At 69.3% G+C, this 57671-nt stretch carries 43 protein-coding genes and 3 pseudogenes (2 of these 46 cut by a window edge); 26 read left to right on the forward strand and 20 right to left on the reverse strand.

Annotated features, from left to right (window positions below):
- From CBM2586_RS16535 to def, 6 genes are all read right to left on the reverse strand, one after another.
- Window positions 1–1343, reverse strand: the 5' portion of a protein-coding gene (locus tag CBM2586_RS16535; protein WP_115688526.1) for a sensor histidine kinase. It extends 1090 nt beyond the left edge of the window; only the first 1343 of its 2433 coding nucleotides appear in the window; its start codon is at window positions 1341–1343; its stop codon lies beyond the left edge, outside the window.
- On the reverse strand, window positions 1340–2194 hold the full coding sequence (locus CBM2586_RS16540; protein ID WP_115688528.1) for a DUF4390 domain-containing protein: 855 nt from the start codon (window positions 2192–2194) through the stop codon (window positions 1340–1342). Before CBM2586_RS16540 ends, CBM2586_RS16535 begins: the two co-directional genes overlap by 4 nt.
- Before the next feature lie 9 nt (window positions 2195–2203).
- A complete protein-coding gene (gene rsmB / locus CBM2586_RS16545; RefSeq protein ID WP_115688530.1) occupies window positions 2204–3643 on the reverse strand; it encodes a 16S rRNA (cytosine(967)-C(5))-methyltransferase RsmB in 1440 nt (479 codons plus the stop codon).
- A 140-nt stretch (window positions 3644–3783) separates the two neighbouring features.
- A complete protein-coding gene (gene htpX, locus CBM2586_RS16550) occupies window positions 3784–4644 on the reverse strand; it encodes a zinc metalloprotease HtpX (protein WP_018005006.1) in 861 nt (286 codons plus the stop codon).
- A gap of 182 nt (window positions 4645–4826) precedes the next feature.
- A complete protein-coding gene (gene fmt / locus CBM2586_RS16555) occupies window positions 4827–5840 on the reverse strand; it encodes a methionyl-tRNA formyltransferase (protein WP_115663510.1) in 1014 nt (337 codons plus the stop codon).
- A 153-nt stretch (window positions 5841–5993) separates the two neighbouring features.
- Entirely contained in the window at window positions 5994–6500 is a 507-nt protein-coding gene (def, locus tag CBM2586_RS16560) for a peptide deformylase (RefSeq protein WP_115663863.1), read from the reverse strand.
- 160 nt (window positions 6501–6660) lie between these two features.
- Between def and CBM2586_RS16565 the strand changes: the two genes are divergently transcribed.
- From CBM2586_RS16565 to CBM2586_RS16580, 4 genes are all read left to right on the forward strand, one after another.
- Window positions 6661–7842: a LysM peptidoglycan-binding domain-containing protein gene (locus tag CBM2586_RS16565; RefSeq protein WP_115663509.1), complete on the forward strand. Its 1182-nt coding sequence runs from the start codon at window positions 6661–6663 to the stop codon at window positions 7840–7842.
- A 7-nt stretch (window positions 7843–7849) separates the two neighbouring features.
- On the forward strand, window positions 7850–9040 hold the full coding sequence (gene dprA / locus CBM2586_RS16570) for a DNA-processing protein DprA (RefSeq protein ID WP_115663508.1): 1191 nt from the start codon (window positions 7850–7852) through the stop codon (window positions 9038–9040).
- A gap of 81 nt (window positions 9041–9121) precedes the next feature.
- Window positions 9122–9526: a thioredoxin family protein gene (locus CBM2586_RS16575; protein WP_115688532.1), complete on the forward strand. Its 405-nt coding sequence runs from the start codon at window positions 9122–9124 to the stop codon at window positions 9524–9526.
- A 158-nt stretch (window positions 9527–9684) separates the two neighbouring features.
- On the forward strand, window positions 9685–12369 hold the full coding sequence (locus tag CBM2586_RS16580; protein ID WP_115688534.1) for a DNA topoisomerase III: 2685 nt from the start codon (window positions 9685–9687) through the stop codon (window positions 12367–12369).
- A gap of 78 nt (window positions 12370–12447) precedes the next feature.
- Here CBM2586_RS16580 and CBM2586_RS16585 read toward each other — a convergent pair whose 3' ends face one another.
- A complete protein-coding gene (locus CBM2586_RS16585) occupies window positions 12448–13389 on the reverse strand; it encodes a LysR family transcriptional regulator (RefSeq protein ID WP_115663505.1) in 942 nt (313 codons plus the stop codon).
- A gap of 200 nt (window positions 13390–13589) precedes the next feature.
- On the opposite strand from CBM2586_RS16585, the gene CBM2586_RS16590 reads away from it, so the two are divergent.
- Window positions 13590–13880: a hypothetical protein gene (locus CBM2586_RS16590; protein ID WP_115663504.1), complete on the forward strand. Its 291-nt coding sequence runs from the start codon at window positions 13590–13592 to the stop codon at window positions 13878–13880.
- 258 nt (window positions 13881–14138) lie between these two features.
- Here CBM2586_RS16590 and CBM2586_RS16595 read toward each other — a convergent pair whose 3' ends face one another.
- From CBM2586_RS16595 to CBM2586_RS16605, 3 genes are all read right to left on the reverse strand, one after another.
- A complete protein-coding gene (locus tag CBM2586_RS16595; protein ID WP_115663503.1) occupies window positions 14139–14597 on the reverse strand; it encodes a hypothetical protein in 459 nt (152 codons plus the stop codon).
- A gap of 222 nt (window positions 14598–14819) precedes the next feature.
- The gene (locus CBM2586_RS16600; protein ID WP_115663502.1) at window positions 14820–15014 is read right to left on the reverse strand and encodes a YbdD/YjiX family protein; all 195 of its coding nucleotides are present in this window, start codon (window positions 15012–15014) and stop codon (window positions 14820–14822) included.
- Between the two features lie 24 nt (window positions 15015–15038).
- Window positions 15039–17111: a carbon starvation CstA family protein gene (locus CBM2586_RS16605; RefSeq protein WP_115663501.1), complete on the reverse strand. Its 2073-nt coding sequence runs from the start codon at window positions 17109–17111 to the stop codon at window positions 15039–15041.
- A 403-nt stretch (window positions 17112–17514) separates the two neighbouring features.
- On the opposite strand from CBM2586_RS16605, the gene CBM2586_RS16610 reads away from it, so the two are divergent.
- Window positions 17515–18921 carry a cache domain-containing protein gene (locus CBM2586_RS16610; protein WP_115663500.1) on the forward strand — a complete coding sequence of 469 codons (1407 nt, stop codon included), beginning with the start codon at window positions 17515–17517 and terminating at the stop codon, window positions 18919–18921.
- Window positions 18918–19604 carry a response regulator gene (locus tag CBM2586_RS16615; protein ID WP_115663499.1) on the forward strand — a complete coding sequence of 229 codons (687 nt, stop codon included), beginning with the start codon at window positions 18918–18920 and terminating at the stop codon, window positions 19602–19604. The genes CBM2586_RS16610 and CBM2586_RS16615 overlap by 4 nt, the downstream gene beginning before the upstream one ends.
- Window positions 19605–19730: 126 nt before the next feature.
- On the opposite strand, the gene CBM2586_RS16620 is transcribed toward CBM2586_RS16615, so the two are convergent.
- On the reverse strand, window positions 19731–21587 hold the full coding sequence (locus CBM2586_RS16620; RefSeq protein WP_115688536.1) for a phosphoenolpyruvate carboxykinase (GTP): 1857 nt from the start codon (window positions 21585–21587) through the stop codon (window positions 19731–19733).
- A 526-nt stretch (window positions 21588–22113) separates the two neighbouring features.
- Here CBM2586_RS16620 and CBM2586_RS16625 point away from each other — a divergent pair.
- The 13 genes and pseudogenes from CBM2586_RS16625 (at window position 22114) to CBM2586_RS16685 (ending at window position 38895) form a co-directional block, all read left to right on the forward strand.
- Window positions 22114–23139, forward strand: coding sequence for a D-2-hydroxyacid dehydrogenase family protein (locus CBM2586_RS16625; protein ID WP_115663497.1), 1026 nt, complete (start codon window positions 22114–22116; stop codon window positions 23137–23139).
- A 311-nt stretch (window positions 23140–23450) separates the two neighbouring features.
- Window positions 23451–24623, forward strand: coding sequence for an MFS transporter (locus CBM2586_RS16630; protein ID WP_115688538.1), 1173 nt, complete (start codon window positions 23451–23453; stop codon window positions 24621–24623).
- A gap of 151 nt (window positions 24624–24774) precedes the next feature.
- Window positions 24775–25413: an MOSC domain-containing protein gene (locus CBM2586_RS16635; RefSeq protein WP_115663496.1), complete on the forward strand. Its 639-nt coding sequence runs from the start codon at window positions 24775–24777 to the stop codon at window positions 25411–25413.
- A gap of 262 nt (window positions 25414–25675) precedes the next feature.
- Window positions 25676–26917 carry an efflux RND transporter periplasmic adaptor subunit gene (locus CBM2586_RS16640; RefSeq protein WP_115688540.1) on the forward strand — a complete coding sequence of 414 codons (1242 nt, stop codon included), beginning with the start codon at window positions 25676–25678 and terminating at the stop codon, window positions 26915–26917.
- 3 nt (window positions 26918–26920) lie between these two features.
- On the forward strand, window positions 26921–30127 hold the full coding sequence (locus CBM2586_RS16645) for an efflux RND transporter permease subunit (protein WP_115688542.1): 3207 nt from the start codon (window positions 26921–26923) through the stop codon (window positions 30125–30127).
- 71 nt (window positions 30128–30198) lie between these two features.
- Window positions 30199–31032 (forward strand): ChaN family lipoprotein, encoded by an 834-nt coding sequence (locus CBM2586_RS16650; RefSeq protein ID WP_115688544.1) that lies wholly within the window; start codon window positions 30199–30201, stop codon window positions 31030–31032.
- A 510-nt stretch (window positions 31033–31542) separates the two neighbouring features.
- Window positions 31543–32511, forward strand: coding sequence for a Bug family tripartite tricarboxylate transporter substrate binding protein (locus CBM2586_RS16655; protein WP_115663493.1), 969 nt, complete (start codon window positions 31543–31545; stop codon window positions 32509–32511).
- 246 nt (window positions 32512–32757) lie between these two features.
- Window positions 32758–33231, forward strand: coding sequence for a tripartite tricarboxylate transporter TctB family protein (locus tag CBM2586_RS16660; protein WP_115663492.1), 474 nt, complete (start codon window positions 32758–32760; stop codon window positions 33229–33231).
- 28 nt (window positions 33232–33259) lie between these two features.
- Window positions 33260–34774, forward strand: a complete 1515-nt coding sequence (locus CBM2586_RS16665; protein ID WP_115663491.1) for a tripartite tricarboxylate transporter permease — start codon at window positions 33260–33262, stop codon at window positions 34772–34774.
- 123 nt (window positions 34775–34897) lie between these two features.
- Entirely contained in the window at window positions 34898–35956 is a 1059-nt protein-coding gene (locus CBM2586_RS16670) for an AbrB family transcriptional regulator (protein WP_115688546.1), read from the forward strand.
- A 60-nt stretch (window positions 35957–36016) separates the two neighbouring features.
- Window positions 36017–36429, forward strand: a pseudogene (locus tag CBM2586_RS16675) (PaaI family thioesterase).
- A gap of 17 nt (window positions 36430–36446) precedes the next feature.
- Window positions 36447–37343, forward strand: coding sequence for a patatin-like phospholipase family protein (locus tag CBM2586_RS16680; protein WP_115688548.1), 897 nt, complete (start codon window positions 36447–36449; stop codon window positions 37341–37343).
- Between the two features lie 67 nt (window positions 37344–37410).
- On the forward strand, window positions 37411–38895 hold the full coding sequence (locus CBM2586_RS16685; protein ID WP_115688791.1) for a dihydrolipoyl dehydrogenase family protein: 1485 nt from the start codon (window positions 37411–37413) through the stop codon (window positions 38893–38895).
- Between the two features lie 137 nt (window positions 38896–39032).
- Here the strand turns inward: CBM2586_RS16685 and CBM2586_RS16690 are convergent, their stop codons facing one another.
- Complete coding sequence (locus tag CBM2586_RS16690) at window positions 39033–40493, reverse strand: sensor histidine kinase (protein WP_115663487.1); 1461 nt, start codon at window positions 40491–40493, stop codon at window positions 39033–39035.
- 1 nt (window position 40494) lies between these two features.
- On the reverse strand, window positions 40495–41169 hold the full coding sequence (locus CBM2586_RS16695; RefSeq protein WP_115663486.1) for a response regulator: 675 nt from the start codon (window positions 41167–41169) through the stop codon (window positions 40495–40497).
- Window positions 41170–41473: 304 nt separating this feature from the next.
- Here CBM2586_RS16695 and CBM2586_RS16700 point away from each other — a divergent pair, with 304 nt between their 5' ends.
- The gene (locus CBM2586_RS16700) at window positions 41474–42574 is read left to right on the forward strand and encodes an ABC transporter substrate-binding protein (protein WP_373424210.1); all 1101 of its coding nucleotides are present in this window, start codon (window positions 41474–41476) and stop codon (window positions 42572–42574) included.
- A 24-nt stretch (window positions 42575–42598) separates the two neighbouring features.
- Here the strand turns inward: CBM2586_RS16700 and CBM2586_RS16705 are convergent, their stop codons facing one another.
- Window positions 42599–43342: a TetR family transcriptional regulator gene (locus CBM2586_RS16705; RefSeq protein ID WP_115688550.1), complete on the reverse strand. Its 744-nt coding sequence runs from the start codon at window positions 43340–43342 to the stop codon at window positions 42599–42601.
- 619 nt (window positions 43343–43961) lie between these two features.
- Between CBM2586_RS16705 and CBM2586_RS16710 the strand changes: the two genes are divergently transcribed.
- The 3 genes from CBM2586_RS16710 to CBM2586_RS16720 all read left to right on the forward strand — a co-directional run bounded on the left by CBM2586_RS16710 (window position 43962) and on the right by CBM2586_RS16720 (window position 49929).
- The gene (locus CBM2586_RS16710; protein ID WP_115688552.1) at window positions 43962–45218 is read left to right on the forward strand and encodes an efflux RND transporter periplasmic adaptor subunit; all 1257 of its coding nucleotides are present in this window, start codon (window positions 43962–43964) and stop codon (window positions 45216–45218) included.
- A 72-nt stretch (window positions 45219–45290) separates the two neighbouring features.
- Window positions 45291–48443, forward strand: a complete 3153-nt coding sequence (locus CBM2586_RS16715) for an efflux RND transporter permease subunit (RefSeq protein WP_115663483.1) — start codon at window positions 45291–45293, stop codon at window positions 48441–48443.
- A 1-nt stretch (window position 48444) separates the two neighbouring features.
- Window positions 48445–49929 carry an efflux transporter outer membrane subunit gene (locus CBM2586_RS16720; RefSeq protein WP_115663482.1) on the forward strand — a complete coding sequence of 495 codons (1485 nt, stop codon included), beginning with the start codon at window positions 48445–48447 and terminating at the stop codon, window positions 49927–49929.
- 156 nt (window positions 49930–50085) lie between these two features.
- Here CBM2586_RS16720 and CBM2586_RS16725 read toward each other — a convergent pair whose 3' ends face one another.
- The 5 genes and pseudogenes from CBM2586_RS16725 to CBM2586_RS16745 all read right to left on the reverse strand — a co-directional run bounded on the left by CBM2586_RS16725 (window position 50086) and on the right by CBM2586_RS16745 (window position 55092).
- Entirely contained in the window at window positions 50086–50622 is a 537-nt protein-coding gene (locus tag CBM2586_RS16725) for a DUF2957 domain-containing protein (RefSeq protein WP_172587083.1), read from the reverse strand.
- A 173-nt stretch (window positions 50623–50795) separates the two neighbouring features.
- Window positions 50796–51437, reverse strand: a pseudogene (locus CBM2586_RS16730) (DUF1571 domain-containing protein); the annotation flags it as partial.
- Window positions 51438–51621: 184 nt separating this feature from the next.
- Window positions 51622–52611 (reverse strand): TetR/AcrR family transcriptional regulator, encoded by a 990-nt coding sequence (locus CBM2586_RS16735; protein ID WP_115688554.1) that lies wholly within the window; start codon window positions 52609–52611, stop codon window positions 51622–51624.
- 272 nt (window positions 52612–52883) lie between these two features.
- Entirely contained in the window at window positions 52884–54479 is a 1596-nt protein-coding gene (locus CBM2586_RS16740) for a GMC family oxidoreductase (protein ID WP_115688556.1), read from the reverse strand.
- A gap of 7 nt (window positions 54480–54486) precedes the next feature.
- Window positions 54487–55092: a hypothetical protein gene (locus CBM2586_RS16745; protein ID WP_115688558.1), complete on the reverse strand. Its 606-nt coding sequence runs from the start codon at window positions 55090–55092 to the stop codon at window positions 54487–54489.
- A 123-nt stretch (window positions 55093–55215) separates the two neighbouring features.
- Here CBM2586_RS16745 and CBM2586_RS16750 point away from each other — a divergent pair, with 123 nt between their 5' ends.
- On the forward strand, window positions 55216–56307 hold the full coding sequence (locus CBM2586_RS16750) for an AraC family transcriptional regulator (protein ID WP_115688560.1): 1092 nt from the start codon (window positions 55216–55218) through the stop codon (window positions 56305–56307).
- Window positions 56308–56446: 139 nt separating this feature from the next.
- Here CBM2586_RS16750 and CBM2586_RS16755 read toward each other — a convergent pair.
- A pseudogene (locus CBM2586_RS16755) lies at window positions 56447–56884 on the reverse strand (MerR family transcriptional regulator); the annotation flags it as partial.
- A 94-nt stretch (window positions 56885–56978) separates the two neighbouring features.
- On the opposite strand from CBM2586_RS16755, the gene CBM2586_RS16760 reads away from it, so the two are divergent.
- Window positions 56979–57671, forward strand: partial view of a LysR family transcriptional regulator gene (locus CBM2586_RS16760; protein WP_115688562.1) — the 5' portion only. Its footprint extends 264 nt past the window's final position; the window shows 693 of its 957 coding nt (coding positions 1–693); its start codon is at window positions 56979–56981; its stop codon lies beyond the right edge, outside the window.

Below are 57671 nucleotides of genomic sequence, written 5' to 3' on the forward strand. Positions count from 1 at the left end.
TTCTGCAGCACGCTTTCGAGGTAAGCCTTCGACTGCTCCAGCGCGGCGCGGTTTTCTTCCACCGCCAGCCGCGCCTCGGCCAGCTGGCGCGTCATCTGGTTGAACTGCTGCGTCAGCATGCCCAGTTCGTCGCGGCTCTTCAGCTCGCGCTTGGGCGACAGATCGCCCTCGGCCACTTCCTTGGTTCCCTGCAGCAGCATCAACAGCGGCCGCGCCAGCTGGCCGCCGAGCAGCAGCGCCAGCATCACCGCGATGAACACCGCCAGGAACAGCGTCAGCGTCAGCGTGCCGATATACATCTTGCGCAGGCCGGTGCGGCCCAGCGCCTTCTCCTGGTATTCCTGGTACGCGCGCTGGACCTCGTCGGCATTGCGCGCGAGCACCGCCGGCACCGGATGCAGCACCTGCAGGTAGCGCTCTTCGCGCACGGTCTCCCCGACCAGGCCGAAGCCGCTCGACGGCGAGTCTTCCGGGCTGCGCTCGACCGACAGGCCGGAGCCGGCCCAGCGCGACGAGCGTGACAGCGCACGCGGTGCGCTGGCGGCGCCGACCGTATCCTGCGCGGGCCCCGGTGCCGCGCCCAGCGGGATGATCACGCGCAGGCGGTACAGGTGGCTGCTGTCGACGCGCTCGGCCGCCTGGCCGCCATCGCTCGACGGATCGGTGCCGCCCTCGACCGCGGCATAGCCGCCCGCCAGCCGCGCCTGTTCCGCCAGCACGCCGGAAGGCAGGTCCGGCACCAGCGAGGCATAGTTGCTGGACGCGGATGCCAGCACGCGGCCGCTGCCGGTGAAGATGGCGGCTTCCTGCACGCCGTATTGCTCGCGCAGCCGGTTCAGCTGCAGCGAGGTGGCCACGCCGGAGGCGCCGGCCAGCTGCTCGGACATCAACCGCGCCTTGACCTGCAGGTCGGCCAGCGCGCCGTCGATGGTGGAGCGTCCCAGGTTCAGTCCGGCCTCGAGCGCGGTTTCCACGCGCACGTCGAACCAGGACTCGATGCTGCGCGAGACAAATTGCAGCGACACCAGGTAGATCAGCACCCCGGGCAGCACGCCCACCACGCCGAAGAACACCGCGAGCTTGGTCATCAGCCGCGTGCCGAACTTGCCGCGGCGATAGCGCAGCCACAGCGTGACCGCGAGCGCGCCCACGGTCAGCACCAGCAGCGCGCCGATCACCAGGTTCACCTTGAACAGCAGCGTGAAATAGCGATCGAAGAATTCGGTATTGGCCGACGCGCCCGCCAGCAGGCCCACCAGCACCAGCGCCAGGAACACGATGATGCCGGCCACGACGCGGTACAGCACGCGCCGGAAGCGGCTGTCCCACAACGGGTTGCTCATGGCTGGCCCGGCGCGGGCTGCGCCAGCATCGCCGGCGACAGCGCGTACGACGCGGCCTGCAGATACAGCCCGCGTCCTTCCACCAGGACACGCTCGTTGGCCGCGGCCGGCATCGAGGCCGGAGACGGTGCGGGCGCGGGCAGGGTCGGCGAGGCCGGCAGCGCGGGCGATGCGGGCAACGCGGGCGGCGGTGCCGGCGGCTGCGGCGGTGGCGCGGGCGGCGCGCTCAGGTCGGTCGGCACGGTGTAGGTGAAGCGCCGCCAGTCGGACGCCAGGTTCCAGTCGCGCGTGTTGACGGCGTTGATCTGGAACGGCTTGGGCAACTGCGACAGGTCCAGCCGCATGCGCACTTCGGCGTTGTAGGTCTCGCCGGGCTTGACCGCGTTGCGCTCGAACACGCGCCAGCCGCGCACGCGCTGGATAAACTGCAGCGCGCTCTTCAGCCGCGTGAACGGCAGCTGCAGGCCGCCGGTGGAGATGCGGTACTGGCGTGTCAGCGGCTGGTACGACAGCCGCACGCTGCGGGTGGTGTTGACCGGCTTGTCGTCGAACCAGTACCAGCGCGAGCGCGACAGCTGGAAGTCGACCGCGAAATACAGCGAGATGCCCTTGTGCAGCGCGTCCTCGAGCGCGGGCGGCAGGTCGAAGTCGAAGCTGGCGGCAAGCTCGAAGCCGCCGTCCTGGTATTCGACGCGGGCCTCGGTGGCTTCGATCACCTGTGCCTGCGCCGCGCGGGGCAGCCACAGCACGGCGGCCAGCGCCAGCAGCAGCGCGAGTGCCCGGCGCGCCAGCCGTCCGCAGCGGAGGTCCACTTCAACGCGAAAGCCTGACAGGCGCGGCATGCTCGGCATCGGATCAGATCAGGCGCGTTTCTGGAAGCGGGCGTAGAAGAAGCCATCGTGATCGGATGGCAGGCTGGTACCGTCGGTGCCGCCGGTGCTGTCAAGGGTGGCCTTGGCACCGTCCGGGCCCGCGGCAAGCGTTGCTTGGGTGCCGGGCAGCAGCTGTCCCGGCGCCTGCAATCGTATCGCATCCGCCAGTTGCTCACCAAACCAGCGCGCCTGCTCCTCGCCCTCCGTTGGGAAAATAGAACAGGTGACATAGACCAGGATGCCGCCCGGCTTGAGCAGGGGCCACAGCTGCGAGACGATGCGGCGTTGCTCGGTGATGAGCTTGGCGATATCGGTTTCGCGGCGCAGCCAGCGGATATCGGGATGGCGCCGCACGATGCCCGAGGCCGAGCACGGCACGTCAGCGAGGATGCGGTCGAACGGCTGTCCGTCCCACCAGTCGGCGGGCCGGCTGGCATCGCCGACCACGATCTTCGCCGACTTGCCCAGGCGCGCCAGGTTCTCGCCGATGCGGGTGGCGCGCTGCGCGTCGCTCTCGACCGCGGTCACTTCGATATCGGCCAGCTCAAGCAAATGCCCGGTCTTGCCGCCGGGCGCCGCGCAGGCATCGAGCACGCGCATGCCGTCGGCCACCTCGAGCAGCGGTGCGGCCAGTTGCGCGCCAGCGTCCTGCACCGAGACCACGCCTTCGGCAAAGCCCGGCAGCTGGTTCACCGGGACCGCGCGCACCAGGCGCACGGCCTGCGGACCGACGACGTGCCCGGCCAGGCCGGCATTGGCGAGGTCGGTGCGGTACTGCTGCACCGACACGCGCGCGGTGTTGACGCGTACCGTCATCGGCGGGCGCACGTTGGCGCTGGCGGCCAGCGCCATCCACCGGTCGGGGTAGGCCTCGCGCAGCATGCGCAGCCACCACGGCGGCAGGTTCCAGCGCGCCTGCTCGTCGCGGTTGACCTCGGCCAGCAGCGCCTTGCGTTCGCGCAGGAAACGGCGCAGCACCGCGTTGACCAGTCCGCGCGCATGCGCAGTCTTGGGTTCGGAGGCGGCCGCGCTGACCGCCTGGTCGACCACCGTGAAGGTGCTGTAGCCCGGCCGGCCCGCGTCGGTGTCGTGGCGCGCCGGGTCGGCGCCTTCGTGCCGCTCGCGCGGGCCCGGCCCGTGTTCCAGCAACAGGGCCAGCGCCACCGCCAGCAGCGAATCGACCTGCGCACCGGGCGGGCGCGTCACCAGCCTGGTCACCAGCGCGCGCGCGGTGCCGAACTGGCGCATGGTGCGGTAGGCGATATCCTGCAGCGCGCCGCGGGTGGCGGCATCGCGCACGCGGTCCAGCCGCAGTTGCGCGGCGGCGTCCTCGATCGCCTGGGGCAAGGCCGTGCCTTCGCTGACGGCGCGCACCGCGGTGGCGGCACCAAGCATCTGGAAGGCAAGCGAATCGGGAGGCAGGCGCATATCGGTCAGGCGGCGGATCAGGCAGCGGGTAAGGCGTGAATCGGGAAGGCGTGGGCGCGGGCCAAAAAAAGCCCGCCGGTCCACGCGGAACAGCGGGCAGTTTACCTTGTGCCGGGGCCGCGCCCCGGATTTCCGGCGGCTCAGGCCGGGTAGGTGCCGGTCTGTGCCATCTGCATCAGGCGCGCGATGCGTTCCTCGGTGGCCGGATGGGTCGAGAACAGGTTGGCGATGCCGCCGCCGGACAGCGGGTTCATGATCATCATCTGCGCCGTCGCCGGATGCTCCTCGGCGGCCTGGAACGGGATGCCCTGCGCGTAGCGATGGATCTTGTCGAGCGCGCTGGCCAGCGCCTGCGGGTCGCCGCTGATCTCGGCGCCGCCGCGGTCGGCTTCGAATTCACGCGCGCGCGAGATCGCCATCTGGATCAGCGACGCCGCCAGCGGCGCCAGGATCGCGACGGCAATGCCGGCGATAGGGTTGGTGCGGTTGCCGTTCTCGTCACGCCCGCCGAAGAACATCGCCATATTCGCCAGGGCCGAGATCGCGCCGGCCATGGTGGCGGCGATGGTGGAGGTCAGGATGTCGCGGTGGCGCACATGCGCCAGCTCGTGCGCCATCACGCCGCGCAGCTCGCGCTCGGACAGCACGCGCAGGATGCCGGTGGTGGCCGCCACCGCGGCGTGTTCCGGATTGCGCCCGGTGGCAAAGGCGTTGGGCGCGTCTTCGTTGATCAGGTAGACGCGCGGCATCGGCAGGCCGGCGCGCTGCGCCAGGTCCTGCACCATGCCGTAGAACTGCGGGGCGCTGCCGGCATCGACTTCCTGCGCGTTGTACATGCGCAGGACCATCTTGTCCGAGAACCAGTAGGAGAAGAAGTTCATGCCCAGCGCGATCAGCAGCGCGAACATCATGCCGCTGCGTCCGCCGATCATGCCGCCGATGACGATGAACAGCGCCGTGATGGCCGCCATCAGCATGAAGGTCTTGACCCAGTTGAACATTGCGGTGATCTCCGTGTAATCGTGACGCGCCCCGGATAAGCGGGCGCGATGCCCGTTAGATAGGGGCTGATCGCGGAAAATTCAACGCCCGTTCAGCGGGCTATGCAAGGTTGCGCATGCGCGGCAGACGCGGGCGCTGTCGGCGGCACTTCAAGCCTCAGGTGCGGCAAAGGGCTGCCCGCTCACGCCGCCGCGGCGCCATTGTCGGGCACCGCGCAGCGCGTGCCCGGGGGCAGCGGCAGGCCTTGCAGGAACTGCTGCGCCGGCTGGCGGCGGCCGCCCGGCTTCTGCAGCTCGGTGACCTGCAGCGCGCTGCCTTCGCCGCAGGCGATCAGGATGCCGGCGGCGTCGGCGGCCAGCACCGTGCCTGGCGGATGTGGCAGGCTGCTGGCCGCCGCCAGCGGCACCGCCTGCCAGCACTTGATCACGGTGTCGCCGACCTGCACGGTGGCGCCCGGGAACGGGTTGAAGGCGCGCACCTGGTTGGCCAGCTCGGCGGCCGGGCGGCGCAGGTCCAGCGGGGCTTCGTCCTTGGCGATCTTCTCGGCGTAGGTGACGCCTTGCTCCGGTTGCGGTGTGGCCGGCAGCGGGCGGCCGGCGTCCAGTTGCCGCAGCGCATCCACGATCATGCGCGCGCCGAGCGCGGCCAGGGCGTCGTGCAGCGTGCCGGTGGTGTCGTCCGCGCCGATCGGTACCGCCTCGCGCGTGAGCATGTCGCCGGTGTCCAGGCCCTCGTCCATCTGCATCAGCGTGATGCCGGTCTCGGCGTCGCCTGCCTCGATGGCGCGGTGGATCGGCGCCGCGCCGCGCCAGCGCGGCAGCAGCGAGCCGTGGATATTCAGGCAGCCCAGCCGCGGCAGCGTCAGCACCTCGGCCGGCAGGATCAGGCCGTAGGCCGCCACCACCATGACATCGGGCGCGAGGCCGGCGAGGGTTTCGATGGCCGCGGCGGCCTCCTGCGGATACTTGCCGTGGCGGCGCAGCGAACGTGGCTGCAGCACCGGCGCCAGGCCATTGGCGACGGCGAACTGCTTCACCGGGCTGGCCTGCAGCTGCATGCCGCGGCCGGCGGGCCGATCGGGCTGGGTCAGCACCGCGACCACCGGAAAGCCGGCGGCGTGGATGGCTTCCAGCGCGAGGCGCGCAAACTCGGGCGTGCCGGCAAAGGCGACACGCAAGGGGCTGGCTTGGGACATGGCAGGTTCCGTGGCCTGAAATGGCACCGGCCGCTGTAGCGGCCGGTATCGTGGTTCTTCGGAAGTCATAAAGATAACAGACCCCGCGCCGCTGCCGCACGCGGGTGGCCGGATTCCGGCGCGCTGTTACATCTTTATTGCCGCCACGGCGGCTTACATGCGGGTGCGTTCGCGCTTCTGCAGCTTGCTCTTGATGCGGTTCAGCTTGAGCGGCGACAGGTACTCGACGAAGACCTTGCCGCGCAGGTGATCGATCTCGTGCTGGATGCAGACCGCCAGCAGGTCGTCGGCGTCGAGCTCGAAGCTTTCGCCCTTCTCGTTGAGCGCGCGCACGCGCACGCGGTCGGGGCGCTCGACCCGGTCATAGACCTCGGGCACCGACAGGCAGCCCTCTTCCCACACCTTGCGGTTGTCGCTGGCCCAGACGATCTCCGGGTTGATGAAGACCTGGAGCTGGTCACGCGTTTCCGAGATGTCGATCACCACCACCTGCTCGTGCACGTTGACCTGGGTCGCGGCCAGGCCGATGCCGGGCGCTTCGTACATGGTTTCCGCCATGTCCTTGACCAGCTGGCGGATGCGGTCGTCCACCGCGGCCACGGGTTTGGCAACGGTGTGCAGGCGGGGATCGGGGTAGGTCAGGATGTCGAGTTTTGCCATGATGCTGGGGCGCAACGCCGGCTGCTGCCGGCAACCGGGCCGCGTTGCGGCGGCGGATGTTTACATGCAGAATCGGGGCGCAAGTACAAAAATTCAAGGCGCGCCGCAACGGGCACGCTCTCCCGGGTCAATCCGGCCGAACCACCGGCCGGTCAGGAAAATGCGCGATCTTACCAAAGAACACCAGGCGGCGTCGGGCCGCAGGCTGCACGCGTTCATCCCCAGATTTGCATATCCGTTATTGAGTGCCGCGGCCTTTACCGCCGTGGCCGCGCCAGCTGCCACGGCGGCTGACCTGGCGGTCACCCCGGCCCAGCAGGCCGAGGCCCAGCGCAGCGCCCGGCAAGGCATTCCCGTGGCCGATCTTGCCGCCAACGCGCCATCGCAATATACCGTGCGCGCCGGCGACACGCTGTGGGGCATCTCGGGCCGCTTCCTGCGCCAGCCCTGGCGCTGGCCCGAACTCTGGGGCATGAACCAGCAGCAGATCCGCAATCCGCACCTGATCTACCCGGGCCAGATCCTGTACCTGATCCAGCGCGACGGGCGGGCCTGGCTGTCGACCGCGCCGGGTGCCAGCGACACCGTGCGCCTGTCGCCGCAGGTGCGCAGCGGCGCCGCCGACGGCGCCGCCATCCAGAGCATCCCCGCCGCCGAGATCGAGCCCTTCCTGATCCGGCCGCTGGTGGTCGACCAGGACACGCTGGACACCTCGGCACGCATCGTCGCGGTGTCCGAGTCGCGCGTCATCCTGGGCCGCGACGACACCGGCTACGCCCGCGGCATCCCGGCGGACGCGCCGCAGGGCAGCGACTGGCAGGCCTACCGCCCGCTCACCCCGGTGCGCGATCCCGTGACCCAGGCCCTGCTCGGCTACGAGGCCGAATATGAAGGCAATGTGCGGCTGGCACGCGGCGCGCAGGGTCCGGACGCGGTCTCGACCCTGCAGGTCACGCAGGCCAGGCAAGAGATGGGCGTCGGCACGCTGCTGATGCCGCAGCCTGCGCGCGAGGCCTTGCGCTACGTGCCGCACGCACCCGATGCGCAGCTCGACGGCCGCGTCGCCAAGGTCTATGGCGGAGTCGAGTTCGGTGGCGCCAGGCAGGTCGTGGTGCTCAACCTCGGCAGCCAGGCCGGGGTGGAACCGGGCCACGTGCTGGCCCTGTCGCGCGCCGGCGAAACCGTGACCGACAAGACCGACAGCAACCGGGCCATCCGGCTGCCGGACGAGCGCTACGGGCTGGCCTTCGTCTTCCGCGTGTTTCCCGGCGTCTCGTATGCGCTGGTCACCGACGCTTCCAACGTGATCGCGGTGGGCGACCGCGCCACCTCGCCGCGCTGAGCCGCTCTTGGTGACATCCCCGGCGGCGCCTGTCGGCGCCGCATCTCCTTGCCATGCCGGCGCCGGCGCGCCAGCCGCCTGTCGCGATGCCGACGACCTGAAGGCCTGGCTGCAGCTGGCTTGTGCCCCCGGCGTCGGCCCGGTCGCGGTGCGCCTGCTGCTGGCGGCGTTCGGCCTGCCGCGGCAGGTGCTGGCGCAGAGCGTGACGGCACTGTCCACCGTGGTCCCGGCCAGGCTGGCCCGCGCGGTGGTGGCCAGCCCGGCGACCGGGCTCGCGGCCCTGGTCGAACGCACGCTGGCGTGGCTCGGCACGCCCGGCAACCAGCTGGTGACGCTGGCCGATGACGCCTACCCGCGCCGCCTGTTCGATCTGCACGATCCGCCGCCGCTGCTATATATCAAAGGCGATCCCGCGCTGCTGGCGCGTCCGGCGGTCGCCATCGTCGGCGCGCGCAATGCCACCGAGCAGGGTAAGCGCGATGCGCAGGCGTTCGGGCGCGAGCTGTCCGAGGCGGGCCTGACGGTGATCTCCGGCCTGGCGCTGGGGATCGACGCCGCCGCCCATGCCGGCGGCCTGCTTGGCTGCGGCGGCACCGTCGCGATCACGGGGACGGGGGCCGACCGGGTCTATCCCGCCGACAACCTGGCCCTGGCCCATGAGGTCGCCCGGCGGGGCGCAGTGGTCACCGAATTCCCGCTGGGCATGCAGGGCCTGCCGGCCAACTTCCCGCGCCGCAACCGCATCATCGCGGCGCTGGCGCACGGGGTGCTGGTGGTGGAGGCCGCGGCGCGATCGGGCTCGCTGATCACCGCGCGGCTGGCCGCGGAACTCGGGCGCGAGGTGTTCGCGGTGCCGGGATCGATCCACGCGCCGCTGTCGCAGGGTTGCCATCTGCTGATTCGTCAGGGCGCCAAGCTGGTGGAGCGCACCGGGGACGTGCTCGAGGAAATCAACCTCGGGCCGGCCGCGCCGGTGCCTGGCCTGCCGCCGGCGCGGGCCGAGGCTTCGGACCAGTCTGAATTTGCCGATCCCGCCGACCCCCTGCTAGCCGCCCTCGGATACGATCCGGTTACGCTGGATGCGCTGTGCGAGCGCAGCGGCCAGCCCCCGGACGCCGCCGCGGCCCGCCTGCTGGAACTGGAACTGGCCGGGCATGCCGAGCGTCTACCGGGAAACCTGTTCCGACGCCTTGCGTGAAGGCCGCGCCGGGCAGCGCGCGCAATACCGATACAATCGCCGACTGTCCGTGTGTCGCGGGCACCTCATGTTTCCGATGCCATGACCGTTTACTTTCCTGAACGTGATGCCGGCGCCATCGCCGACTGCCTGGCGGCGCGGCCGCAGGGCCGCCTGGTGGCCTGCCTGTGCGCGCAGTGGTGCGGCACGTGCCGGGACTACCTGGTGGCGCTGACGGCGCTGGCCGCGCGCCATCCGGATGATTGCTTTGTCTGGATCGATATCGAGACCCATGCGGATGCGCTCGGCGATATCGATATCGAGAATTTCCCGACCGTGCTGGTGCAGCCGGCCGCGGGTGGCACGCCGCAGTTCTATGGCACCCTGCTGCCGCATATCGAGGTGCTCGAGCGCATGCTCACGCGTGGCGCGGCCATGCCGGCGCCCGCGGAGGACGTGCCGGAGGTGCTGGACTGGTTGCTTGGCGGGGGGCGCGGCGGCGCCTAGGCGGCGCGCGCGACGGCAGGCGAGACGCCATGAGGCTGGCTTGCACCGCCGTCGAAACCGCGCTTATTATTGGCGCCTCATAGCCCCCCGGCGTTCTGATTACTACGTTTGCAGTGCAATTAGCGGGTTGCCGGACGCAGCCCGCAAGGACCCTTCCCATGTCAAAAGCCCTCATCATCGCGGAAAAGCCGTCGGTCGCGGCGGATATCGCCCGTGCCCTCGGGGGGTTTACCAAGCACGACGAGTATTTCGAGAGCGACGACTACGTGCTGTCCTCCGCCGTCGGCCACCTGGTCGAGATCGCCGCGCCGGACGAATACGAGGTCAAGCGCGGCAAGTGGAGCTTCGCCAACCTGCCGGTGATCCCGCCCCACTTCGACCTGCGCCCGATCGCCAAGACCGAGTCGCGCCTGAAGGTGCTGAACCGGCTGATCAAGCGCAAGGACGTGACCGCGCTGATCAATGCCTGCGACGCGGGGCGTGAAGGGGAACTGATCTTTCGCCTGATCGCGCAGCAGGCCAAGGCCAAGCAGCCGATCCGGCGGCTGTGGCTGCAATCGATGACGCCGCAGGCCATCCGCGACGGCTTCGCCGCGCTGCGCGAAGACGAGGACATGCTGCCGCTGGCCGACGCCGCGCGCTGCCGCTCCGAGGCCGACTGGCTGGTCGGCATCAACGGCACGCGCGCGATGACCGCCTTCAACAGCAAGGGCGGCGGCTTCTTCCTGACCACCGTGGGCCGCGTGCAGACTCCGACGCTGTCGATCGTGGTCGAGCGCGAAGAGAAGATCAAGCACTTCGTCCCGCGCGACTACTGGGAAGTGCGTGCCGAGTTCATCGCGGCCGCGGGCCTGTACGAAGGCCGCTGGTTCGACCCCAAGTTCAAGAAGAGCGAATTCGATCCCGAGGCGCGCGAGTCGAGGCTGTGGAGCGAGGCCGAGGCCAAGAGCATCGTCGCGGCCTGCCGCGACAAGCCGGGCACCGTCACCGAGGAATCCAAGCCGTCAACGCAGCAGTCGCCGGCACTGTTCGACCTGACCACGCTGCAGCGCGAGGCCAACTCGCGCTTCGGCTTTTCGGCCAAGAACACGCTGGGCCTGGCGCAGGCGCTGTATGAAAAGCACAAGGTCCTGACCTACCCGCGTACCGACGCGCGCGCGCTGCCCGAGGACTACATGGACACGGTCAAGCAGACCATGGACATGCTTGCCGACAGCTCGCCCAACTACCTGCCGCACGCCAAGAAGATCCTGGCGCAGGGCTGGGTCAAGCCGAACAAGAAGATCTTCGACAATAGCAAGATCAGCGACCACTTCGCCATCATCCCGACGCTGCAGGCGCCCAAGAACCTGTCGGAGCCGGAGCAGAAGCTGTATGACCTGGTGGTGCGCCGCTTCCTGGCGGTGTTCTTCCCGGCCGCCGAGTTCCAGGTCACGACCCGCATCACGGAAGTTGCCGGCCACCATTTCAAGACCGAAGGCAAGGTGCTGGTCAACCCGGGCTGGCTGGTGATCTACGGCCGCGAGGCGCAGGGCGACAAGGATGCCGCCAACCTGGTGCCGGTGGCCAAGGACGAGAAGGTCAAGACCGACAAGGTCGAGAGCGTCGGCCTGACCACCAAGCCGCCCGCGCGCTACAACGAAGCCACGCTGCTGTCGGCGATGGAAGGCGCCGGCAAGCTGGTCGACGACGACGCGCTGCGCGAGGCCATGGCTGGCAAGGGCCTGGGCACGCCGGCCACGCGCGCGGCCATCATCGAAGGCCTGCTGACCGAGAAGTACCTGGTGCGTGAAGGCCGCGAGCTGATCCCGACCGCCAAGGCGTTCCAGCTGATGACGCTGCTGCGCGGCCTGGGCGTGCAGGAACTGACGCAGGCCGAACTGACCGGCGAGTGGGAGCACAAGCTCTCGCAGATCGAGCGCGGGCGCCTGAAGCGCGACGAGTTCATGCTCGAGATCGCGCAGATGACGCAGCAGATCGTCAAGCGCGCCAAGGAATACGATAGCGACACCATCCCGGGCGACTACGCCACGCTGGACACGCCGTGTCCGCAGTGCGGCGGACAGGTCAAGGAGAACTACCGCCGCTTTGCCTGCACCGCGTGCGAATTCTCGATCAGCAAGATCCCGGGCGGCCGCCAGTTCGAGATCGAAGAAGTCGAGGAACTGCTGCTGAAGAAGGAAATCGGTCCGCTGCAGGGCTTCCGCAGCAAGATGGGCCGTCCGTTCGCCGCCATCCTCAAGCTGGGCAAGGACGACGAAGGCCATTACAAGATGGAATTCGACTTCGGCCAGAATGACGACGACAACGACGGCGAGCCGGTCGACTTCAGCGGCCAGCAGCCGGTGGGAACGTGCCCGAAGTGCGGTGGCTCGGTGTTCGAGCACGGCATGAAATACGTCTGCGAGAACAGCACCACCAGCCCCAAGAGCTGCGACTTCACCACCGGCAAGATCATCCTGCAGCAGGAGATCAGCCGCGAGCAGATCGGCAAGCTGCTCAACGAAGGCAAGACCGACCTGCTGACCGGCTTCAAGTCGTCGCGCACCGGCCGCAACTTCAAGGCCTTCCTGGTCAAGCAGCCCGACGGCAAGATCGGCTTCGAGTTCGAGGCGCGCGAGCCCAAGGCGGGCGCCAAGACCGCGGCCAAGGCACCCGGCAAGGCGGCATCGCGTGGCACGGCCGAGGCCGAGGCCGAAGCGGCGCCGGCGACGAAGACGGCCGCCAAGACCGCGGCCAAGACGGTCGCGGCCAAGGCGCCGGCGAAAAAGGCCGCCGCCAAGAAGGCACCCGCCAAGACCGCCGCGGCGAAGAAGACGCGCGCCGCCGCGGCCGGCGAGTAAGCACCCCGCCCATGGCAGAACGCCCGGCATTGCCGGGCGTTCTGCTGTCTGCGCGCCGTAGCCGGGGCGCGCTGCCGCTCAGGTTCGCATGGCGTGGGCGCCCAGGCTGGCGACAGGCGGCGCGTCCTTGTCCCGCATCTGCCCTTCTTCCAGCAGGAAGTCGATAAAGGCGCGCACCTTGGTCGGCAGGAACTTGCGGCTGGGGTAGACCACGCTGACATCGCGCCGGGGCAACTGGTACTGCGGCAGCACGTGCACCAGACGGCCCGATTCGATATTGGGCCGCGCCAGGTAGGACGAAAGCATGGCCACGCCCATGTCGGCGAGGGCGGCCTGGTGCGCCAGTTCGGCGTTGCTGCACAGCAGCCCGGGGCGGATCGGCACGGTCACCTCGCCTTCGGGGCCCAGCAGCGTCCATTCGTGCTCGGCAATCGGCAGGCGCATGGCGATGCAGCGATGGTGGCTCAGCTCATGAGCATGGCGGATCGGGGCATGCGCCGCGACATAGCCGGGCGACGCGCAGAGGATCACCTCGGCCGAAATCAGCGGGCGCGCCACCAGGTGCGAGCCCAGTCCCAGGTCCGACAGCATCACCGCCACGTCGCGGCCTTCCTCGACGATATCGACATTGCGGTCCGACAGGATCACGTCGAACACCACCTCCGGATAAAGCTGCTGGAAGCGCGACAACAGCTGGGGCAGCAGGTGCAGGCCGAACATCACCGGCGTCACCAGGCGCAGCGTGCCGGACAGCGACTGGCTGCGGGCCGTGACCACGCTTTCGGCTTCCTCCACGTCTTCCAGGATCTGCTGGCAGCGCTGCAGGTAGGTCTCGCCGGCATCGGTCAGCGACAGGCTGCGCGTGGTCCGGTTGAGCAGGCGGGTGCCGAGGTGGCTTTCCAGGTCGGCCACGTAGCGCGTGACCACGGCGTTGGACATTTCCAGCTGCTGCGCTGCACGCGCGAAGCTGCCCAGCTCCACCACTTTGGAAAACACACGCATCGACTGCAAGCGATCCATGACATAGTCTCCCGGTTCTTTGCTGAATTCTTACGCAATCAGCTTATTTTATTGTTCGAATCAAAACTAAGCATTGTGGATCCTGATATTTATTGATATGAGGGAAATGCCTAATATCTAGCCATCGGATGCCGCATTGCAACATACCCTTCCCTGAAGGTGCCGGATCAGGCATCCACGCTACAAGGAAGTCCTGAATCATGAAAACCAACCGCTACGCCCTGATCGCTGTCGCCACCGTCGCTGCCGCCCTGTCCGCCGCGCCGGCCTTTGCCAAGAACGGCAAGTTCGATGTCTACACCGACGGCGCCAAGGTGGCCAGCTTCGACGTCTATGCCGACGGCGCCCGCGCCGGCAAGTTCGACCCGTACACGGACGGTGCCAGGGCTGGCAAGTTCGACGCCTTCACCGACGGCGCCCGCACCGGCAAGTTCGACACTTTCGCGGAAGGCGCGAAGTACGACACCACGACCGATCGCGCGCCGCTCTGAGCCGGCACGGTCCAGCGCTTGAACCTGGTCTCCACAGGTCTTTAGGAGAGCGCCCCGCGTCTCTCCCGCTTTATTGGAGAAGAAGCCCGCACCGGTCCCGGTGCGGGCTTCTTTGTTTCTGGCGCCGGCAGATCCGGCCCGGACTGTGGTCGATTATGCCAGACACCGCAACGCAACGACGTCTGGTGGATACGCGGCGGTGGCGGCGCCCAAAGAAAAACGGGCCATGACGGCCCGTTTTGCTGACCACGCTACGACTCAATCGTCGTAGTGGTGGCGGTGATGGTGCTTGTGCTTCTTGCGCTTGTAATGGCTCTTGCTGTAGTAGCCGCGATCGTCGTCGTACGAGTTGTTACGCGAGATGTTGCCGCCCAGCGCCGCGCCCGCGCCGCCACCCAGGCCGGCGCCGATGAGGCCGCCGGTGCGTCCGCCCATGGCGTTGCCGGCAGCGGTGCCGGCACCACCGCCAAGCGCGCCGCCGATGATGGCGCCGGTGCGCTCGCGGCGGTTGGACGTGACCGCGCCACCGGCGCCGCCACCCACCGCACCGCCGATCACGGCGCCGGTGCTGCCGCCCAGCGCGCCGCCGACCGCGGCGCCGGCGACACCGCCGAGCGCGCCGCCGAGGGCATTGTTCATGTCGCCCGCGACGGCCGGCAGCGCACAGGCCGCCAGGGCAAGGGCAACGGTCAGGTTGCGAACGGAATGGCGAGTCATATGTTTTTTCCTCGAATTGCCATGATGTGTCGCAAGTGTAGATAAGGTGCCGCAGCCTTGCTGTAACCACCTGTAAAGCCCTGTAACCCCCTGCAGAAACGGTATCGGGCCATTACAACGGCGCGGTGAAAATACAACACTTAATAAAAAGACAGGCGACCATGTGATCGCCTGTCTGCATTGTCCGCCGCTTGCGCTTGCTGCGAGATAGTTAGCGTGCCGTCAGCAGCACTTGCCCTGCCCGCCGCCGTAGCGCGCTTCCTGGCGCTCGCGGAAGAACTCTTCGTAGCTCATTGGCGCGCGCTCGGGGTGCGTGCTTTCCATGTGGGCCACGTAGGTCTGGTAGTCGGGCAGCCCGACCATCAGGCGCAGCGACTGGCCGAGGTACCGGCCCATGGTGCCAAGTTGTTCCAGCATGGCGGCTCCTTGTCGAGGTCAGCGTCAGGACTGGGCCGAGGCGGCGCCCGGCAACGGCTCGAACGGCGTTTCCTTGTCGGTCGGGCGGTTCACGGCGCGCGCCTGCAGCGCGGTCTTGAAGCCGTAGCACACGATCGACAGCACCACCACCATGAACAGCGCGCACAGGCCGGCATCCAGGTAATCGTTGAAGACGATGCGGTGCATCTGCTCCATCGACTTGGCCGGTGCCAGCACCTTGCCTTCGGCGATGGCGGCGCTGAACTTGGCGGCGTGGGTCAGGAAGCTGACCTTGGGGTCGGCATGGAACAGCTTCTGCCAGCCGGCGGTCAGCGTGCAGATCAGCAGCCAGACGGTCGGCACCAGCGTGACCCAGGCGTACTGGCCGCGCTTCATCTTGACCAGCACGCAGGTGCCCAGCACCAGTGCCACCGCGGCCAGCATCTGGTTGGAGATGCCGAACAGCGGCCACAGCGTATTGATGCCGCCGAGTGGATCGACCACGCCCTGGTACAGGAAGTAGCCCCAGGCCGCCACCGTCAGCGCGGTGGCGATCAGGTTGGCCGGCAGCGAGTCGGTGCGCTTCATCGACGGCACGAAGCTGCCCAGCAGGTCCTGCAGCATGAAGCGGCCGGCCCGGGTGCCCGCGTCGACGGCGGTCAGGATGAAGAGCGCTTCGAACAGGATGGCGAAGTGGTACCAGAACGCCATCATGGCCTGGCCGCCCACCACCTGGTGCAGGATGTGGGCGATGCCAACGGCCAGCGTCGGCGCACCGCCGGCGCGCGAGATGATGGTGTTCTCGCCGACGTCCTTGGCGGTCTGCACCAGCACGTCCGGCGTGATCACGAAGCCCCAGGTCGAGACCGCCTGTGCCACCGCCTCGGGGGTGGTGCCGATCACCGCGGCCGGGCTGTTCATGGCGAAGTACACGCCCGGCTCGATCACCGCGGCGGCCACCAGCGCCATGATGGCGACGAAGGACTCGGCCAGCATCGCGCCGTAGCCGATGAAGCGCGCGTGGGTTTCGTTCTCCAGCAGCTTGGGCGTGGTGCCCGACGAGATCAGTGCGTGGAAGCCCGACACCGCGCCGCAGGCAATGGTGATGAACAGGAACGGGAACAGGTTCCCCGACCACACCGGCCCGCCGCCCGCGGCGAACTGCGTGAAGGCCGGCATCTTCAGCTCCGGCGCGACGATCAGGATGCCGACGGCCAGCGCGATGATGGTGCCGATCTTCAGGAAGGTCGACAGGTAGTCGCGCGGGGCCAGCAGCAGCCACACCGGCAGCACCGCGGCGATGAACCCGTAGATGATCAGCATCCAGGTCAGCGCCTTGCCGCCGTAGGTGAACAGCGGCGCCAGCGTCGCGCTTTCATGCACGTACTGGCCGCCGATGATGGCCAGCATCAGCAGCACGAAACCGATCACCGAGACTTCGCCGATGCGGCCCGGGCGGATGTAGCGGGTGTAGATGCCCATGAAGATGGCGATGGGGATGGTCACCGCCACGGTGAAGGTGCCCCACGGCGAGTCCGCCAGCGCCTTCACCACGATCAGTGCCAGCACCGCCAGGATGATGATCATGATCATGAAGCAGCCGAACAGCGCGATCATGCCCGGCACCGTGCCCATCTCGGACTTGACCAGGTCGCCCAGTGAGCGGCCGTCGCGGCGCGTCGAGATGAACAGCACCATGAAGTCCTGCACCGCGCCGGCGAACACCACGCCGGCCAGCAGCCACAGCATGCCCGGCATGTAGCCCATCTGCGCGGCCAGCACCGGGCCCACCAGCGGGCCCGCGCCGGCGATCGCGGCAAAGTGGTGGCCGAACAGCACCGCCTTGTTGGTCGGCACATAGTCCAGGCCATCGTTATGGCGCCACGCGGGCGTCATGCGCTTGGGATCGAGCTGCATCACCTTGTCGGCGATGAAGCGGCTGTAGTACCGATAGGCGATCAGGTAGATGCAGAGCGCGGCCACCACGATCCACAGCGCGCTGACGGCCTCGCCGCGCGCGAGCGCGACGGTGCCGAAGGCAAACGCGCCAAGGATGGCGACGGCCAGCCACACCAGGTGTTCTCCGATGCGATTCATTTTGAAGGGTCTCCTCAGACCGGGATTTGGAAAGCCTGCGGCGGCGAAGGACTGGCAACTGGCAACGGGCGGGGCGGCGGCGGGCGCCTGGGCGGGCAGCTTGGCAATCCGGCGGCGAGGGGTATCCGGGCTGCTGGAATCGAGGTTGCTGCGCGCCCGGTTCGTGTCGTTTCCGGATCTCGTCTTGCAGGCAGGCGATGCACCAACCGGGTAGGCGGTGCACCAACTGCGTGGACCCGCGCCGCATGTTGGGGCGGCTTGCGCGTCCGGCGTGTAGTATTGACAGCCGCCAAACCCGGCACAAGCGCGTAACTACGCAGCACTTCTGCGTAGTACTACGCAAGTCGACGGTGGCATGCCGCCTGCGCGGCATCGGTGTTTACCCCCGTTCCCCCGGTCTTGTATGAAACTCCGCCAGAAAATCCTGTTGCTCGCCGTGGCGCCGCTCGCGCTGGCGATGCTCGGCATCGCGCTGGCGGTGCGCTTCCAGGCCACCCAGCTCGCGCAACATGAACGCGCGCTGGTCGAGGCCGCCTACCTGCAGAGCAAGGAGACCGAGCTGCGCCACTACGTCGAGCTGGCGCAGAGCGCGATCGCGCCGCTGGTGCGCTCGGGGCGCAAGGACGCCGCCACGCGCCAGGCGGCGATGGAAGCGCTGGCGCGGCTCGACTACGGTCCCGACGGCTACTTCTTCCTGTACGACCTGCAGGGCCGCAACCTGATGCACCCGCGCCAGCCCGAGCTGGTCGGCCAGGACTTGTGGACGCTGCGCGACCCGCAGGGCGCGCCCACCATCCAGCAACTGATCGCGGCGGCCAAGGGCGGCGGCGGCGCGGTGCGCTACCAGTGGCGCAAGCCGTCGTCGCAGCAGCTGGCGCCCAAGCTGGGCTACGTGGTGGCGGTGCCCGAATGGGGCTGGATGCTCGGCACCGGCATCTACCTGGATGACGTCGAAAGCACGCTGCGCCAGCTCGACGCGCGCGCCGAGACCGATATCCGCGAGACCATGGCGTGGATCGGCGTGATCGCCGGCATCAGCATCCTGCTGGTGGCGGCCAGCGGCCTGGCGCTCAACGTCAGCGAACATCGCGAGGCTGACGCCAAGCTGCGCCAGCTGGCGCAGCGCGTGGTGCAGTCGCAGGAAGAAGAGCGCGCGCGGCTGTCGCGCGAACTGCACGACGGCATCAGCCAGCTGCTGGTCTCGGTCAAGCTGGTGCTGGAAACCGCCGCCAACCGGCTGCGCCTGGCCCCGGCCGAAGGCGCGGCGGTGGCGCCGGTGCTGGGCATGGCGCTGAACCGGCTCGATACCGTCTTCAATGAAGTGCGTCGCGTGGCGCGCAACCTGCGCCCGGCGCTGCTCGACGACCTCGGCCTGTTCGCCGCGCTCCAGCACCTGGCGCGCGAGATGCAGGGCGGCAGCGGCCTCCAGATCGTGGTGACGCAAAGCGGCACCCCGCGCGAACTGCCCGACGAGCAGGCCACGGCGCTGTTCCGCATTGCCCAGGAAGCGCTGACCAACGTCGAGCGCCATGCCGGCGCGCGGCGCGTTGCCGTATCACTCGCCTTCGATGCCGATGCCACGCGCCTGGCGGTGCGCGACGACGGCCACGGCTTCGACGTTGCGCGCATGCAGGCCGACCCGCAGCGCGGCATCGGCCTGCGCAACCTGCGTGAGCGCATCGCCGCGCTGTGCGGGCAGTTCGATATCGTTTCCGGCCCGGGCGGCACCCGCATCATCGCCTCGCTGCCGCTGGCCAGCCCGGCGCCCGCCGCGCGCGCTGCCATTACCGCAGGACCCTCGCAGTCATGATCCAGTTTCTTGCCGAAGATAGCGCAGACCACGAAGCGCCCGCGCGCGTGCTGCTGATCGACGACCACGCGCTGGTGCGCGACGGCATGCGCATGCACCTGGCGCTGCAGCCCGGCCTGCGCGTGGTGGGCGAAGCCGACGACGGCGAAGCCGCGCTGGCGTGGCTGGACCGCGCCGGCGTGGCCGAGATACCGGACCTGGTGATCACCGATATCGGCATGCGCGGCATGGGCGGGATTGCGCTGGCGGCGGCGCTGCACGACCGCTATCCGGAACTTGCCGTGCTGATCGTGTCGATGCACGACAACCTGGAGTACGTGCGCCAGGCGGTGCGTGCCGGCGCGCGCGGCTATGTGCTCAAGGACGCCCCGGCCGACGAACTGATCGCGGCGATCCGCGCGGTGCTGGCCGGGCGCGTGTTCTACAGCGCCCGCATCGCGCGCGGCATCGCCGAGCAAAGCCCGGCGGCCGGCCCGCTCGACGCGCTCACGCCGCGCGAGCGCGATATCCTGCGCGGCATCGGCCGCGGCCTCGCCAACAAGGAGATCGCGGCGCAGCTTGGGGTGTCGGTGCGCACCGTCGAGACGCACCGGCTGAACCTGAAGCGCAAGCTGGGGATCGAGGGGCGGGCCGGGCTGGTGAAGTATGCGGTGGAGACGCTGGGGGACAGCGAGGGCGGGTGAATGACGCCCACGACGCAAACGAAAAGAGCGGTTTTGGGTGAGGCAAGGTGTTCTCCCTCTCCCCTCATGGGGAGAGGGGAGCAAACCGGCGCGATCCAGGCTGCTTCTGGTAGCAGACCCCGAGGATCATCCCTCCAGCCGCTTGCCCAGCGCGGCGCGCGTTTCCACCAGCGCCTGCGGCAGGTGCTGCCGCAGCTTGCTGAACAGCTCGTCATGCAGCGCCAACTCCTGCTGCCACGCGTCGCGCTCGATCGAGGTCACCTGCTCGAACTGCTCCGGCGAGAACTCGACGCCGTTCCAGTTCAGGTCCTGGTAACGCGGCGAGGTGCCGAACACGTGCTCGGCGCCCTGCCCCTTGCCTTCCACCCGGTCGATCATCCACGACAGCACGCGCATGTTCTCGCCGAAGCCCGGCCACACGAAGTTGCCGTCGGCGTCCTTGCGGAACCAGTTGACGCAGTAGATCTTCGGCAGCCTGGCGCCCGCGGCCTCGAGCGTCTTGCCCAGTTCGAGCCAGTGGCCGAAATAGTCGCTCATGTTGTAGCCGCAGAACGGCAGCATCGCGAACGGGTCGCGGCGCACCACGCCTTGCTGGCCGGCGGCCGCGGCGGTGGTTTCCGAGCCCATGGTGGCCGCCATGTAGACACCCTCGGTCCAGTTGCGCGCCTCGGTCACCAGCGGCACCGTGGTCGAGCGGCGGCCGCCGAAGATAAACGCATCGATGGGTACGCCGGCCGGGTTGTCCCAGTTGTCGTCGATCGACGGGCACTGCGACGCGGGCGCGGTGAAGCGCGCGTTCGGGTGCGCGGCCTTGGCTCCGGTGGCCTTCGCAATCTCGGGGGTCCAGTCCTTGCCCTGCCAGTCGATCAGGTGCGCGGGCGCTTCCTTGGTCATGCCTTCCCACCACACGTCGCCGTCGTCGGTCAGCGCCACGTTGGTGAAGATGACGTTTTCCTTGAGCGTCGCCATCGCGTTGTAGTTGGTCTTCTCGCTGGTGCCCGGCGCCACGCCGAAGTAGCCGGCTTCCGGGTTGATCGCGTACAGGCGGCCGTCCTTGCCCGGCTTGATCCAGGCGATGTCGTCGCCGATGGTGGTGACCTTCCAGCCCTCGAAGCCCTTGGGCGGGATCAGCATGGCGAAGTTGGTCTTGCCGCAGGCCGACGGGAAGGCGGCGGCGACATGGTATTTCCTGCCCTCGGGCGAGGTCACGCCGAGGACCAGCATGTGCTCGGCGAGCCAGCCTTCGTCGCGGCCCATGGTCGAGGCGATCCGCAGCGCGAAGCACTTCTTGCCGAGCAGCGCATTGCCGCCATAGCCCGAGCCAAACGACCAGATCTCGCGCGTTTCCGGGAAATGGACGATGTACTTGGTGGGATTGCACGGCCACGCCACGTCTTGCTCGCCGGCGGCCAGCGGCTTGCCCACGGTGTGCACGCACGGCACGAAGGCGCCGTTGCTGCCCAGCACCTCGTACACGGCCTTGCCCATGCGGGTCATGATGCGCATGTTGACCGCAACGTACGGCGAATCCGACAGTTCCACGCCGATATGGGCAATCGGCGAACCCAGCGGCCCCATCGAGAACGGCACCACGTACAGGGTGCGGCCGCGCATGCAGCCGTCGAACAGGCCGGCCAGGGTCTGGCGCATCTCGGCCGGCGGGGTCCAGTTGTTGGTCGGGCCGGCATCTTCCTGCTGCTCGGAGCAGATGAAGGTACGGTCTTCGACACGGGCCACGTCCGACGGGTCCGACAGTGCCAGGAAGGAGTTCTTGCGCTTGGCCGGGTTCAGCCGCTTCAGGGTGCCGGCGGCGACCATCTGCTCGCACAGGCGGTCATATTCTTCCTGCGAGCCATCACACCAGTAGATATTGTCGGGCTTGGTCAGCGCGGCGATTTCCGCGACCCAGGCGATCAGCTTGGGGTGCTTGACCCAGGCCGGCGCATTGACGGGTGCCGTACCTTGCATCGTGGGGTGGTTCATACTGCAACTCCAGGTTTGTAAAGGGAAGGAAGGGAAGGAATCCGTACCAAGCCTGGCCGGCGGGGCGTGATGCGCGCCGGGCGCCGTAGCCGCCACTGCCGCTGGCCATCGCAGGCGCCGCATCGGGAGCGTCACATCCCGTTACAACTCCGCGGCGGCCCGGTTTGCGCAAAAGGTCGCGGCGTTCGCCACGGCTGCGCTACAGTGGCGCTTCGCCCGCGCAGGGTGGCCTGCAGATGCCGGCCGGGCTTTGTCCGGAGGCAGCCGCGTGACGGGAGCAACGCTCGACCGACGATCTGCGGCGGCACCGGAGCAGGCAAGGATACCACTGGCGCACCCCCCTGTTTTTTGCTGCGCAACAATTGCCGGCGGCGCCCGGCGCGGGATTTGCACCGCGCGGCGGCAGGGCTGTGGCACGCCGGTGCAGGCCTTGCAAACGTTTCACAACAATACTGTTGGCCGGCGCACGCCTCAGTGGGCGCGCGCACCAACTGGCACAACGTCCCGAAGATAACCAGGGTTGCCGATGAAGATTGCCGTACTCGACGATTACCAGGATGCCGTGCGCAAGCTGCCTTGCTTCAGCCTGCTCGAGGGGCATGACGTCAAGGTGTTCAACAACACCGTCAAGGGCGTGGGCCAGCTGGCGGCGCGCCTGTCGGACGTGGAAGCCGTGGTGCTGATCCGCGAACGCACCCGCATCACGCGCCAATTGCTGGAAAAACTGCCGAAACTGAAGCTGATCAGCCAGACCGGCAGGGTCGGCGCGGGGCCCGGCAGCCACATCGACCTGGATGCCGCCACCGACCGCGGCGTGGCAGTGCTGGAGGGCGTGGGCTCGCCGGTGGCGCCGGCCGAGCTGACCTGGGCGCTGATCATGGCCGCCCAGCGCCGTATTCCGCAGTACGTGGCCAGCCTGAAGCATGGGGCGTGGCAGCAGTCGGGCCTGAAATCGACCACCATGCCGCCCAATTTCGGCCTGGGCCAAATGCTGCGCGGCCAGACCCTGGGGATCTGGGGCTACGGCAAGATCGGCCGGCTGCTGGCCGGCTATGGCCGCGCCTTCGGCATGAAGGTGCTGGTCTGGGGCCGCGAGGCGTCGCTGGAAGGCGCGCGCGCCGACGGCCTGGACGTGGCGGCATCCAAGGAGCAATTGTTCGCCGACAGCGATGTGCTGTCGCTGCACCTGCGCCTGAACGACGACACCCGCGGCATCGTCAAGCAGGCCGACCTGACCGCGATGAAGCCGACCGCCCTGTTCGTCAATACCAGCCGCGCCGAACTGCTCGAAGAGAACGCCCTGGTCACCGCGCTGAACCGCGGCCGCCCGGGCATGGCAGCGGTCGACGTCTTTGAATCCGAGCCGATCCTGCAGGGCCACGCGCTGTTGCGCATGGAAAACTGCATCTGCACGCCGCACCTGGGCTACGTCGAGCGTGACAGCTACGAGCTGTATTTCCGCACCGCCTTCCAGAACATCCTGGACGTGCTGGGCGGCAAGCATGACTGCATCGTCAACCCGAAGGCGCTGGCGCCGGTGCTGACGCGCTGAGGCTTTTCGTCCCCTGCCGGTTTGCTCCCCTCTCCCGCGCGCGGGCGAGGGGCAGGGGTGAGGGCAGGCGCTGGCATACCGACATGCGTTACTCCGTTGACGCTCCGGCCCTCACCCCCCCTCTCCCACTTCGCGGGAGAGGGGGCCCTGTTCGCATGGTGTTGGCTGCGGCGGGCGTCATCTCCCCGCGAACGCGAATTTCCCGGAGCCGCTACACTCGGGACTTCCCTTACCGCCCGGCCCGCCACGGCCCGCGGCAGCCCGGACAACCCCAAGGCGCGCTGCGCCCCCTTCAAATTCCCAAGGCCGGCATGGACCCCAGGCTCGTGACGCTCTGCGTCGGCAATTTCGTCATCGGCACCGGTGCCATGATCGTGACCGGCATGTTGAACGACATTGCCGGCGATTTCGGGCTGGGCGCTGCCAGTGCCGGGCAGCTGATCGCGGTGTTCGCGCTGGCCACCTGCGTGGGCGCGCCGCTGTTCGCCACGCTGGGCTCGCGCATCGACCGCCGCCTGCTGCTGGCGGGTTCGCTGCTGGTCTATGGAGTGATGCACCTGGCCGCGGCGCTGGCACCGGGCTTTGCCGCGCTGATGGCGATCCGGTTCGTGACCGCGATCGGGGCCGCCATCTATACGCCGCAGACCGCGGCCACGCTGCCGCTCTTGGTCAATGCGCAGACCCGCGGGCGCGCCATCAGCTTCGTGTTCCTGGGCTGGAGCATTGCCAGCGTGGTGGGCGTGCCGCTGGGGACGTGGATTGCCAGCACGCTGGGCTGGCGCGTCAGCATGGCGCTGGTCGGGGTGATGGCGCTGCTGGCGGCGGCGGGGGTGTGGCGCGCGCTGCCGCGCGGGCTGATGGTGCCGCCGGCCGGGCGCGAGGCCTGGGGCGCGGTGCTGCGCCACAAGCCGGTGATGCTGGTGGTGCTGACCACCATGATCTCGTCGGCAGGCATGTTTACGCTGTTTACGTATATCGCGCCGCTGATGCGCGACGTCTATGGCATCAGCGGCGGCGCGCTCAGCCTGATGTTCCTGGCCTACGGTGCCTGCGGGGTGTTCGGCAACGCCATGGCGGCTGCACGGATGGACCGGGTCACGCCCAGCCGGATCGTGCAGGTGACCTTGCTGACGTCGATCACGGCGATGGTGCTGTGGCCGCTGGCCGGGCTCGGCAGCGTGGCGCTGGTGGCGCTGTTCATGCTGTGGGGCGTGGGCGGCTTTGCCACCAACAGCGCCCAGCAGGCGCGGCTGGTGCTGCTGGCGCCGGAGCGGGCCTCGGTGTCGATCTCGCTGAACTCCTCGTCGATCTACCTGGGCCAGGCCGCCGGCGCCATGGCCGGCGCGGCGATCTATACCGTGGCGGGTCCCGATACCCTGCACTGGGGCGCGGCGGCGCTGATGCTGGCGGCGCTGGCGGTGTCGCAGCGGGCGCGCCTGCTGGGCTGCCGCTGGCAGCCTGCGCAAGCGGCCCGGCAGCTCTGATTCCGCTCTGAAACGGGCGCCGGAGACCCCGGCCGGCGCCTTGTGAGGAACCGCACCAAGCACTTATCCACAGCCTTATCCGCCCCGTTATCCTCAGGGATATCCGCAGCTTATCCACATCCCTTTCCACAACCACGAAGCGGGGGCGCACGTGAGCGATTCGAGACCTCGGCCTGGCCTGGCGCGCGTGCTGGCGGTCAGCCTGGGCAAGGCCATCCCGCTGGTGGTGGCGGGCGCGGGCACCGAGGCGGTGGTGCTGTCGGGCATCCGCAAGCATCCGGTCAGCACGCTGCTGCACCCGCTGCGGGTCCAGGTGCAGCAGCTGGGCCTGGCGGGCGACGAGCAGGGCGACCTGACCGTGCACGGCGGCCTGGACAAGGCGGTCTACGCTTACCCGTCGGAGCACTACGCCTGGTGGAATGCCCGCCGCCGCGCCTGCGCCCAGCCTGACTCCGGGCCGCCGCTGCCCTACGGCGCGATGGGGGAAAACCTGACGCTGGAGGGTTTGCTGGAGTCCGCGCTATGGATCGGCGACCTGGTGCGGGTGGGCACCGCCCTGCTGCGGGTGGAAGCCCCGCGCCAGCCCTGCTACAAGTTCAATGCCGCGCTGGGGTACCGCCATGCGGTGCGCGACATGGTGCAGAGCGGCTACTCCGGGGTCTATCTCAGCGTGGTGCTGAAGGGCGAAGTGCGCGCCGGCGATGCCGTGGTTGTGCAGGCCGGACCACGGGAATTGTCGGTCGACAGCGTAAATCAGTGGCGCCGCGATGGCCGGCGGCAGCTTTTCTGATAATGTTTGTCTAACCATACAAGCGCCCCGCTACACACATCACCGGCCTCCCCTGTGGCCCGGGCGGCGTTTGCCGGCGCCGGGCATTACCAGACCCTTGCACCTCTGTAACGGACTGTAATACGCGGCGCTGGCTCCGGCGGGCGAAGCGCGGTACTAGTAGAGTCTTTGCGCGACACGCACCGGCAGCAATCTGTACAAGACATGCCGGGCGGTACACGGGGAGTGGCGCTGAAGACGCGGGGCAGAGGGTCCACACAATATGAAATCTGACAGGATCGACCAGCCCAAGGGCTTTGTCGACAGCAACTGGAGGGCGGCCGCCGGGACCGGTCGCGGCCGCGTGTCGCCGTGGCTGGCGGTGGTGATCGTGCTGGCGGTCGCCGGCCTGGGCTGGTTCGCGTGGCGCACCTGGCTGGCGCCAAAGCCGGCGCCCAAGCCGCCTGCGGCGGCGGTGGTGTCGACCGCGCCGGTGCAGCAGGGCGACGTGCCGCTGCAGGTCTCGGCCAACGGCAATGTCACGGCGCTGTCCACGGTGGAGGTGCGGCCGCAGGTGTCCAGCACCGTGCGCACCGTCCATATCAAGGAAGGCCAGACCGTCAAGCCCGGCGACCTGCTGTTCTCGCTCGATACCCGCATGGACGAGGCCAACCTGGCCAAGGCCCAGGCGCAGTTGCTGCGCGACCAGGCCGACCTGGCCGATGCGCGCCGCACGCTGGCGCGCAGCCAGGAGCTGCTGCAGCGCAATTTCATCTCGAAGAGCGCCGTCGATACCGCGCAGGCCAAGGTGGATGGTTTCGCCGCCACCGTGCGCGCCGACCAGGCCGCGATCGAGGCCAGCCGCGTCGCGGTCAGCTACGGCGCGATCCGCGCCACCATCAGCGGCCGCACCGGCGTGATCAACGCCTTCCCGGGCTCGCTGGTGCTGCCCAACAGCACCCAGCCGATGGTGACGATTGCCCAGGTGCAGCCGATCGCCGTTACCTTCAGCCTGCCCGAACGCCAGCTGGCGGCACTGCGCGAGGCGCTGCGCGCCGGCCCGGTGGAGGTCACGGCGCAACCCAACGACGGCAACCAGGCGCCGGTGACCGGCCGCATCAGCTTCGTCGACAACACGGTCGACCCGCAGTACGGCACCATCCGCGTCAAGGCCCAGTTCGACAATGAAGAACAGCGGCTGTGGCCAGGCACCTATGCCACCGTCAGCGCCGTGGTGCAGACGCTGAAAGACGCGCTCTCGGTGCCGCCGCAGGCGGTGGTGACCGGCCCCGAGGGCCGTTTCGTCTATGTGGTGCAGCCCGACAGCAAGGTGGCGCGCGTGCCGGTGCGGGTGGTGACCACCACCGCCGCCGCGGCCGTGGTCGAGGGCGTGCAGCCCGGCGCCCGCGTGGTGGTGGAAGGCACGCAGAACCTGCGCCCCGGCGCACTGGTGCGCGAGGCGGCGCGCGGCGCCTCGCCCGCGTCGGCCGCTGCCGCCACCCGCCCTGCCAGCGCGGGGCACTGAGCCATGACGCTCTCGGAACTCTGCATCCGCCGTCCGGTGATGACGGTACTGCTGTGCCTGGCGGTGGTGGTCACCGGCATCGTGCTGTATCCGACCATTCCCATTGCGGCGCTGCCCAGCTTCAACTCGCCGGTGATCCAGGTCACCGCGACCCTGCCCGGCGCCAGCCCCGAGACCATGGCCGCGTCGGTGGCCACCCAGCTCGAGAAGCAATTTGCGACGATTCCGGGCGTGTCGGTGATCAGCTCGTCGAACACGCTCGGCAATTCCAGCATCACCATCGAATTCAACAGCGACCGCGATATCGACGACGCGGCCGTCGACGTGCAGGCGGCGCTGTTCCGCGCGCAGCGCTCGCTGCCGATCGAGATGACGACGCCGCCGTCGTACCGCAAGGTCAACCCGGCCGACGCGCCGGTGCTGCTGCTGGCGATCAACTCGCCGGCGATGAGCCTGGCCGACCTGAATGCCTTCGGCGACAACCTGATCTCGCCGACGCTGGCGACACTGCCGGGCGTGGCGCAGGTGCAGATCTTCGGCCAGAAGCGCTTTGCGGTGCGCGTGCGCGCCCACCCGGATGCACTGGCCGCGCGCGGACTCACGCTCGATGAACTCGCCACCGCGCTGAACCGGGCCAACGCCAACACGCCGGTGGGCACGCTCGACAGCGCGCGCCAGACCCTGACGATCCAGGCCAACCGGCAGCTGGCCAGTGCCGACGCCTTCCGCAATATCATCGTCGCCAGCCAGCCCAACGGCGCGCTGGTGCGGCTGTCCGACGTGGCCGAGGTCGAGGGCAGCGTCGAGACCATCAAGACCGGCAGCTGGCTCAACAACGAGCGCTCGATCGTGCTGGCGGTGCTGCGCCAGCCGGACGCCAACACTGTCGCCGTGGTCGACGCGATCCACGCCGCCCTGCCCCGGCTGATCCAGCAGATGCCGGGCTCGATCAACGTGGCGGTGGTCAACGACCGCTCGCGCTCGATCCGCGAATCGATCCACGACGTGCAGTTCACGCTGGCGCTGACGGTGGCGCTGGTGGTGATGGTGATCTTCCTGTTCCTGCGCCGCGCCGCGGCCACGCTGATCCCGACGGTGTCGCTGCCGATCTCGCTGATCGGCACGGTGGCGCTGATGAAGGCGTTCGGCTACAGCCTGGACAATGTCTCGCTGCTGGCGATCACGCTGGCGGTGGGGCTGGTGGTCGACGATGCCATCGTCATGCTCGAGAACATCGTGCGCCATATCGAGGACGGCGTGGCGCCGCTGAAGGCCGCGCTGGTGGGATCGCGCGAGATGGGCTTCACCATCCTGTCGATCTCGATCTCTCTGGTGGCGGTGTTCATCCCGATCTTCTTCATGCCGGGGGTGATCGGGCTGCTGTTCCACGAATTCGCAGCGGTGGTATCGCTGTCGATCCTGGTGTCGGCGCTGGTGTCGCTGACGCTGATCCCGATGCTGTGCGCGCGCTTCCTGTCGGCCGAGAACGTGCCGGTCGATGAGTCGCACCACGCCTATGGCGACCATCCGACGGGACAGCCGCCGCAGCCCGCCGTGGCGCAGAAGCAGACCCTGGGCATGCGCTCGACGCAGTGGTTCGAGAACCTGTTCGAATACACGCTGCACCGCTATGCGCGCGGGCTGGACTGGTGCCTGGCGCACCGGCGCACCGTGCTGGTGGCTGCCGGCCTGACCTTCGTGCTGACCGCGGTGCTGTTCGTGGCCATCCCCAAGGGCTTCTTCCCGGAAGAGGATATCGGCCAGATCCGCGTCAACGCCGAAGGACCGCAGGATATTTCGTTCGACGCGATGTCGGAACGCCTGCGCGACGCGGCCGAGCGCATGCGCGCCAACCCGGCGGTCAAGAGCATCGTGGTGGCCATCGGCGGCGGCCCGTCGCCGGCCATCAATACCGGCCGCATGTTCGTGGAACTGAAGCCGCGCGGCGAGCGCGCCGCCATGCCCAAGGTGATCGAGTCATTGCGGCGCGATGTGTCCGGCGTGCCGGGCCTGGCAGTGTATTTTGCGCCGGTGCAGAACCTGCAGCTGGGCGGGCGCCAGAGCAAGAGCCGCTACCAGTACACGCTGCAGAGCGTGAAGGCGGGGCAGTTGCAGGACTACTCCGACCAGCTGATGGCGAAGATGCGCGCCGACACCCTGTTCCGCGATGTCACCAGCGACTCGCAGCAGTCCGGGCTGGAGGCGCACCTGACCATCGACCGCGACAAGGCCAATGCGCTGGGCGTGCAGATGCAGGACGTGCGCACCGCGCTCTATTCGGCCTTCGGCGAGCGGCAGGTGTCGACCATCTACACGCCGATCGACAACTACTACGTGATCCTGCAGGCGGCCGATGTCGACCGCACCGACGAAAGCGCGTTCTCCAAGCTCTATGTGCGCAGCAAGACCGGGCAGATGGTGCCGGTGTCGGCCTTCGCCACCACCGAGCGCCGGGTCGGGCCGATCGCGGTCAACCACCAGGGGCAGCTGCCGTCGGTGACGGTGTCGTTCAACCTGGCCCCGGGCGCGGCGCTGGGCGACGCCTCGGCGCGCATCGACCGCTACCGGCAGGAGATCGCGATGCCGACCTCGATTTTCACCAGCTGGGGTGGCGACGCGGCGGTGTTCCAGTCGTCGCAGGCGACCCAGATCGTGCTGCTGGTGGCGGCGATCGCGGTGATCTACACCCTGCTGGGGGTGCTGTACGAAAGCTACATCCACCCGCTCACCATCCTGGCGGGCCTGCCGTCGGCGGCGGTGGGGGCGTTGCTGACGCTGTTTATCTTCAACGTCGAGCTGTCGCTGATCGCGGTGATCGGCGTGCTGATGCTGATCGGCATCGTCAAGAAGAACGCGATCATGATGATCGACTTCGCGCTGGCGGCGCAGCGCGAGCAGGGCATGACCCCGGCCCGCGCGATCCGGCAGGCCTGCCTGCTGCGCTTCCGGCCGATCATGATGACCACCTTCGCCGCGGTGATGGGCGCGCTGCCGCTGGCGCTGGGCCTGGGCGCCGGCGCCGAGCTGCGCCAGCCGCTGGGCCTGGCGGTGGTCGGCGGCCTGCTGTTCTCGCAGGTGATCACGCTGTTCATCACGCCGGTGATCTATCTGGCGCTGGACCGGTTCTCGGGCACCGGGCCGCTGCAGATCGACGCGCACGGCAACGAGCTGCCGCAGAAGGTGCCGGGGGAGACGGTGCGGCAGCACTGAGGGCGATTGCCGGAAGCGCCGCTATGCGCCCGTTCCCGAGCGCATCTCGCCGAGATAAAGGAAACCGCGTGATGGCATTCCGCTTGTACCCAGCCGCCATGCTGGCCGCTGTTGCCGGGTTGAGCGCCGGCTGTGCCGCGCCGGGGCCGGCGCCGTCCACGGTCGGCGCCGCCTTTGCCGGCAAGCCCTACGTGCTGCTGGGCGAGGTCCACGACAACGCCGCCGGACAGCAGCAGCGGCTCGCCGCGCTGACGCGCGCGGTCGAGCAAGGCTGGCGCCCGGCCATCGCCATGGAGCAGTTCGACCGCGAGCGCCAGGCCGATATCGACCGGGCCCGGCGCGAGCGCCCGCGCGACGCCGAGCACCTGATCGCGCAGGCGGGCGGCAGCGCCTGGCAGTGGCCGCTGTACCGGCCGGTGGTGGCGCTGGCGCTGCAATATGAGCTGCCGCTGGTTGCCGCCAACCTGTCGCGCGCCGACGCGGGCAAGATCGTGCGCGGCGGGCTCGATGCGCTGCTTACCGCGGACGAGCGGCAGCAACTCGGCCTGACCGGCGCGTTGCCGCCGGACCTGGTGGCGGCGCAGACCGCGGTGCTCGACCGCGGGCACTGCGGCAATTTCCCCAAGGCGATGCTGCCCGGCATGCTGGCGGCACAGGCCGCGCGCGACGCGGTGATGGCGCAGGCGTTGCGGCCTTATGCCGGGCGCGGCGTGGTGCTGATCGCGGGGAACGGGCATGTGCGGCGCGATGTGGGGGTGCCGCGCTGGCTTGCGGACGAGGCCGGCAAGGTGCTCAGCGTGGGCTACGTGGAAAGCGCGCCGAGCGATGGCGAGTTCGACATGGCGGTGGTGGTGCCGGCGGTCGAGCGCAAGGATCCGTGCCTGCAGGCGAGGCCGGCGGGGTGAGGTGGGTGTTCCAGGGCAAGGCTGCCATGGACACGCCGGCCCTCTCCCCCACCCCTCTCCCGCGCGCGGGAGAGAGGAACGCTTGCGGAGGGATGCAGCAAGCCCGAATGCTTTCGCATACCGCCGGTTAGCTCCCCTCTCCCGCTTGCGGGAGAGGGGTTGGGGGAGAGGGCCGGCGCCTCCACGAACTCCCCCGGTCCACACGCCCACTCCGCCACCATCCACGTAAACCCCAACGCCAACTCCCCCGATTTGACAGCCTTTTGACAGTTTCCCCCGCCTAGAATCCGGCCCATGACCAGCAGTTCCGGTCTGATGTTCACCAATATCCAAGAACAGTCCCGGCCAGCCCTTGCCGCGCCGGACAGGAGACCAGCCCGGTGCCGCGCTGCCGCGCACGCCCCGGGGCCCGCATCCCGTCCCGCAACGCCGTGGCCGCCGGAACCCCCGGGTCGGATCGCGGCCGCCATCGGCTGGCAAGCGATCACCGGTATTACCAAGGAGACCGCCATGCGCCGTACCTATTTCCGCTTCGCCCATGCCGTGATGGCATCCGCCACCGTTGCCGCCGCTGCCATGGCCGCGCCCGCCTTCGCCATCGACAACGTCAAGGTCATGATCGGCGCGAACCCGGGTGGCGGTTTCGACCAGACCGGCCGCTCGCTGGGCGCGGCGATGATTGCCGCGGGCCAGGCCAAGGCCGCCTCGTACGACAACAAGGGTGGCGCCGGCGGCACCATCGCCCTGACCCAGTTCGTCAACACCGACAAGGGCAACCCCAATGCGCTGATGGTGGTGGGCGCGGTGATGGTCGGCGCGATCGAGACCAACAAGCCGCCGGTCACGCTGAAGAACGCGACCCCGATCGCGCGCCTGTTCGCCGACACCATGGTCATCACCGTGCCGGCCAGCTCGCCGATCAAGTCGGTCAAGGACCTGACCACGCAACTCAAGGCCAATCCGGGCAGCGTCAGCTGGGGCGGCGGCTCCAAGGGCTCGATCGACCATATCCTGGCCGGCCTGATCGCCAAGGAGACCGGCGTCGACCCGAAGAAGGTCAACTACGTGCCGTTCCAGGGCGGCGGCGAAGCCTCGGCCTCGATCATGGGCGGGCACGTGACGGTGGGCATCGCCGGCGTGTCGGAATTCCTGCCCTTTATCAAGAGCGGCAAGATGCGCGCACTGGCGGTCACCTCCAAGGACCGCGTTGCCGACATCCCGACGCTGAAGGAGCAAGGCGTCAACGTCGAGATCTATAACTGGCGCGGTGTGTACGGCGCGCCGGGCACCACGCCGGAGCAGCGCAAGGCCATGATCGACGCGGTGGTCAAGGCCACCGAGAGCAAGGCCTGGAAGGACACGCTGCAGAAGAACGACTGGACCCCGTTCCTGCTGACGGGTGACGAGTTCGGCAAGTTCGTCGACAGCGAATCGACCCGACTGGGCGGCACGCTGCGTGAACTGGGTGTGGCCAAGTAACACCGTCCGGCGCCGGCTTCAGCGCGCCGCCATACCGCCTTAACGCATTCCTCCCGCTTTACCTGTCGTGCCTGCCGACGCCGCCGGTGATCCCGGCGGCCGGAAACACGGCGCGGGGCCCGGTGTCCACCTGCGATACCGAAGACAACAACATATGTCACCGGGCCCCGCCGCCGCGCGGGCAGCATCCGCCAGCGTCGCGCACGCCAGCCCCTGCGGCCCGGCGACCCTGGCCAAGGAGTCTCCATGAAACCCTCGCACCTCGCCATCGGCATCGCCGTGCTGGCAATCTCGCTGTTCTTCTTCCTCGGGCTGTCGGGCATTACCGGCGACGAGGGCTATGCCGGCCTGTCGCCGCGCTTCGTGCCCACGCTGGTCGCGCTCGGCCTGGCCGTGTGCGGCGCGCTGCTGACCTGGCAGGGCGTGCGCGGCGGTTTCCGCAACATGCCGGAAGAGGATGCGGAGCTGCCCAACGCGCCGCACAACTTCGGCGGCTTCATCTGGGTCGCCGCGGGCCTGGTGCTGAACATGGCGCTGATCGGTACGCTCGGCTTCGTGCTGTCGTCGACGCTGCTGATGGTCTGCGTCGCGCGCGGCTACGGCAGCCGCCGCCTGGTGCGCGACGCCATCGTCGGGCTGTGCATCACGGTGCCGATGTGGGCGCTGTTTGAATTCCTGCTCGGCATCAACCTGCCGCTGCTCCCCATCGCCGGCTTCTGAGCCCGCCCGTCCAGCAAGGAGTCTTCGAATGGAAACCCTGAACATGCTGATGCACGGCTTTGCCGTCGCGATCACGCCGATCAACCTGATGTGGGCCCTGGTGGGCTGCTTCCTCGGCACCGCCATCGGCGTGCTGCCCGGCATCGGCCCCGCGCTGACGGTGGCGATGCTGCTGCCGCTGACCGCCAAGGTCGAGCCCACCGCGGCGCTGATCATGTTCGCCGGCATCTACTACGGCGCGATGTACGGCGGCTCGACCACCTCGATCCTGATGAACACGCCGGGCGAGTCCTCCACCATGGTCACCGCCATGGAAGGCAACCTGATGGCCAAGAACGGCCGCGCCGGCCCGGCCCTGGCCACCGCGGCGATCGGCTCGTTCGTGGCCGGCACCATCGCCACCGTGCTGCTGTCGCTGTTCGCGCCGGTGGCGGCCGACGTGGCGCTGCAGTTCGGCCCCGGCGAGTACTTCATGATCATGCTGCTGGCCTTCACCACGGTCTCGGCGGTGCTGGGCTCGTCGCTGCTGCGCGGCATGACCGCGCTGTTCCTGGGCCTGGGCATCGGCCTGATCGGCATGGACTCGCTGTCGGGACAGACCCGCTATTCGATGAACGTGCAGGAGCTGTACGACGGCATCGACATCGTGGTGGTCGCCGTGGGCCTGTTCGCGGTGGGCGAGGCGCTGTTCAACGCGTTCTTCCCGCAGCCGCCCAGCACCTACAACAAGCTCAGCTCGACCCACATGAACCGGTCGGACTGGAAGCGTTCGCTGCCGGCGTGGATCCGCGGCACCTTCATCGGCTTCCCGTTCGGCCTGATCCCCGCGGGCGGCGCGGAGATCCCGACCTTCCTGTCGTACGCGACCGAGAAGAAGCTGTCGGACCACAAGGAAGAGTTCGGCAAGGTCGGCGCGATCGAAGGCGTGGCCGGCCCCGAGGCCGCCAACAACTCGGCCGTGACCGCGACGCTGGCGCCGCTGCTGACGCTGGGCATCCCGACCTCCAACACCACCGCGATCCTGCTGGCCGCGTTCCAGAACTACAACCTGCAGCCGGGCCCGATGCTGTTCCAGACCTCGGGCGACCTGGTATGGGGCCTGCTGGCGTCGCTGTATATCGGCAACGTCATGCTGCTGGTGCTGAACCTGCCCGCGATCGGCCTGTGGGTGCGCATGCTGCGCGTGCCAACGCCGCTGCTGTACGGCGGCATCCTGATCTTCGCCGGGCTGGGCGCGTACGGCATCCGCCAGTCGTGGTTCGACCTGCTGCTGCTGTTCGCAATCGGCCTGCTCGGCATGGTGATGCGCCGCTTCGACTTCCCCACCGCGCCGGTGATCGTCGGCATGATCCTCGGGCCGATGGCGGAGAAGCAGCTGCGCAATGCGCTGTCGATCGGCCAGGGCGACTGGAGCCTGTTCCTGCGCCAGCCGATCTCGGCCTCGATCCTGGCGCTGACCGTGGCGGTGGTGGTGATCCCGCGCCTGCTGCGCTGGCACGCCGGGCGTAACAGCGCGCATGCGCAGGCTGACAATGCCGCATAACACGCGGTAGCATGCGATAGTCTCTGCGGGGGCCCGGCGCCATGGCGTGCGGGCCTCTTGCTTTCCTCCGACCAGACATTGCAAAACAACAAGCGCCGGCGCCCCGCGCCAGGCCGCTGACCGATGCCGCTTGCCGCCAACCGCTGGCTGTCCGCGCTGCCCACGCTGGCGCTCGGGCTGGCCGCCGCCCTGCTCTGTACCTTCCTGCATACGCCGCTGCCGTGGATGATCGGGCCGCTGCTGGCGGTGGCCGCCGCGCGCATGGCCGGCGCCGACCTGCGCGCGCCGGCGCAGGCGCGCAATGCCGGCCAATGGGTGATCGGCGCCTCGCTCGGGCTGTATTTCACCCCGGATGTGGTGGCGCGGCTGGTGGAGTACCTGCCGTACATCGTGGCCAGCTCGCTGTTCGCGCTGGCGCTGGGCGCGGGCGGCGCGCTGCTGCTGCGGCGGGCCACCGGCGTCGCCTTCAAGACCGCGTTCTTCTCCACCGCCATCGGCGGCGCCTCGGAGATGGCCAACCTGGCCGAACGCAACGGCGCGCGCATCGACCAGGTCGCGGCCGCGCATTCGCTGCGGGTGCTGATGGTGGTGGTGATGGTGCCGGCGATCTTCCAGTACGGTGGCATCCACGGGCTCGACCCGTATATCCCCGGGCCGCGCGTGGTCAGCGCGCCGGGTCTGGTGGCGCTGGTGGCGATCACGCTGGGCGTGGCGCTGCTGGTGAAGCGGCTGAACATGCCCAACCCGTTCGTGATCGGCACGCTGCTGGCGGCGGCGGTGCTGACCGCCTGCGGCATCGAGCTGTCGGCGATTCCCACCTGGATGAGCCGGGCCGGCCAGCTGCTGATCGGGGTGTCGCTGGGGGTGCGCTTCTCGCGCGAGTTCCTGCATACCGCGCCGCGCTTCCTGTCGGGCGTGGCGCTGTACACCGTGCTGGCGCTGATGGTGTCGGCGCTGTTCGGCTGGGCGCTGTCGGCGCTGTCGGGCGCGCACCCGGCCACGGTGATCCTGGGCACCACCCCGGGCGGCATCGCCGAGATGTGCATCACCGCCAAGGTGCTGGAGATCGGGGTGCCGCTGGTGACCGCCTTCCACGTGATCCGGATGGCGTTCGTGGTGCTGGCCACCGGGCCCCTGTATCATTGCCTCAAACATCGCGTCGCGCCCGGGGAGACGGAATAGCGGTCCGCCACAGGATCGCCATTGACCGCCATGGTGCGGCCGGACAGAACGAGGAGCACCATGCCCGAAGCCCTGACCCTTGCCGACATCGACGCCACGCTCGAGCGCGTGCTGGCGCCGTGGGTACGCCAGCTCGGCCTGCGCGCCGAGGCGGTCGATGAGCGCGGCGTGACGCTGCGCCTGCCGTTCAGCGAATCGTTCCGCCATGCGGGCGGCGGGTCTGCGGCCAGGTGCTGATGTCCGCCGCGGATACCGCCATGATCGTCGCCGTGGCCAGTGCGCTGGGCGCGTTCCGGCCGATGACCACGGTGTCGCTGACCACCAACTTCATGCGCCCGGTGATCGACGGCGACGTGCTGGTGCGCGCCAACGTGCTGCGCCTCGGCAAGACCGTGGTGTTCGGCGAGATCGAGCTGACCGGCACCGACGGCAAGCTGGCGGTGCAGGCCACCACCACCTACGCCCTGCTCTGACGCGCTCCGGGGCCCCGATGCTTTCCGCCGACGCCAATCCCTTCGACCAGGTTGTCTTTGCCGGCGGCGGCAACCGCTGCTGGTGGCAGGCGGGCTGGTGGGACACGGTCGCGCCGGAACTGCAGCTGCGCCCGCGCGTGATCGCCGCGATCTCGGCCGGCGCGGCCACCGCCTGCATGGTCTATGCGCACGACTCGCACCAGACCATGGACTACTACCGCGCGGTGCTGGCCGAAAATCGCCGCAATGCCTACTGGGGCAACCTGCTGCGCAACGAGCGCGTGTTCCCGCACTACGGCATCTACCGCACCGCGCTGCTGTCGATCTTTGCCGACGGGCGCCTCGCGCAGCTGCAGCAGGCGCCGGAGATCCGCGTCGGCGTGGCGCATATCCCGCGCTGGAGCGGCCCGCGCCTGGCGGTGGCCGCCGGGCTGCTGGCGTACAACATCGACAAGCACGTGCTCAAGACACTGCACCCGCGGCTGGGGCGCAAGCTGGGCTTCCGGCCCGAGTTCGTGCGCGCGCAGGACTGCGCCTCGCCCGAGCAGCTGGCCGACCTGCTGCTGCAGTCCGCGTCGACGCCGCCCTTTACCCCCGTGCTGCGCCGCGACGGCCGGCCGGTGCTGGATGGCGGGCTGGTGGATAACGTCCCGGTCGATGCGCTCGACCCCGCGCCGGGCAATGTACTGGTGCTGGTCACGCGGCTGTACCCGCGCCCGCGCCGTTTCGTCATCGAGCAAGGCGGCCAGCGCCGCCTGTACCTGCAGCCTTCGCAACGCGTGCCGATCTCGAGCTGGGACTACACCCGGCCCGAGGCCATGACGCACGCCTATGAACTGGGCCGCCGCGACGGGGAAACTTTCCTGCGCGAGTGGCCGTCGATCCTGAATACCGAACTGCGGCCCGCTGCCTAGCTTTCGTGTTGCCGGCGCTGGCCTGATGATTGTCGATGCGGCCCGCGTGCCGCGACAGGAGGCATGGATGACCAAACGCCAGACACCGCTTTCCATCGTGCAGGGATCCGGCACGCCGCGGCGCGCCCGCGAAGTCAGCGCGGCGCCGCCGGTGCAGCAGGTGCCGCGCGCGCGCAGCGGCCGCAGGCGCAACGACAAGGCGCGCGCGGCCGACCTGGTGGTGATCGGCGGCGGCTCCGCCGGCGTGGCCTGCGCGCGGCGCGCGGCGGCGCACGGCGCGCGCGTGATCCTGGTCGAGCGCGACGCCATCGGCGGCACCTGTGTCAACCGCGGCTGCGTGCCCAAGAAGATGCTGTCCTATGGCGCGTCGTGGTCGGCGATCCTGGCGGGCTGCCTGTCGCACACCGGCGGGCACGAGGACTGGCGCGATGCCATCGTGCGCGTCAACGCCGAGGTCGCGCGTCTGAACGTGGGCTACACCCAGCGCCTGACCGATTCCGGCGTGGAGGTGCTGCACGGCGAGGCACGGGTCACCGGGCCGGAGGAAGTCTGCGTCGGCGACGAGACCATCCATGCGCGCCGCATCCTGATCGCTACCGGCGCGCGCCCGCGCACGCTCGACGTGCCCGGCGGCGACCTGGCGGCAAGCTCGGACGATGTCTTCACCTGGCAGAGCCTGCCCGCCTCCGTCGCCGTCATCGGCGGCGGCTATATCGGCGTGGAGCAGGCCTCGATCCTGTCGCGCTACGGCGTCAAGGTCGACCTGATCGTTGCCGGCGATCGGCTGCTGCCGCATTTCGACCACGACATCGGCACCGCGCTGGCCGACGCGCTCACCGCGCGCGGCGTGCGCCTGCACCTGAATGCGCGCGTGCACCTGCTGAGCCAGGCCAATGGCGCCGTCGAAGTCTGCTACCAGCCGACCAACGACCCCAGCCGTGCCGGCCAGACCGAAGCCGTGCGCGCGCAGGCCGCGCTGGCGGCGATCGGACGCGTTTCCAACGTGCAGGACCTGGGGCTGGAAGCGCTGGGCGTGGCCTTGGGCGAGCGCGGCGGCATCCGCGTCGACCGCCAGTTCCGCAGCAGCGTGCGCAGCGTCTATGCGCTGGGCGATGCCATCGACGGCCTGCACCTGACGCCGGTGGCCACCGCCCAGGGGCGCTGGCTGGCCGACCGCCTGTTCGGGCGGCGCGGCGACCGCGCAGATTTCGACTTCGTGCCCACCGCGGTGTTCTGCGAGCCCGCGATCGGGTCGGTGGGATTGACCGAAACCCAGGCGATCGAGGCCGCCGGCAAGCCCGAGCGCATCCGTACCGTGGTCAAGCGCTTTGTCTCGCTGGAGCATCGCTTCGCCGGCACGCCGCACCAGTCGCTGTTCAAGCTGGTGCTCAATGCGCGCAGCGGGCGCGTGCTGGGGGTGCACCTGATGGATAACGCGGCGCCGGAGATCGTGCAGGCGCTGGCGGTGGCGTTAAGGCTGGGCGTAAGGGAAGCGCATTTGCAGACTACGGTGCAGGTGCATCCTACGGTGGCGGAGGAGTTGTTTGGGTAACCAGGGACGACGGGGTCGCTCATCCCCAGCGCCCCCAGCGCGTTCCCACCCGCTTGCGGGAGAGGGGCGGGGGAGCGGGCCGGCGCATCCACGGAGTCCTGCGCCCAAAGCCACGCATGCCCTGGACCGTCGTAGGCCTAGCTGGCCTCGACCGGCAATCTCAACACCGCCCGCACCCCGGTACCCTGCCCACCTTCCCCCAATTCCACCGTCCCCCCAAACCGCGACGCCATCTCCCGCGAAATCGCCAGCCCCAGCCCCGAGCCCGGCTCCGCATTGCCCACCCGCCGGTAGAAGCGCGCGAACACCTTCTCGCGCTCCTCGGCCGGAATGCCGGGTCCATCGTCCTCGACCACCAGGCAGGCGTGATCGCCCGACCGCGTCGCCGACAGCGTGATGCGGCTGCCGCGCGGCGAGTACTGGATCGCGTTGTGGACCAGGTTGGCCAGCGCCTCGCGCAGCAGCGCGGGGTCGGCGCGCACCGGCAGCGCCAGCCCAGGCACCGGCTCCCAGCCGAAGTCCTGCTGCTTGCCGCGCGCCAGCGGCAGGTAGTCCAGTGCCACCTGCTCGGCGACGGTGACGGCATCGATGATGTCGATGCCTTCGCCGGCTTCACCAGCTTGCGTGGCATCGGCGCGGTGCTGGCGTACCCGCGCCAGCGCGAGCAGCTGGTTGGTCAGCCGCGCGGCCTGTTCCAGCTGGGTGACGATGCCGCCCACGGCTTCGCCGGCGGCGGCGCGCGCGGCTTCGGGGTCGGGGCCGTTGAGCTGGCGCTGGGCGTACTCGGCCTGGGTCTTGAGGATGGCCAGCGGGGTGCGCAGCTGGTGCGCGGCATCGGCGATGAACTGCGCCTGCGACTGCGCCATCGCGGCCGAGCGCGATACGTGCAGGTTGACCGCATCGACCAGCGGGCGCACCTCGGCGGGCACGCGCTCGAACGCGAGCGGGGTCAGGTCCTCGGGCGAGCGCGCCTCGACGTCGTCGCGCACGCGCGCCAGCGGACGCAGCACGTAGGTGACGCCGCCCACCAGGATCGCGGCGCTGAGCAGGATCAGCAGCAGGTCGCGCGCCAGTGCGCTGCGCCAAACCGAGCCGATCAGCGCGCTGCGCGGCTCGGCGGTCTCGGCCACCTGGATGATCACGCGCATGCGCGCGTCGGGCCGGTACACCGGCCGCGCCATCGCGGCAATGCGCACGGCCTCGCCCATGTATTCGGCGTCGTAGAAGCGCGGCTGGTTGTTGAGCAGCGCGCCGCGCGGCAGGGGCAGGTCGCTGTAGCCGGTCACGGTCTCGACCTGGCCGGCGCGCTCGGTCGAGACCCGGTAGAACACATGGGTCTGCGCCGCGGTCTCGAAGATCTCCATGGCGGCGTCGGGGAGGGTCAGCTGGACGTTGTCGCCGGCCATGCCGATGGCGTTGTCGATGGCGCGGATCGAACCGTAGAGCGAGCGGTCGTAGGCGGTATTGGCGGCATCGCGCAGGGTGCCGTAGGTGAGCCAGGTGTCGAGCGCCATCATTGCCGCCAGCGCCGGCAGCAGCAGCAACAGCAGTTGCCGGCGCAGGCTGCCGCGGCGCCACAGCAGCACCGGGTGCCGCATCTCAGCCCCGGGCCTCCGGCTCCAGCAGGTAGCCGAAGCCGCGCAGCGTGACGATGGTGACCCCGTGCCCGGCCAGCTTCTTGCGCAGCCGGTAGACCAGCACCTCGATTGCATCGGGGGACACGTCGGCGTCGAGCGAGAACACCTTGTCGAGCAGCTGCGCCTTGGTCAGCGGCTGGCCGCTACGCGCCAGCAGCGCGCCCAGCAGGGTCGATTCGCGCGGCGTCAGCGCCAGCGGCGCGCCGTCCAGCGTGAAGCTGCGGGTCTCGCCGTCGAACACCAGCGTGCCGCACTGCAGGCGCGGATGCGCGCGCCCGCGGCTGCGGCGGATCAGCGCCAGCAGCCGCGCTTCCAGCTCGGCGATGGCAAAGGGCTTGGGCAGGTAGTCGTCGGCGCCCAGGTTCAGGCCGCGCACGCGCTCGTCCAGCGTGTCCTGCGCGGTCAGGATCAGCACCGGGGTGCGGTCGTCGCGCCCGCGCATCGACTTGAGCACGGCCAGCCCGTCCTTGCCCGGCAGCCGCAGGTCGAGCAGCACGGCGTCGTATTCCTCGGCCTGCAGCCGTGCCTCGGCCTGCAGGCCGTCGGCGACGTGCTCGATCACAAACCCGCCCTGCTCCAGCGCGCGGGCGACCCAGCGTGCCAGTTCGACTTCATCCTCCACCAGCAGGATGCGCATGCCGGTCTCCTCCTGTGCCGGTTGGTTCTATGTTAGTTGCGGCGCGCACACGCGGGGACAAGGCATGGAAAGCGCCCGCAAAACCGGGGGCAGCACCGATGGAGCGCGCCCGCCGCGGGCGCCTATAATACCCTCGCCCCGCCGCTCCCGGCGCGCTCGCCGCGTCACCGGCGGCATCGGCAGCCCCTCCGTCCCGAGCACCGTGTCCGCGCGTTCGTCCCAGCCGTCGCAGCCATCCCAGCCGTGCCAGTCAGCCTGCGCTTCGCCCGCTTCGGGACAGCGCCGCCGCCTGCTGGGCGCCGCACTGCTGGGCGGCGCCGCATGGCCCCTTCCTGCCCAGTCCAGGCCGCCGGTGCCGCCGCCGGGGTATCCGTCGGGGTATGACGCCACCATTGCCGGCGCGCTGCGCGAAGGCATGGTCACGGTGTACGCGTCGACCGACCTGGAGGTGGCGCGGCCGCTGATCGCCGCGTTCGAGGCGCGCTACCCCGGCATCCGCGTGCACTACCAGGATCTCAACACGGTCGAGCTCAACCAGCGCTTCCTGGCCGAGAGCGCCGCGTTGTCGGGCCGGCCGCCCGCGCCCGATGCAGTCTTTGCCGATGTGCTGTGGAGCACCGCCATGGACCTGCAGATCAAGCTGGTCAACGACGGCCATGCGCAGCGCTACGCCTCGCCCGAGCGCGCCGGCCTGCCGGGCTGGGCGGTGTGGCGCGACGAGGCCTGGGGCACCACCTTCGAGCCCGCGGTGATCGTCTACAACCGCCACCACCTGGCCGGCATGCGCCCGCCGCGCAGCCGCAGCGGCCTGGCGCGGCTGCTGCAGGAGCACGCGCCGCGCTGGCACGGCAAGGTGGTGACCTACGACGTGGAACGCTCGGGGGTGGGATACCTGCTGGCGCAGCAGGACGCGCGCATGGGCAGCGAGTTCTGGTACCTGGCGCAGGCGCTCGGCCGGGCCGGGGTGCAGCTGTCGGCATCGACCGCGGAGATGATCGAGCGCATTGCCGGTGGCGAGCTGGTGATGGGCTACAACCTGCTGGGATCGTACGCGCTGTCGCTGATGCAGCGCGGCGCCGCCATCGACGTGATCGCCCCGAGCGACTACACCCTGGTGATGTCGCGCGTGGCCTTTATCGCGCGCCGCGCGCCGCGGCCGAATGCGGCGCGGCTGTGGCTGGACTACCTGCTGTCGCGCGCGGGGCAGGCGCTGCTGGCCAAGTCGACCTCGCAGCTCTATACCATCCGCACCGACACCGACACCGTGCACACCGCCGCGGCGCTGTCGGAGCGGCTCGGCTACGCGCTCAAGCCGATCAGCGTCGGCCCCGGGCTGCTGGCGGCGCAGGATGCGATGCGCAAGCGCGCGTTCCTGGCGCGCTGGCGCGAGGCCGTGCGCGGCTAGCGCTGCCGCCGCCGCCAGCGTGTCTCAGGGCACCAGGTCGGGGGTGTCGAGGCCGCCGTTCTGCGCGTTGGCGCAGGCCTGCTGGCACAGCGTCGACAGCTCCTGGTCCAGCTCGGCCATCGGTCGCGGCACATAGCCGTGGCGCAGTGCCGGCGAAAACCGCAGGGTATCGATGAAGGCGTCGGACAGGCGCTCGGCATTGGCGTCGAGGTTGAAGTCCTGCGGCGAGAACAGCCAGTGCGCGAGCACTCCGCCAACCGCGGCGTGGAAGGCGTTGACGGCCAGGTCCAGGTCCAGGTCGGCCGGCAGCTGGCCGCGCTCCAGCGCCAGGCGCAGGTGCTCGCGCATCTTGACCAGGCCTTCCTGGTGCGACTGGCGCTGGCGCTCGAAGATGGCGCCGTTGTCCCGCACCATTTCGCACTTGTGGAAGATGATCTCGAACACGCGGCGCCAGCGCGGGTTGATCACGGTCTGGCGCATCACGTAGGCGCAGATGTCGCGGATGCCGCCGAGCGGATCTTCCTGGCGCGCCAGCCGCTCCGGCTCGATCAATGCCTCCACCGGCAGGTGGACCCGGTCGCACATGGCGGCGAATACATCGCTCTTGTTCTTGAAGTGCCAGTAGATCGCGCCGCGGGTCACCCCCGCAGCCTCGGCAATGTCGGCCAGCGACGGGCGTGCCACGCCGCGGGCGTGGAATACGGCCTCGGCCGCGTCGAGTATCCGGTGGCGCGTCTCAAGCGCCTCTTCCTTGGTGCGTCTGACCATGATTGTCTCTGGTGCCGGCGGCATGGCGCGATCGCGCGCGCATGGCCGGCCTGGTTGGTGCTCACCCTGATGCGGCCGCCAGTGCCGCCGCACATGCCGGTTGCCTGGGCCCCGGCGGGTCGTTGTCATCACATGATGGGCTTTGCCAAGCTTGCGAGCCGACACGACGGCGCGCATCCTAACCCGAGCCGGCGGTTTGCGCCCTGATCCGGGATGGATTGCACGCATTTCGTACCGATCCGATCGAGGGAGCGGCATGCTCTTGCGTCTTGCCGGGCCTTTCCGCGCAGGTTGTGCGCCGAAAGCCCCTTTCGCAACATCAACTTAACATACATGCTTGAATGTATATATAATACGCGCTTGTCCGGCATTCGGCCAGCCGCCCTCTGTGACCTACCCAGCACGGCGGGCGCTCCTGCCGCAGGCCAGCCGGTCGATTGATCCAGTCGTTCCATAAAAGCCACCGTTCGTCGCAATCGTCACGGCGACGCCGCGATTCGTGGCTAGCATCACGCTTTTGCCCGCCGCACAGCCTTGCGGCGCGCCCTGCCGTTCCCGTTTGTCCGATGACAGCCCGGGGCGGCACGGCGAATCTCAAATTGCCATCATGGGGTTATCGATGAGGAAGTCCCAACGTATCAGTTGCGTTGCAGCCTATGCACTAGCGGCCCTGTCGGCCGTGGCGCTGAGCGCCTGCGGCGACAAGAAGGCCGAGGGCGGCGCCCCGCCGCCGCCGGAAGTGGGCGTGGTCACCGTGACGCCGTCGCCGGTCGCCGTCGTCAATGAACTGCCGGGCCGCCTGGAAGGCGTGCGCACGGCCGAAGTGCGCGCCCGCGTCGAAGGCATCGTGCTGTCGCGCAACTACACCGAGGGCGGCGAAGTGAAGGCCGGCCAGGTGATGTTCCGCATCGACCCGGCGCCCTACCAGGCCGAGCTGTCGTCGGCCCAGGCCGCGCTGCAGCGCGCCGAGGCGAATGCGGTGTCGGCGCGCCTGAAGTCCGAGCGCTACAAGCCGCTGGTGGCCGTCAACGCGGTCAGCAAGCAGGAGTACGACGACGCCGTGGCCGCCGCCGGCCAGGCCAATGCCGACGTGGCATCGGCCAAGGCCGCCGTGCGCACTGCCCAGATCAATCTGGGCTACACCACCGTGACCGCGCCGATCAGCGGCCGCGCCGGCCGTGCGCTGGTGACCGAGGGCGCGCTGGTGGGCAAGGGCGAGGCGACCAAGCTGGCGCTGGTGGAGCAGATCGACCCGATGTGGGTCACCTTCACCCAGCCGGCTTCGGAGGTCACGCGCCTGCGCCGCGCCATCGAGTCGGGCGCCGTCAAGGGCGTCAACGGCGGCGCCAACGTGCACCTGTACGTGGAAGACGGCCGCGAGTACGAGCACACCGGCAAGCTGCTGTTCTCGGACATGACAGTCGACCCGACCACCGGCGCGATCACGCTGCGCGCGCAGTTCCCCAACCCGAAGCGCGAGCTGCTGTCGGGCACCTTCGTGCGCGTGAAGATCGAGCAGGGCGTGGACGAGAACGCGCTGACCGTGCCACAGCGGGCACTGATCCGCGGCGCGCAGGGCGCCACCGTGCTGGTGGTGGGCAGCGACGGCAAGGTCGCATCGGTGCAAGTCAAGGCGCCGCAGGCCATCGGCGACCGCTGGATCGTGACCGAAGGCCTGAAGGGCGGCGAGAAGGTGATCGTCGAAGGCCTGCAGAAGGTCAAGGTCGGCGCGCCGGCCAGGCCGGTGCCGTTCGTGCAGGCGGATGCCTCGGCACCGGCCGCTACGCCGGCTTCGGCTTCGGCTTCCGCTGCCCCCGCCTCGGCCCCCAAGGCCGAAGCGAAGCAGGAAGCGAAGGCCGAGGGCAAGCAAGGCTGAACACCGCCGCGCCAAGGCAGCTGAAGCCAGCCGCCGCGGCACACAGGGCTAGACAAAGAGGGAGCCAGTCTTATGGCCAAGTTTTTTATCGACCGGCCGGTGTTCGCGTGGGTGCTCGCGCTGATCATCGTGCTGGGCGGGATATTGTCGATCATGCAGTTGCCGATCGCGCAGTACCCGAACATCGCCCCGCCGACGATCTCGGTCACCGCCACCTATCCGGGTGCGTCGGCCAAGACGCTGGAGGATTCCGTCACTTCGGTGATCGAGCAGGAGCTTAACGGCGCCCCCAACCTGCTCTACTACAACTCGACCAGCGAATCGACCGGCCTGGCGACGATCACCATCGCGTTCGCGCCGGGTTCCAACGTCGACCTGAATTCGGTCGAAGTGCAGAACCGCCTCAAGCGCGTGGAAGCGCGCCTGCCGGCGGAGGTGCGCCAGCAGGGCGTGCGCGTGGACAAGGCCGGCAACAACTACATGATGTTCCTGACCGTGTCGTCCAAGTCCGGCACGGCCAGCGCGATCCAGCTCGGCAACTATGTCTCGGCGCAGGTGATCGACTCGATCCGCCGCGTGCCGGGCGTGGGCCAGGCCGACCTGTTCGGCACCGAGTACGCCATGCGCATCTGGCTGGACCCGGCCAAGCTGACTGGCTACAACCTGACGCCGCTGGACGTGACCGCCGCGGTGAGCGAGCAGAACGTGCAGGTCGCCGTGGGCGAGCTGGGCGGCACGCCCTCGCCCAAGGGCACCGAGCTGAACGCCACCGTCACCACCGAAAGCCGGCTGTCCACCCCTGAGCAGTTCGGCAACATCCTGCTGCGCACCAACCCCGACGGTTCGTCGGTGCGCATCAAGGACGTCGGCCGCGTGGAGCTGGGCGGGGCCGACTACTCGACCCTGGCCCGCACCAACGGCAAGCCGTCGGCGGCCATCGCCATCAAGCTGGCCCCGACCGGCAACGCGCTGGCCACGGCCACCGCGGTGCGCGCCAAGATGGAAGAGCTGTCGAAGACCTTCCCGGCGGACTACCAGTACACGGTGCCCTACGACACCTCGGCCTTCGTCAAGATCTCGATCGAGGAAGTGATCAAGACGTTGCTGGAAGCCGTGGTGCTGGTGTTCCTGGTGATGTACCTGTTCCTGCAGAACTTCCGCGCCACCATCATCCCGACGCTGGTGGTGCCGATCGCGCTGCTGGGCACGTTCGGCGCGCTGCTGGCGTTCGGCTTCTCCATCAACGTGCTGACCATGTTCGGCATGGTGCTGGCGATCGGTATCCTGGTGGACGATGCCATCGTGGTGGTGGAAAACGTCGAGCGGATCATGAGCGAGGAAGGACTCTCGCCGCGTGAAGCGACACGCAAGGCCATGGGCCAGATCACCGGCGCCATCGTCGGCATCACGCTGGTGCTGACCGCGGTGTTCATCCCGATGGCGTTCTTCTCGGGCTCGGTGGGCAACATCTACCGCCAGTTCTCGCTGTCGCTGATCGCTTCGATGGCGTTCTCGGCGCTGCTGGCGCTGACGCTCACCCCGGCGCTGTGCGCGACGCTGCTCAAGCCGGTGGAAGCGGGCCATCACCATGAGAAGAAGGGCTTCTTCGGCTGGTTCAACCGCACCTTCGCCACCGCGTCGACCGGCTACCAGGGCGTGGTCGCGCGCATCCTCAAGCGCACCGGCCGCTACCTGATCATCTACGCGCTGATCATCGCGGGCGTGGTGGTGCTGTTCAAGCGCCTGCCGTCGTCGTTCCTGCCGGATGAAGACCAGGGCTACATGATCACGGTGGTGCAGCTGCCCAACGGCGCCACGCAGGACCGTACCATCGGCGTGCTCAAGCAGATCGAGGACTACTACCTGCAGAAGGAAAGCAAGGTGGTGGACCAGATGATCACGGTGGCGGGCTTCTCCTTCTTCGGCCGCGGCCAGAACGGCGGTATCGCGTTCGTGCGCCTGAAGGACTGGAAGGAGCGCACCGGCGAGGGCGAGAACGCGCAGGCGCTGGTGGGCCGTGCCTTCGGCGCGCTCTCGTTCATCAAGGACGCGATCATCTTCCCGCTCAACCCGCCGGCGATTGCCGAGCTGGGCAACTCCTCGGGCTTCGACTTCCGCCTGCAGGACCGCACCGGGCAGGGCCACGCCAAGCTGATGGAAGCGCGCAACATGATGCTCGGCATGGCCGCGCAGAACCCGGTGCTGATGGGCGTGCGCCCCGAAGGCCAGGAAGACGCGCCGCAGCTGCAGATCGACATCGACCGCGAGAAGGCGCGTGCGCTGGGCGTGTCGGTGGCGGAGATCAACTCGACGCTGTCGATTGCGTTCGGCTCCAGCTACGTCAACGACTTTATCTATGAAGGCCGGGTGCGCAAGGTGATCGTGCAGGCCGACGGCGCCGACCGCCGCCTGCCGGACGACCTCACCAAGCTGCGCGTGAAGAACAGCAACGGCGACATGGTGGCGTTCGCGGCGTTCGCGACGTCCAAGTGGATCATGGGCTCGCCGCGCCTGGAACGCTTCAACGGCATGCCGGCGGTGAAGATCGCAGGCCAGGCCGCGCCGGGACGCAGTACCGGTGAAGCCATGCGCGCGATGGAAGAGAACTTCGCCAAGCTGCCGCCGGGCTTCGGTTTCGAGTGGTCGGGCCAGTCGTATGAAGAGCGCCTGGCCGGCTCGCAGGAACCGATCCTGTACACGCTGTCGCTGATCATCGTGTTCCTGTGCCTGGCCGCGCTGTACGAGAGCTGGTCGATCCCGTTCTCGGTGCTGCTGGTGGTGCCGCTGGGCGTGCTCGGCGCGCTGCTCGGCGTGACGCTGCGCGGCATGCCTAACGATGTGTACTTCAAGGTGGGCCTGATCGCCACGATCGGCTTGTCGGCGAAGAACGCGATCCTGATCGTCGAATTCGCCAAGGACCTGCAGGCGCAAGGCAAGGGCCTGGTCGAAGCCACGCTGGAAGCGGTGCATCTGCGCTTCCGCCCGATCCTGATGACGTCGATGGCATTCATCCTGGGCGTGCTGCCGCTGGCGATCGCCACCGGCGCCGGCTCGGGCAGCCAGCGCGCGATCGGTACCGGCGTGATGGGCGGGATGATCACGGCCACGGTGCTGGCGATCTTCCTGGTGCCGGTCTTCTTCGTGGTAGTGCGCAAGCGCTTCAAGGGCAGCGAGCGCCAGCGCATGCTGGACAAGAAGTGGCATGACCCGCAAGAGGAAATCTGACATGACCAAGACCCTGACCACGCTGCTGCTGGTGGCCGGCGTTCTGACGGGGTGCACGCTGGCGCCCCACTATGACCGCCCTGCCCCGCCGGTGGCAGACAGCTTTCCGACCGCGCCCGAAGGCTATGCCACCGCCGAGGTGAAGAGCGGCGAAACCCGCCGCGCCGCCGACATCGGCTGGCGCGAATTCTTCCGCGACCCGCGCTTGCAGGCGCTGATCGCGACCTCGCTGGAAAACAACCGCGACCTGCGCACCGCGGCGCTGCGCATCGAGGAAGCGCGCGCGCTGTACCAGGTGCAGCGCGCCGACCTGCTGCCCACGGTGAACGTCAACGGCGGCTACACCCGGGCCCGCACCACCGCCGCCGAGGCGGCGACGGTGCTCGGCCAGCCGGGCGTGACCGAGGTGTACCAGGTCGGCCTGGGCATCTCGTCGTACGAGCTCGATTTCTTCGGGCGCGTGCGCAGCCTGTCCAATGCCGCGCTGGCGCAGTACTTCGCCACCGAAGAGGCACGCCGCTCGGCGCAGATCTCGCTGGTCTCGGAAGTCGCCAAGGCCTACCTGGCCGAACGCGCCTACGCCGAACAGTACGAGCTGGCGCGCGACACCCTGAAGGCGCGCGAAAGCACCTACGGGCTGGCCAAGCGGCGCTTCGAGGCCGGCGCCACCTCGGCACTGGACCTGCGCGACAACGAGTCGCTGGTGGCGCAGGCACGCGTCGCCGCGGCGCAGCTGGCACGCCAGCGCGCGCAGGCGTACAACGCGCTCGAAGTGCTGGTGGGCAAGCCCATCGGCACCATCGAGAACCTGCCCGAGCCGATGCGCCTGTCGGACGAGCGCATCATCAGCGATATTCCGCCAGGGCTGCCGTCGGACCTGCTCGAGCAGCGTCCCGATATCCGCCAGGCCGAGCAGCTGCTGCTGTCGGCCAACGCCAATATCGGCGCGGCGCGCGCGGCATTCTTTCCGCGCATCACGCTGACCGCCAGCGGCGGCACCATCAGCCCGACCTTCTCCGGGCTGTTCGATGCCGGCACGCGCGCCTGGTCGTTCGCGCCGCAGCTGACGCTGCCGATCTTCGACTATGGCCGCAACCTGTCGAACCTGGACCTGGCCAACGTGCGCAAGAACATCCAGATCGCCAACTACGAGAAGACCATCCAGACGGCCTTCGCGGAGGTGGCCGACGCACTGGTGGCGCGCGGCACGCTGGAAGACCAGGTCGCGGGCCAGGAACAGGCGCGCGACGCCGAGGCCGCTCGCTACGAGCTGTCGCGCCTGCGCTTCCGCAGCGGCGTGGCCAGCTACCTGGACGAGCTCGATGCGCAGCGCCAGCTGTTCACCGCGGAACAGGCGCTGGTGCAGGCCCGGCAGCTGCGGCTGAACAATGCGATCGATCTGTACCGGTCGCTGGGCGGCGGGTTGCAGGAGAGCAGTGCGGTGGCGCAGCAGGCGCCGGCTGGGCAAGGGACGGTGACACAGTAACGCGGCATCCCTTGCCGAGGGTTTGCTCCCCTCTCCCGCTTGCGGGAGAGGGGCTGGGGGAGAGGGCCGGCGCCGGCAATTGCGAAGGCCTGAACTTCGTTGAGGCTCCCGCCCTCTCCCCGGCCCTCTCCCGCAAGCTGGAGAGGGAGTACACCGTCAGCGGTTCGACTGACAAAAGCCAGTGGTCTCGCCACTGGTTTTTTTTGACCTCAAAACTTGTACGAAGGCGCCAAAAAGAACACCAGCGGATTCGGCTCCAGCTTGGTTTTCGAGGTCGACAGCAGCGCGCCGCCGGGCTGCGGCACGGGCACCGCGCCGGCGCCGAGCACGCCGTTGAACTGGATGCGCGCGCCTATAGCCGCCGTCGAGCTGGCCGCTGGCGACGGTGGTGGCCGGTGCCATCAGCGCCAGCCCCGATTCATCGTCGACATTGACCGTCAGCCGCAGCAGCGAGATCTGCGCATAGCCGGCGCGCAGCAGCAGCGGCACCAGCGCGCCGTCGAGCTTGCCCACCACCATCAGCCCCTTGGCGCGGCTGGCGTTGTTGGCGGTGATGGCCTGGCCCTGGAACGACGGATAGCGGCGGCTGCCGTCGGCATTGCCGCTCTCGAACGCACCGTCGGCGCTGCGCAGCTTCCAGTTGTTTCCGGTGCCGAGGCAGCTGCCGCTCGTACGTGCGCGCCGCGGTATCAAAGCGCAGCTTGACCAGTTCGCCCGCGCCCGAGCCGCCGGTAAAGGTGGTGCCGTAGTCCAGCGCCGCCGGGCACAGCGATCCGGGCGGGCCGCCGATGGTGACCGGCCCCTGCGCCGGGCACGTGCCGGTGTCCGCGCATTGCGGCGGCGCCTGCGTGCCGGCGCGCGGCGCCTCTGGCGTCGCGCTCCAGCATCGACAGCACGTACTGGAAGCCCAGGTCGCGCACGGTATGGTTGGACGGCGAGCGCGCCAGCGAGCCGTCGAGCGCAATCCACATCGAGGTGAAGCCCAGCATGCCGCCCAGGTGGCCGTACATCTCGTCCTTGCGGCGGGTCTCGTCGTAGAGGATTTCCTGGCCCGCCTGCGCCTCGCCCGGCAGCCACTTCGCATAGAGCTGGCGCGGCGCATGGCGGTAGCGGACCTGCATCCTCGCGGGCTGTTCCTGCCACTGGCCGTTGAGCCGCTCCTGGCGCGACATCCAGTATTCGTATCCGGGATAGCGCTTCATCTCGGCGCGCGCCCATTTCAGCAGCGCATCCGGCTGCAGCGCCTGGAACACGGCCAGCACCTGCGCATCGGACAGGCGCGCGAGCTCACCGCTGGCGACCTGGCGCGAGAACAGCGCGGCCTGCTGTGCCGACGGCAGGCCGTCATAGGCCGTGCCCGCCGCGGCCGCAGCGCTGGCCGGCTGCGCCACGGCGACGGGCGCAAACGCCAGCGTTGCGCCCAGCAGCCCGATGACGGCGGCGGCGACGGCGGCAAGATGGCGCGGCCGGAGCGATGGCCGGCTGGATGATCGGCGGGATAGTCGGATCGGCGGATGGATTGACGCGGCAGCTTCCTCCTCGAGACAGGCAGAGCGAACGGGATCACCGCAGCGCTGGCGGCATGACGCGGGGCGCACGGGGTCCACGGGCCGCGGCGCGGCCACGCTGGGTGGATCGACGGTTCAGGTTGCGTGAGCGCGGCGGCGCCGTGCCGGCGGTAACCGGCGGCCGCTATGTCCTGGTGCGCATTCGCATCCAGTCATCCAGCGGGTTGCTGGGAAAGCTCACGGTGTGCTCGCGCGCGCCTACCGTCACGCTGCTGACGGCGGCGGCGCGCTTGGTGCCCGCGTTGCGCACGATGCGTGCGCTGGTGCGGGCCTTGCCGAGGGCGGCGGCATGGCTGGCCGCGTCGCCCATGGTGGCCGCGAGCGCGGCCACGCTGGCATCCGGGTCATCGGCGGGCTGCGCCGCCAGGCTGCCGGCGCGCTGCGCGCTGTGCTGCCCGCTGTGCTGCGATTGCTGCTCGCCCAGCTCGAACACTGACTGCAGCGCCGCGAGCTGGTCCGCGCCGGGCTGCGCCACGTTCAGCACCGCCTCGACCATCGCGGTGAGCTGGGCCAGCACGTGCGCATCGCTCATCTGCCGGCCCTGCGTGAACGCGGGCAGCAGGCTGGCCAGTTCCTCGCCGGCGAGCACGCCGGCCAGCGCCTTGAGCGCGAACTGCAGGCGCCAGCCCAGCTCCTGCCGCGGCAGCGCCGGGATGGCGCGCGCGAAGGCATCGAAGAAGCGGCCGTACACCGGCGCGTAGTGCTCCAGCAGGTATTGCTGGATAAAGGGCGAGGTATCCGAATACACGCGTCCCAGCAGCCGCAGGAACGACGGCCCGCCCACCGCGGGGTCGCGCGCCATCTGCAGCGCGGGTACGAACAGCGCGCCCATCACGTGTTCGCAGCGGATGGCGTGGCCGGGCCAGCGCGCTTCGCACGCATCGAGCAGCGCCAGGCGCCGCGCATTGAGCGGGTCCAGGCGCCGGCTCAGCACGGCGTGCATCATGATGTCCTTGCTGCGGAAGTGGTAGTTCACGGCGGCCAGGTTGACGATGGCGCGCGACGTGACCTGCCTGAGCGAGGTGGCTTCGTAGCCGACCTCGGTGAACAGCTTTTCCGTGGCGTCGAGAATCCGGGCCTTGGTGTCTCCTGCCGAGCTTTTGCCGGTCTTCATGGGGGCGCTTCTCTCTTCTGTACCGCGATAAACCCCTGTGCAATTGGCTGCGCTGCCCGCTCCCTGCTCTGACGGCATACGGATGCTTGAAACAGCTGTACGAAGCCTATCTACGGCTTCGGGCGTTTCACAAGACTTGAATTGGAATGGGCATTCTAAAAACCGAGGTTGTGTTGGCCATCGCACGGTATTGTCCGTCGCGTCATGCAGCGGGCACGCTGGCCGCCTGCCTGCGCAACCAGACCAGGCCGTGCCGGCCTCGCGCCAATACATCATGACGTGAGGGTTTGCGCCAGCGCGTCGGCGTTCTGCGCGGCGAGCGCGAATACCGACAATTGCGGATTGGCGCCCACGCTGGTCGGGAATACCGAGCCGTCGAACACCGACAGGTTGGCCAGCTGGTGATGGCGGCCGCGGCTGTCGACCACGCCGCCGCGCGGGTCGTCGCTCATGCCGCAGCCGCCCATCAGGTGCGCGGTGAACAGCGCCGTGCGGAACGGCTTGAGCGGCAGCCGCGCGATGGCCGCGCGGGCTTCTGGCCAGCTGCGGTATTCGGCGGCATCGAGGTGCGCGGGCCGCACGCGTTCGGCGCCGGCGGCGAACTGCGCCTGCGCCATGCTCAGCCACGCGCGCCGCACGCCGTCCCAGGCGTAGTCGGTCATCTCGTAATCCAGCAGCGGGCTGCCGTCGGGCGCCAGGCGCACCTGCCCGCCCGGGCTGTCCGGCACGAAGCCGTCGCGCAGCAGCGCCAGCATGGCGTTGGTATGCGGCAGCTGCGCCATGTCGCGGCGCAGCGCCTCGCCCACGCCGTTGACCACGCCGGCGCTGATGCCGGGGAACATGGGCGGCACCTCCAGCTTGTACCCCATCGGCCCGGTCGCGCCGTCCTGCCACTGGAAATGGTCGGAGGCAACCGACTGTGGCGCGCCATAATAGGGATCAATGCGATCCGGCATTTTTGCAATGCTGATATTCACCGGGTGGATAAATGTGCGCAGCCCCAGTCGCTGGTGCGGGTCCGGCACGCGCGAGCGCAGCAGCAATGCCGGCGTGTTGATGGCGCCGCCGGCGGCGATCACGTGCGGGGCGCGCACGACCACGCTGATGCCCGTGGGGGTATGGCCGTCGACGCCCAGCGCTTCGCCGGTGACCGAGCCCACGCGCTTGCCGTCGTGCTCGAGCGTGCGCACGCGCACGCGGTGCACCAGCGTTGCGCCGCTGGCCAGCGCCGCGGGAATGGTCGAGACCAGCATCGACTGCTTGGCATTGACCGGGCAGCCGAAGCCGCAATAGCCCGAGTTCCAGCAGCCCTTCACGTTGCGCGGGATCACGTGCCATTCCCAGCCCAGCGTCTCGCAGCCGCGCCGCAGCACGTCGTTGTTGGGATTGGGCGCCATCGCCCACGGTGCGATGCCCAGGCGCGCTTCCACTTGCTGGAACCACGGCGCCATCTCGGCCTCGCCGTGACCCGTGACGGCGTGGTGCGTGGCCCAGTGCGCCAGCGTTTGCGGCGGCGTGCGGAAGCTCGACGACCAGTTGACCGTGGTGCTGCCGCCGACCGCGCGGCCCTGCAGGATGGCAATGGCGCCGTCGGCGGTGGTGCGCGCCGCGGCCTCCTGGTACAGCTCGCGGTAGGCGCGGTTCTCGTCCATGTCGCGGAAGCTGTCCGAGGTGCGCAGCGCGCCTTCTTCCAGCAGCACCACGCGCAGGCCGGCGCGGCTGAGGGCCTCGGCGCTGATGCCGCCGCCCGCGCCGCTGCCGACGATGACGACGTCGGCATCGAGCGTGCGCGACGCGGAGAAGGTGGCGGCGTCGAAGACCTTCCAGCCGGCGGCGATGCCGGCATCGTAGAGATTGTCGATGGCCATGTCGGGATCAGGCGTGCAGCGCCTGGTAGACGGCCGCGTTGGGGCCGGGATAGCCGCTGCCCGCCCACGCGGCCGGCAGCACGTAGTAGCCCACGCTCGCAAGCTTGACCAGCACCACCGCGCCGGCGTTGAGCGTGGCCAGCCGGCTGGCGCGCCAGCGCGCCAGGAAGGCCTGCACCTGCGCCGGCGTGGCCGCGCTCCAGTCCCGGCGCATGCCGGTCAGCGCCCAGCGCAGCGGCATGCCGGCCAGCAGGCCGAACAGCTTGCGCAGCTCGGCCTGCGCGCCCGCGCCCATCGCGGCGCAGGTGGCGTCGATATTGCGCAGCGCGTCGTGCTCCAGTGCGGCGCGGCGCGGCGGCTGGGCCTCGCCCAGCTCCGTCACGATGGCCGGCAGCAGCGCGCGGAACAGCGCCACATCGTCCGGGCGCAGGAACGACATGCCGGCGTGCGGGGCCGGAGCCGCGGACGAGCAGCCGGCCAGCGCCGGCAGTAGCGCGGTACACGCCAGCGCGGCCGAGAAGCCAAGGCCGACCTTGAGGAAGCCGCGCCGCGACAGCGCGTGCAGCGCAGCGGCAGCGGCCGCCTCGCGACGGTGGTGAGGGTTGGGGCGCATCGGGTCTCCTTGCGTCGGTCTCTTGTCTCTGCTGCGGTGCGGGCGGGCAGGCCCGCATTGACGCTCCCCGGAGTTTGGATAAAGATCGGTGCCCGGTCTTGATTCCGCATGACAGGTGATTTGATGCCACGCGCCACTCCGCCCGATGGCGGTGCCAGTGCCGGTGGTACGCAGGCCGGCACCGCCTCCGGCACCACATCGGCCACCGTCTCGCTCGCCTACCTGCGCGCCGTGCTCGACCACGGCGAGCGCCAGGGCATCGCCGCGGCCGCGCAGCTGCGCGCCGTCGGCGTGCCGCCGGTGTTGCTGGACGCGGGGGCGCAGGCGCAGACCGCCACGCGCGTTCCCGGCGCGGCCTATCTCGCGCTGCTGGACTGGCTGGAGCAGGCCACCGGCGATGCCGATGTCGGCCTGCGCGCCGGCGCCGCCTTCGCGCCGCGCCACTATGCCGAGATGGGCTACGTGGTGCTGACCACGCCCACCGTGCGCGACGCCATCCTGCAGGGCATCCGCTATGAAGTGCTGGCCAACGACATCGGCGGCACGCGCCTGATCGAAACCCCGCAGTCGGCGTGCATGACATGGCAGGCCCGACATGGCCCGCTGTCGCGCCACGCGCATGAGCTGCATATGGCCACGTGGGTGGTGTTCGCGCGCTGGCTGATCGGCGGCCAGCATGTGGCGACGCAGGTCGAATTCCCGCACGCCGCCCCCGCCGACACCCGCTTGCATGCCCAGGTGTTCGGCTGTCCCGTGGTCTTCAACGCCGCGCGCCATGCCATGCATATCGAGCGCGCCCTGCTGGACCTGCCGTCGCTGCAGGCCGATGCCGGCATGCAGGCGCAGATGACGCGCATCGCCGACTCGCAGCTGCAGCAGATCGTGCCCGCCGGCGCCGACGCGCTGGCGCAGGCGCGTGCCTGTATCCGTGCGCGGCTGCCGCAAGGCGAGGTGCCGATCGCCGACGTCGCATCGCACCTGGGCCTGCCGGTGCGCACGCTGCAGCGGCGGCTGCAGGCGCAGGGCATCAGTTATTCACAGCTTGTGGATAACGTGCGGCAAGCGCTGGCCCAACAGTATCTGGCCGAACCCGGCCTGAGCCTGGCGCAATGCGCGATGCGGCTCGGCTATTCCGAACAGAGCGCCTTCACCCACGCGTTCAAGCGCTGGACCGGTGAAACGCCGCATGGCTGGCGCAAGGGCCGGACCGCCTAGCCCCGGTTGTTGCGCCCGCGCCCTCGTCATCGGCGAAGTCCCAAAAAATCCTGCGGTTTCAAACGCACGCGGCCGCCCCGTTGCATGGCGGCGATGCTGCCGCGCGACGCCGTTTGATGTGCGCCAGGCGCCGCTGGCAAACCACTTTGGCCAGCGCCGGGCGCGAGATCGCGCGGCCGAACAGCCGTGCCAGCGCCAGGTAGGAATAGTGGCGCGGGGTCTCGTTGGTCCACGGGCTGCTGATGGCGGTTTCCAGCCCCAGGATCGAGCGCAGGTGGTGCCCTTCGACGATGGCCTTGAGCAGCTCGGTGATATTGGCCAGGGTGTAGGCGCGCGCCAGCAGGTGGTGGATCAGCTTGAGCCGCCCCAGGTGCGCCTGGGTGTAGATGCCGACGCGTCCGCGCCGCTGCGGCGGGTCGATCAGGCCGCGGTCCTGGTACGAGCGCACGTTGCGCACCGTGGTGCCGGCCACGCGCGCCAGTTCGTCGATGGCGTACTCCGGGGCGGGCGGCGGTCCGGACGCGGCGGACGCCGGGCGGGTCGGGGACGAGGGTTGGCGGCGCCGGGTCAGTGTCATGCGAAAAACTCTAACCGAGGAACGCGGCAGGCAAAGTCGCGGTGGGTTTTGCCGATAATGCAGGCATTGCCCCCAACGCGACCGCCCGTTTTCCATGCATATCCGCTGGCTCGAAGACTTCGTCTGCCTGGCCCAGGCCGGCAGCCTCGCGCGCGCCGCCGAACTGCGCAACGTGACCCCGCCCGCCTTTGGCCGGCGCATGCAGGCGCTGGAAGTCTGGGCCGGCGCCCCGCTGATCGACCGCAGCGCCTTCCCGGTGCGCCTGACCGCCGAGGGGCGGCAGTTCCTGGAAGCCGCGCAGAGCGCGCTGCGCACGCTCGACGACACCCGCCTGGCGCTGCGCGCCGCGCACCGCGCCGACGCCAGCACCGTTACCATCGCCACCGGCAAGACGCTGGCGCGCTCGATGGTGCCCGCCTGGCTCGCGGGCCTGCGCGAGGCGCTGCGCCATGATCCCGCCGCGGCCGGCTTCCGCACCCGCCTGTCGACCTTCCCGATGCACGACGCGCTGGCGATGTTCGCCGAGGGCGATGCCGATTTCCTGCTGTGCTACAGCCCGCCCGACCTGCCGGTGATGCTGGACGACGCGCGCTACCAGTTCCACCTGGCCGGCGTGGAGCGGCTGGTGTGCGTCAGCGCCGCCGATGCGCGCGGCGCGCCGCTGCACCGGCTCGGGACGGGCAAGGTCGCGGGCAAGGCCGCGGCCAGGCCGGTGCCGATGATCGCCTACGCCGAGACCCTGACGCTGGGCCGCATGGTCAACCAGGAGATCGCGCGCCGCAAGCTG

This window comes from Cupriavidus taiwanensis (genome assembly GCF_900250115.1).
In the GTDB taxonomy this organism is placed as follows: Bacteria; Pseudomonadota; Gammaproteobacteria; order Burkholderiales; family Burkholderiaceae; genus Cupriavidus; species Cupriavidus taiwanensis_B.

Bases quoted from the DNA above. Each gene is read 5' to 3' on its own strand.
- CBM2586_RS16745 (WP_115688558.1), bottom strand. From the start codon at position 55,092: ATGCGCCCCAACCCTCACCACCGTCGCGAGGCGGCCGCTGCCGCTGCG.
- CBM2586_RS16705 (WP_115688550.1), bottom strand. From the start codon at position 43,342: ATGGTCAGACGCACCAAGGAAGAGGCGCTTGAGACGCGCCACCGGATA.
- CBM2586_RS16695 (WP_115663486.1), bottom strand. From the start codon at position 41,169: ATGCGCATCCTGCTGGTGGAGGATGAAGTCGAACTGGCACGCTGGGTC.
- def (WP_115663863.1), bottom strand. From the start codon at position 6,500: ATGGCAAAACTCGACATCCTGACCTACCCCGATCCCCGCCTGCACACC.
- CBM2586_RS16620 (WP_115688536.1), bottom strand. From the start codon at position 21,587: ATGAACCACCCCACGATGCAAGGTACGGCACCCGTCAATGCGCCGGCC.
- CBM2586_RS16685 (WP_115688791.1), top strand. From the start codon at position 37,411: ATGACCAAACGCCAGACACCGCTTTCCATCGTGCAGGGATCCGGCACG.
- CBM2586_RS16590 (WP_115663504.1), top strand. From the start codon at position 13,590: ATGAAAACCAACCGCTACGCCCTGATCGCTGTCGCCACCGTCGCTGCC.
- CBM2586_RS16605 (WP_115663501.1), bottom strand. From the start codon at position 17,111: ATGAATCGCATCGGAGAACACCTGGTGTGGCTGGCCGTCGCCATCCTT.
- CBM2586_RS16645 (WP_115688542.1), top strand. From the start codon at position 26,921: ATGACGCTCTCGGAACTCTGCATCCGCCGTCCGGTGATGACGGTACTG.
- CBM2586_RS16710 (WP_115688552.1), top strand. From the start codon at position 43,962: ATGAGGAAGTCCCAACGTATCAGTTGCGTTGCAGCCTATGCACTAGCG.
- CBM2586_RS16665 (WP_115663491.1), top strand. From the start codon at position 33,260: ATGGAAACCCTGAACATGCTGATGCACGGCTTTGCCGTCGCGATCACG.
- CBM2586_RS16565 (WP_115663509.1), top strand. From the start codon at position 6,661: ATGCGCGATCTTACCAAAGAACACCAGGCGGCGTCGGGCCGCAGGCTG.
- CBM2586_RS16630 (WP_115688538.1), top strand. From the start codon at position 23,451: ATGGACCCCAGGCTCGTGACGCTCTGCGTCGGCAATTTCGTCATCGGC.
- CBM2586_RS16610 (WP_115663500.1), top strand. From the start codon at position 17,515: ATGAAACTCCGCCAGAAAATCCTGTTGCTCGCCGTGGCGCCGCTCGCG.
- fmt (WP_115663510.1), bottom strand. From the start codon at position 5,840: ATGTCCCAAGCCAGCCCCTTGCGTGTCGCCTTTGCCGGCACGCCCGAG.
- htpX (WP_018005006.1), bottom strand. From the start codon at position 4,644: ATGTTCAACTGGGTCAAGACCTTCATGCTGATGGCGGCCATCACGGCG.
- CBM2586_RS16575 (WP_115688532.1), top strand. From the start codon at position 9,122: ATGACCGTTTACTTTCCTGAACGTGATGCCGGCGCCATCGCCGACTGC.
- CBM2586_RS16600 (WP_115663502.1), bottom strand. From the start codon at position 15,014: ATGCTGGAACAACTTGGCACCATGGGCCGGTACCTCGGCCAGTCGCTG.
- CBM2586_RS16625 (WP_115663497.1), top strand. From the start codon at position 22,114: ATGAAGATTGCCGTACTCGACGATTACCAGGATGCCGTGCGCAAGCTG.
- CBM2586_RS16660 (WP_115663492.1), top strand. From the start codon at position 32,758: ATGAAACCCTCGCACCTCGCCATCGGCATCGCCGTGCTGGCAATCTCG.
- CBM2586_RS16650 (WP_115688544.1), top strand. From the start codon at position 30,199: ATGGCATTCCGCTTGTACCCAGCCGCCATGCTGGCCGCTGTTGCCGGG.
- CBM2586_RS16615 (WP_115663499.1), top strand. From the start codon at position 18,918: ATGATCCAGTTTCTTGCCGAAGATAGCGCAGACCACGAAGCGCCCGCG.
- CBM2586_RS16670 (WP_115688546.1), top strand. From the start codon at position 34,898: ATGCCGCTTGCCGCCAACCGCTGGCTGTCCGCGCTGCCCACGCTGGCG.
- CBM2586_RS16580 (WP_115688534.1), top strand. From the start codon at position 9,685: ATGTCAAAAGCCCTCATCATCGCGGAAAAGCCGTCGGTCGCGGCGGAT.
- CBM2586_RS16595 (WP_115663503.1), bottom strand. From the start codon at position 14,597: ATGACTCGCCATTCCGTTCGCAACCTGACCGTTGCCCTTGCCCTGGCG.
- CBM2586_RS16735 (WP_115688554.1), bottom strand. From the start codon at position 52,611: ATGAAGACCGGCAAAAGCTCGGCAGGAGACACCAAGGCCCGGATTCTC.
- CBM2586_RS16640 (WP_115688540.1), top strand. From the start codon at position 25,676: ATGAAATCTGACAGGATCGACCAGCCCAAGGGCTTTGTCGACAGCAAC.
- CBM2586_RS16655 (WP_115663493.1), top strand. From the start codon at position 31,543: ATGCGCCGTACCTATTTCCGCTTCGCCCATGCCGTGATGGCATCCGCC.
- CBM2586_RS16690 (WP_115663487.1), bottom strand. From the start codon at position 40,493: ATGCGGCACCCGGTGCTGCTGTGGCGCCGCGGCAGCCTGCGCCGGCAA.
- CBM2586_RS16680 (WP_115688548.1), top strand. From the start codon at position 36,447: ATGCTTTCCGCCGACGCCAATCCCTTCGACCAGGTTGTCTTTGCCGGC.
- CBM2586_RS16750 (WP_115688560.1), top strand. From the start codon at position 55,216: ATGCCACGCGCCACTCCGCCCGATGGCGGTGCCAGTGCCGGTGGTACG.
- CBM2586_RS16540 (WP_115688528.1), bottom strand. From the start codon at position 2,194: ATGCCGAGCATGCCGCGCCTGTCAGGCTTTCGCGTTGAAGTGGACCTC.
- CBM2586_RS16720 (WP_115663482.1), top strand. From the start codon at position 48,445: ATGACCAAGACCCTGACCACGCTGCTGCTGGTGGCCGGCGTTCTGACG.
- CBM2586_RS16715 (WP_115663483.1), top strand. From the start codon at position 45,291: ATGGCCAAGTTTTTTATCGACCGGCCGGTGTTCGCGTGGGTGCTCGCG.
- CBM2586_RS16740 (WP_115688556.1), bottom strand. From the start codon at position 54,479: ATGGCCATCGACAATCTCTACGATGCCGGCATCGCCGCCGGCTGGAAG.
- rsmB (WP_115688530.1), bottom strand. From the start codon at position 3,643: ATGCGCCTGCCTCCCGATTCGCTTGCCTTCCAGATGCTTGGTGCCGCC.
- CBM2586_RS16585 (WP_115663505.1), bottom strand. From the start codon at position 13,389: ATGGATCGCTTGCAGTCGATGCGTGTGTTTTCCAAAGTGGTGGAGCTG.